At 41.0% G+C, this 57,671-nt stretch carries 46 protein-coding genes (1 of these 46 running past the window's edge); 21 read left to right on the top strand and 25 right to left on the bottom strand.

Annotated elements, in window-relative coordinates:
- Both Q0058_RS13780 and Q0058_RS13775 read right to left on the bottom strand, forming a co-directional pair.
- Window positions 1-393, bottom strand: partial view of a hypothetical protein gene (locus Q0058_RS13780; RefSeq protein ID WP_298224923.1) — the beginning only. 774 nt of this gene lie to the left of the window's left edge; 393 of the gene's 1,167 nt are visible here — the first part of the coding sequence; the start codon lies at window positions 391-393; the stop codon falls past the left edge of the window.
- A gap of 133 nt (window positions 394-526) precedes the next feature.
- A complete protein-coding gene (locus Q0058_RS13775) occupies window positions 527-877 on the bottom strand; it encodes a 4Fe-4S dicluster domain-containing protein (RefSeq protein WP_298224922.1) in 351 nt (116 codons plus the stop codon).
- 132 nt (window positions 878-1,009) lie between these two features.
- Between Q0058_RS13775 and Q0058_RS13770 the strand changes: the two genes are divergently transcribed.
- From Q0058_RS13770 to Q0058_RS13700, 15 genes are all read left to right on the top strand, one after another.
- On the top strand, window positions 1,010-2,068 hold the full coding sequence (locus Q0058_RS13770) for an acyl-CoA reductase (protein WP_298224921.1): 1,059 nt from the start codon (window positions 1,010-1,012) through the stop codon (window positions 2,066-2,068).
- 122 nt (window positions 2,069-2,190) lie between these two features.
- Window positions 2,191-3,276, top strand: coding sequence for a 3-phosphoserine/phosphohydroxythreonine transaminase (gene serC, locus Q0058_RS13765; RefSeq protein WP_298225206.1), 1,086 nt, complete (start codon window positions 2,191-2,193; stop codon window positions 3,274-3,276).
- Between the two features lie 136 nt (window positions 3,277-3,412).
- Window positions 3,413-4,375 carry a D-2-hydroxyacid dehydrogenase gene (locus Q0058_RS13760; RefSeq protein ID WP_298224919.1) on the top strand — a complete coding sequence of 321 codons (963 nt, stop codon included), beginning with the start codon at window positions 3,413-3,415 and terminating at the stop codon, window positions 4,373-4,375.
- Window positions 4,376-4,529: 154 nt separating this feature from the next.
- Window positions 4,530-5,087 (top strand): hypothetical protein, encoded by a 558-nt coding sequence (locus Q0058_RS13755; RefSeq protein ID WP_298224917.1) that lies wholly within the window; start codon window positions 4,530-4,532, stop codon window positions 5,085-5,087.
- Window positions 5,088-5,187: 100 nt separating this feature from the next.
- Window positions 5,188-5,595: a DUF6146 family protein gene (locus Q0058_RS13750; RefSeq protein ID WP_298224915.1), complete on the top strand. Its 408-nt coding sequence runs from the start codon at window positions 5,188-5,190 to the stop codon at window positions 5,593-5,595.
- Between the two features lie 39 nt (window positions 5,596-5,634).
- Window positions 5,635-5,961, top strand: coding sequence for a DUF6787 family protein (locus Q0058_RS13745; protein ID WP_298224914.1), 327 nt, complete (start codon window positions 5,635-5,637; stop codon window positions 5,959-5,961).
- Between the two features lie 47 nt (window positions 5,962-6,008).
- A complete protein-coding gene (locus tag Q0058_RS13740; RefSeq protein ID WP_298224912.1) occupies window positions 6,009-6,671 on the top strand; it encodes an ABC transporter ATP-binding protein in 663 nt (220 codons plus the stop codon).
- 2 nt (window positions 6,672-6,673) lie between these two features.
- Window positions 6,674-8,371, top strand: coding sequence for a hypothetical protein (locus Q0058_RS13735; RefSeq protein WP_298224910.1), 1,698 nt, complete (start codon window positions 6,674-6,676; stop codon window positions 8,369-8,371).
- Window positions 8,368-9,132, top strand: coding sequence for a TIGR02757 family protein (locus Q0058_RS13730; protein WP_298224908.1), 765 nt, complete (start codon window positions 8,368-8,370; stop codon window positions 9,130-9,132). Before Q0058_RS13735 ends, Q0058_RS13730 begins: the two co-directional genes overlap by 4 nt.
- Window positions 9,133-9,293: 161 nt before the next feature.
- Window positions 9,294-10,316, top strand: coding sequence for a serine hydrolase (locus Q0058_RS13725; protein ID WP_298224906.1), 1,023 nt, complete (start codon window positions 9,294-9,296; stop codon window positions 10,314-10,316).
- 73 nt (window positions 10,317-10,389) lie between these two features.
- Window positions 10,390-11,739, top strand: coding sequence for a DEAD/DEAH box helicase (locus Q0058_RS13720; protein ID WP_298224904.1), 1,350 nt, complete (start codon window positions 10,390-10,392; stop codon window positions 11,737-11,739).
- 46 nt (window positions 11,740-11,785) lie between these two features.
- Window positions 11,786-13,714, top strand: coding sequence for a BatA and WFA domain-containing protein (locus Q0058_RS13715; protein ID WP_298224902.1), 1,929 nt, complete (start codon window positions 11,786-11,788; stop codon window positions 13,712-13,714).
- On the top strand, window positions 13,711-14,973 hold the full coding sequence (locus Q0058_RS13710; protein WP_298224900.1) for a dihydroorotase: 1,263 nt from the start codon (window positions 13,711-13,713) through the stop codon (window positions 14,971-14,973). Before Q0058_RS13715 ends, Q0058_RS13710 begins: the two co-directional genes overlap by 4 nt.
- Window positions 14,963-15,286, top strand: coding sequence for a hypothetical protein (locus Q0058_RS13705; RefSeq protein ID WP_298224898.1), 324 nt, complete (start codon window positions 14,963-14,965; stop codon window positions 15,284-15,286). Before Q0058_RS13710 ends, Q0058_RS13705 begins: the two co-directional genes overlap by 11 nt.
- A gap of 64 nt (window positions 15,287-15,350) precedes the next feature.
- Window positions 15,351-15,989 (top strand): alpha/beta fold hydrolase, encoded by a 639-nt coding sequence (locus Q0058_RS13700; RefSeq protein WP_298224896.1) that lies wholly within the window; start codon window positions 15,351-15,353, stop codon window positions 15,987-15,989.
- On the opposite strand, the gene Q0058_RS13695 is transcribed toward Q0058_RS13700, so the two are convergent.
- A complete protein-coding gene (locus Q0058_RS13695) occupies window positions 15,990-16,490 on the bottom strand; it encodes a hypothetical protein (protein WP_298224894.1) in 501 nt (166 codons plus the stop codon).
- A gap of 6 nt (window positions 16,491-16,496) precedes the next feature.
- A complete protein-coding gene (locus tag Q0058_RS13690; protein WP_298224892.1) occupies window positions 16,497-17,261 on the bottom strand; it encodes an MBL fold metallo-hydrolase in 765 nt (254 codons plus the stop codon).
- Window positions 17,262-17,356: 95 nt separating this feature from the next.
- On the opposite strand from Q0058_RS13690, the gene Q0058_RS13685 reads away from it, so the two are divergent.
- On the top strand, window positions 17,357-18,817 hold the full coding sequence (locus tag Q0058_RS13685) for a TonB-dependent receptor (RefSeq protein WP_298224891.1): 1,461 nt from the start codon (window positions 17,357-17,359) through the stop codon (window positions 18,815-18,817).
- Window positions 18,818-18,895: 78 nt separating this feature from the next.
- Here the strand turns inward: Q0058_RS13685 and bcp are convergent, their stop codons facing one another.
- Window positions 18,896-19,348, bottom strand: coding sequence for a thioredoxin-dependent thiol peroxidase (gene bcp, locus Q0058_RS13680; protein ID WP_298224889.1), 453 nt, complete (start codon window positions 19,346-19,348; stop codon window positions 18,896-18,898).
- 111 nt (window positions 19,349-19,459) lie between these two features.
- Here bcp and nth point away from each other — a divergent pair, with 111 nt between their 5' ends.
- Entirely contained in the window at window positions 19,460-20,119 is a 660-nt protein-coding gene (gene nth, locus Q0058_RS13675) for an endonuclease III (RefSeq protein ID WP_298224887.1), read from the top strand.
- A gap of 16 nt (window positions 20,120-20,135) precedes the next feature.
- On the opposite strand, the gene Q0058_RS13670 is transcribed toward nth, so the two are convergent.
- The 13 genes from Q0058_RS13670 to Q0058_RS13610 all read right to left on the bottom strand — a co-directional run bounded on the left by Q0058_RS13670 (window position 20,136) and on the right by Q0058_RS13610 (window position 42,771).
- On the bottom strand, window positions 20,136-20,279 hold the full coding sequence (locus Q0058_RS13670; protein ID WP_298224885.1) for a hypothetical protein: 144 nt from the start codon (window positions 20,277-20,279) through the stop codon (window positions 20,136-20,138).
- Window positions 20,280-20,334: 55 nt separating this feature from the next.
- Window positions 20,335-20,919, bottom strand: coding sequence for a sigma-70 family RNA polymerase sigma factor (locus tag Q0058_RS13665; RefSeq protein ID WP_298224883.1), 585 nt, complete (start codon window positions 20,917-20,919; stop codon window positions 20,335-20,337).
- 240 nt (window positions 20,920-21,159) lie between these two features.
- Entirely contained in the window at window positions 21,160-22,860 is a 1,701-nt protein-coding gene (locus tag Q0058_RS13660) for a family 16 glycosylhydrolase (protein ID WP_298224881.1), read from the bottom strand.
- Window positions 22,861-22,886: 26 nt separating this feature from the next.
- A complete protein-coding gene (locus Q0058_RS13655) occupies window positions 22,887-23,813 on the bottom strand; it encodes a glycosyl hydrolase family 17 protein (RefSeq protein ID WP_298224879.1) in 927 nt (308 codons plus the stop codon).
- A 19-nt stretch (window positions 23,814-23,832) separates the two neighbouring features.
- Window positions 23,833-25,278, bottom strand: coding sequence for an MFS transporter (locus tag Q0058_RS13650; protein WP_298224877.1), 1,446 nt, complete (start codon window positions 25,276-25,278; stop codon window positions 23,833-23,835).
- 11 nt (window positions 25,279-25,289) lie between these two features.
- Window positions 25,290-26,750, bottom strand: a complete 1,461-nt coding sequence (locus Q0058_RS13645; protein ID WP_298225203.1) for a glycoside hydrolase family 30 protein — start codon at window positions 26,748-26,750, stop codon at window positions 25,290-25,292.
- A 54-nt stretch (window positions 26,751-26,804) separates the two neighbouring features.
- Window positions 26,805-28,052, bottom strand: a complete 1,248-nt coding sequence (locus Q0058_RS13640; RefSeq protein ID WP_298225201.1) for a glycosyl hydrolase family 17 — start codon at window positions 28,050-28,052, stop codon at window positions 26,805-26,807.
- Complete coding sequence (locus Q0058_RS13635; RefSeq protein ID WP_298224875.1) at window positions 28,052-31,522, bottom strand: hypothetical protein; 3,471 nt, start codon at window positions 31,520-31,522, stop codon at window positions 28,052-28,054. Before Q0058_RS13635 ends, Q0058_RS13640 begins: the two co-directional genes overlap by 1 nt.
- Window positions 31,523-31,553: 31 nt before the next feature.
- On the bottom strand, window positions 31,554-32,387 hold the full coding sequence (locus Q0058_RS13630) for a glycoside hydrolase family 16 protein (protein ID WP_298224873.1): 834 nt from the start codon (window positions 32,385-32,387) through the stop codon (window positions 31,554-31,556).
- Window positions 32,388-32,419: 32 nt separating this feature from the next.
- Window positions 32,420-34,294 carry a glycosyl hydrolase family 16 gene (locus Q0058_RS13625; RefSeq protein ID WP_298224871.1) on the bottom strand — a complete coding sequence of 625 codons (1,875 nt, stop codon included), beginning with the start codon at window positions 34,292-34,294 and terminating at the stop codon, window positions 32,420-32,422.
- A 12-nt stretch (window positions 34,295-34,306) separates the two neighbouring features.
- The gene (locus Q0058_RS13620) at window positions 34,307-37,438 is read right to left on the bottom strand and encodes a glycosidase (RefSeq protein WP_298224869.1); all 3,132 of its coding nucleotides are present in this window, start codon (window positions 37,436-37,438) and stop codon (window positions 34,307-34,309) included.
- Between the two features lie 324 nt (window positions 37,439-37,762).
- Window positions 37,763-40,579, bottom strand: coding sequence for a triple tyrosine motif-containing protein (locus Q0058_RS13615; protein ID WP_298224867.1), 2,817 nt, complete (start codon window positions 40,577-40,579; stop codon window positions 37,763-37,765).
- A gap of 128 nt (window positions 40,580-40,707) precedes the next feature.
- Window positions 40,708-42,771, bottom strand: a complete 2,064-nt coding sequence (locus Q0058_RS13610; RefSeq protein ID WP_298224865.1) for a T9SS type A sorting domain-containing protein — start codon at window positions 42,769-42,771, stop codon at window positions 40,708-40,710.
- A 463-nt stretch (window positions 42,772-43,234) separates the two neighbouring features.
- Here Q0058_RS13610 and uvrA point away from each other — a divergent pair, with 463 nt between their 5' ends.
- The gene (gene uvrA, locus Q0058_RS13605; RefSeq protein WP_298224864.1) at window positions 43,235-46,039 is read left to right on the top strand and encodes an excinuclease ABC subunit UvrA; all 2,805 of its coding nucleotides are present in this window, start codon (window positions 43,235-43,237) and stop codon (window positions 46,037-46,039) included.
- Here the strand turns inward: uvrA and Q0058_RS13600 are convergent, their stop codons facing one another.
- The 5 genes from Q0058_RS13600 to Q0058_RS13580 form a co-directional block, all read right to left on the bottom strand.
- Complete coding sequence (locus tag Q0058_RS13600) at window positions 46,040-46,531, bottom strand: hypothetical protein (protein ID WP_298224862.1); 492 nt, start codon at window positions 46,529-46,531, stop codon at window positions 46,040-46,042.
- Window positions 46,532-46,845: 314 nt separating this feature from the next.
- Window positions 46,846-48,309, bottom strand: coding sequence for an oligosaccharide flippase family protein (locus Q0058_RS13595; RefSeq protein WP_298224860.1), 1,464 nt, complete (start codon window positions 48,307-48,309; stop codon window positions 46,846-46,848).
- A gap of 7 nt (window positions 48,310-48,316) precedes the next feature.
- Window positions 48,317-49,612, bottom strand: a complete 1,296-nt coding sequence (locus tag Q0058_RS13590) for a glycosyltransferase family 4 protein (protein ID WP_298224858.1) — start codon at window positions 49,610-49,612, stop codon at window positions 48,317-48,319.
- A gap of 31 nt (window positions 49,613-49,643) precedes the next feature.
- Window positions 49,644-52,076: a YfhO family protein gene (locus tag Q0058_RS13585; protein ID WP_298224856.1), complete on the bottom strand. Its 2,433-nt coding sequence runs from the start codon at window positions 52,074-52,076 to the stop codon at window positions 49,644-49,646.
- Between the two features lie 96 nt (window positions 52,077-52,172).
- Window positions 52,173-52,451 (bottom strand): DUF4834 family protein, encoded by a 279-nt coding sequence (locus Q0058_RS13580; RefSeq protein WP_298224854.1) that lies wholly within the window; start codon window positions 52,449-52,451, stop codon window positions 52,173-52,175.
- Between the two features lie 123 nt (window positions 52,452-52,574).
- On the opposite strand from Q0058_RS13580, the gene Q0058_RS13575 reads away from it, so the two are divergent.
- Both Q0058_RS13575 and Q0058_RS13570 read left to right on the top strand, forming a co-directional pair.
- Entirely contained in the window at window positions 52,575-53,567 is a 993-nt protein-coding gene (locus Q0058_RS13575; RefSeq protein WP_298224852.1) for a transporter, read from the top strand.
- Between the two features lie 20 nt (window positions 53,568-53,587).
- Entirely contained in the window at window positions 53,588-54,706 is a 1,119-nt protein-coding gene (locus Q0058_RS13570; protein WP_298224850.1) for a GTP cyclohydrolase, read from the top strand.
- Here the strand turns inward: Q0058_RS13570 and Q0058_RS13565 are convergent, their stop codons facing one another.
- A complete protein-coding gene (locus Q0058_RS13565; protein WP_298224848.1) occupies window positions 54,707-55,210 on the bottom strand; it encodes a hypothetical protein in 504 nt (167 codons plus the stop codon).
- Window positions 55,211-55,233: 23 nt separating this feature from the next.
- Window positions 55,234-56,493: a pyridoxal phosphate-dependent aminotransferase family protein gene (locus tag Q0058_RS13560; RefSeq protein WP_298224846.1), complete on the bottom strand. Its 1,260-nt coding sequence runs from the start codon at window positions 56,491-56,493 to the stop codon at window positions 55,234-55,236.
- Between the two features lie 296 nt (window positions 56,494-56,789).
- On the opposite strand from Q0058_RS13560, the gene Q0058_RS13555 reads away from it, so the two are divergent.
- Entirely contained in the window at window positions 56,790-57,551 is a 762-nt protein-coding gene (locus Q0058_RS13555; RefSeq protein WP_298224845.1) for an NYN domain-containing protein, read from the top strand.
- Window positions 57,552-57,671: the final 120 nt, after the last annotated feature.

Here is a 57,671-nt window from a genome sequence, read left to right as displayed (position 1 = left end):
GCCCGGAATCGTAAGCCGTTGCTTGGAATTTTCAATCAAAGACGCCAGTATTTTCTGCGGATGTTTTTTAGTGACGACAATCTCATCAAGATCATTGATATTGTTCTTGAGATAAATGACTGTGGATTTGTCTTTGAGCACAATGGATCTAATAGTAACGCCAAGATAAGAAGGATGTTTGATTTGGATGCTCGACACCCCGTTGAGTTCGAAAGTCACGACGCCATTGGCATTGCTGAGTAGGTTCTGCTTAGTTTTCAATATCGAAACAGTGGCGTCTTCAATCGGCGCTTCGGTGTCTTTGTCTTTTAGGATGATGGATTTCTCAACACTTTGTGAAAAGGTGTCGATGCTCAAAATCAAAAAAAACAACAGCAAGACCTTGCGTAACATATAATTTGAAATTTTAACAAACCTAATGAAAAATTTATCTTAAATACCGACAAACTACAACATTATTTAAGCTAAAAATATAAATTGGATACGAAATTCCAAAAAAAATCCTGAAATAAATTCAGGATGTTGGTTATTCGTTGTGCAGAAAAGCTTGTCGGTTGAGCAGCGTTTCCTCGCTTTCCACATGGTTATCATCTGGAATACAGCAATCTACAGGACAAACGGCGGCACATTGCGGTTCGTCATGAAAACCTTTGCATTCGGTGCATTTGCTCGGAACAATATAATAGATATCGTCAGAAACCGGAGTCTGCGCGGCATCGGCATCGACTTCCGTTCCGTCAGGCAAGATGACTTTCCCTTTAAGTTTCGTTCCGTCTTTATAACGCCAGTCATCAGCGCCTTCATAGATTGCAGTGTTTGGGCACTCCGGTTCGCAGGCGCCGCAATTGATACATTCGTCGGTAATTATAATAGCCATTTCTTTTGCTTTAAGCTGTAGGCCTTACACTTTAAGCAGCAAGCATATTGCTTAAAGCTTATTGCATATAGCCATTAATAGTTTATTTTTGCGCAAAATTACAATCAAATCCATTCATATACAAGCAAACCCATGATGCAAATCGATAAAAAAAAATGTTTTGTGCAGCTCGGGAAATTCCTGTCGCAGTTTTCGAAAAATGATGCCCATCAAAAAGCGGATGTTTTGCACAACGATTTGTTCTTCAATCCGTTTCTAGACTTAATCCAATTGTCGCAATCGCACAATGGCTGGTATACTCCGGAACAGGTTTATTTTGCGATCCAGTCGTGGGCCGAAGCTTTGACGGAAGAAAATCTAAACACATGGTTAGCTGATTATGATTTGTCAAATGTAAAACCTAAAACGATTGGGTTAATTCTTGCCGGAAATATTCCATTGGTAGGTTTTCACGATTTTCTTTCGGTGCTGATTTCGGGGCATCAGGTGCTTGTGAAAACTTCCTCGAACGACCAGCATTTATTGCCGTTTTTAGCCAAATATCTGATGGCTGTCGAACCTGAATTGAAAAACAAAATCACTTTCGTTGAAGGGAAACTCGAAAATTTCGATGGCGTAATCGCAACAGGAAGCAACAACACGGCGCGTTATTTTGAATTTTATTTCAAAGACAAACCGAGCATCATCCGCAAATCCAGAAATTCGATTGCCGTTTTGAACGGACACGAAACCAAAGAACAATTGGTTGCTTTGGGCGAAGATATTTTCCGTTATTTCGGATTGGGTTGCCGCAATGTTTCGAAATTGTTTGTGCCGAAAGGTTATGATTTCTCTTCGTTTTTTGAAGCGATTTTCGAATATCAGGACGTCATTCATTACGAGAAATACGCCAACAATTACGATTACAACAAAGCGGTTTTTTTGATGAGCAATTTCAAATTACTCGACAACGGATTTCTGACGATTAAGGAAGATTTGAGCCATGCTTCGCCGATTTCGAGTGTTTTTTATGAATATTATGACAATCTTGATGAAGTTCAAAAACGATTGAACGTCGATCAGGAAATCATCCAATGCATCGTTTCCAATGATTTGGTGCAAAACAGCATTGCGTTCGGAACCACGCAAAAACCGAAACTTTGGGATTATGCTGATAATGTGGATACCATGGCTTTTCTTATAAATTTGTAAAAAAGCATCAAACTACATCGTTTTTGTTGATAAATCTCATGAATAAATTACAAATACTCTCGGTTATTACAACCCTATTCCCGAAATTTGCGACTTAATTTTTTGACATGACAACAGATACCATGAAAAAGCATAACTACAGCGCGGGTCCGTGCATCTTGCCTCAGGAAGTTTTTGAGCAATCGGCCGCGGCGGTTTTAGATTTTAACCATTCCGGTTTATCGATTTTGGAAATCTCGCACAGAAGCAAGGATTTTGTAGCGGTGATGGACGAAGCCAGAGCTTTGGCGTTGGAATTACTCGGGCTGACCGGAAAAGGCTATCAGGCTTTGTTCTTAAGCAGTGGCGCGAGTTTAGAGTTTCTGATGGTGCCTTACAATCTGATGAAAGTCGATGGTAAAGCCGCTTATTTAGACACCGGAACCTGGGCGAGCAATGCGATCACGGAAGCAAAAGCTTTTGGCGAAACGGTGGTGGTGGCTTCTTCAAAAAATGACAATTACACACACATTCCTAAAGAGTATACGATTCCTGCCGATGCGGATTATTTCCACTGCACGAGCAACAATACGATTTTCGGAACGCAGATGAAAAGCTTTCCAAAAACAGACATTCCTGTAGTTTGCGACATGAGTTCGGATATTTTCTCCCGAGTGATTGATTTCACCCAATTCGATTTGATCTACGCCGGCGCGCAAAAAAATATGGGCCCAGCAGGTACAACTTTGGTTGTGGTTAAAGAAGAAATTTTAGGAAAAACAGGACGTGCCATTCCAGCGATTTTGGATTACCAAAAACACATCAAAGCGGAAAGCATGTACAACACACCAGCCGTATTCCCGATTTATGTTTCGTTGTTGACGCTCAAATGGCTCAAAGCCAAAGGCGGGATAGCTGCGATTGAAAAAGAGAATGACGCCAAAGCAGCTTTGTTGTATGCGGAAATCGACAGAAATCCATATTTCAAAGGGCCAGTTGCGAAAGAAGACAGAAGCAACATGAACGCCGTCTTCCTTTTGAATGACGAAGCGCACACGCCAATTTTCGATTCTTTGTGGAAAGAAGCCGGAATTTCAGGCATTACCGGACACCGTTCTGTGGGCGGTTACCGAGCTTCGATGTATAATGCGTTGCCGATTGAAAGCGTACAGGTTTTGGTGGATGTGATGCAGGATTTCGAAAAGAAAGTTTCGGGAACCAAATTCTAGAAACAAAGCTTGAAAAAATAACAGAGGCCCAGCCCTGATGGGAACGATATCCTTTTGTGCCGGGGTTCGGCGCAAAAGATTTAGTGGACAGCAGGATCAGCTTCTCCATAAAAAAATAAAAACCGAATAAACTAAAATGAAAGTATTAGCCAACGATGGTATTTCTAAAAGCGGTATTGCCGCTCTCGAAAAAGGTGGATTTGAAGTGATTACGACTAAAGTCGCGCAGGAACAGGTTGCGAATTATGTGAATGCGAACAACATCAGCGTGGTGCTCGTGCGCTCGGCGACCAAAGTCAGAAAAGATATTATTGATGCTTGCCCAGGCTTGAAAATCATCGGCCGCGGCGGTGTCGGGATGGACAATATTGATGTGGATTACGCGCGTTCGAAAGGAATCCATGTGATCAATACGCCGGCTTCTTCTTCGGAAAGCGTGGCCGAATTGGTGTTCGCGCATTTGTTTACGGGTGCGAGATTTTTGCAGGATGCCAACAGAAATATGCCGCTTGAAGGTGATGCGAACTTTGAAGGTTTGAAAAAAGCGTATGCTAACGGAATTGAGTTGCGTGGCAAAACGCTCGGAATTATTGGTTTCGGACGTATCGGACAAGCGACCGCCAAAATTGCTTTAGGATTGGGAATGAAAGTAATCGCTGTAGATAAATATGTAGACAACGCTAAAATCAGGGTTGATTTCTACAACGACCAGTTTATTAATGTGGATATCGTGACTGAGCCGATTGCGGATTTGTTTAAACATTCAGACTTTATTACGTTGCACGTTCCGGCTCAAAATGGTTATGTGATTGGCGCGGAACAGATCGCTTCTATGAAAGACGGTGTTTGCATCATCAACTGTTCCCGTGGAGGTGTGATTGATGAAGTGGCGTTGATTGACGCCTTGGATTCTGGCAAAGTATTGTTCGCAGGGCTTGATGTTTTTGAAAACGAACCGACGCCGGAAATTAAAATATTGATGCACCCGAAAATCTCGTTGACGCCGCATATCGGTGCTGCCACTTTGGAAGCGCAGGACAGAATCGGAACGGAATTGGCCGAGCAGATTATCGGTTTGATGAAGTCGGAGAAAGTGTAATAAAATGGCACGCGGATGACACGGATTTTCCGGATTTCGCGGATTTAATAATATGGAAAGCTGGACTTCATGGTCTGGCTTTTTTTTGTCAATTAAATTTCCATCGCTTTTGATTTTTATTAACTTTGATTGACAACCATAAATCACAAAACAAATGTTTGAACAATTAACACAATTAGTACAGCAGTTCGGTCAGGATGCTGTCGTCAAGAATAATGCAGTGCCTAACGAGCACAATGAAGCCGTCATGAATGAAGCCAGCAGCTCAATCATGGGCAGCTTGAAGAATATGGCCGCACAAGGCAACGTATCGGATTTGGCCGGATTGTTTCAAGGCAATAACGCCAGCGACACCTCGAATCCTGTAGTTCAAAAAATCACGGAGCAATTGTCGGGAAACTTGGGCGAAAAATTCGGTATGAGTAGCGATGATGCTTCGGGCGTGGCGGGCAATCTGATTCCGAAAGTGTTGGGTTCATTGGTGGGAAATGCCAAAGATCCAAACCATAAAGGTTTTGAAGTGTCTGATATCGTCAATGCGATTTCGGGCGGCAGCGGCAATTCTGGGTTGATGGATGCGGTTTCCAAATATGGTGGCCAATTCGGACTTGATCAGAATGCTGACGGAAAAGTCGATATGAGCGATGCGATGGCAGCCGTGAGTAAAAAAGGCGGAATTGGTGGTTTGCTTGGGAAATTATTCGGGAAGTAGTATATAGAAAGTCAGGAAAATACCTGACTTTTTTGTTAAAAATCGAAACTGCAGTAAGAATCAAAATTGCTTTTCCTAACTTTATGCAAAGTATTTGGAAATGAAAAATCTGCTGTTCGCTTTCGGTTTGATATTCCTGGTTTGTTGTTGTTCGCAGACCAAACCGCTTGTGGCAAAAACAACTTCGGAAACGGCTGCTAAAAACGATACAATTCGCATTGCGAATGATTCTTTGCAATATGAAATCATCATTATCGAGCCCGGTTTTGATGCTTGGCTAGCGACCCAAAAACCAAGAAATTTCTACGGGCTGCAATACCTCGAAAACCACAACATCCGGTTCGTCACCCAATGGAACAACCGCGTGGCGCAACCGTATAGTTACGATCCAAATTTATATGAAATGCGTATCGATTACTTCAGTTCGATTCATTACGGTTATGAAGTGAACTATTTGCTCTACAACTATTTTATGTATTTCCAAAGTCGATACAAACAGCGGTTATGAGCGATTTCTATCTTATATTTGCTGTCAATTTTTAACCCTATGGCGAATTTCAGACAACGATGGGGAATACAATCTAATTTCCAGCTGACCATCATCATCATCGTTTTTGCGATTACCGGAACGGCATCGGCTAAGCTGTCAAAGCCTTTTTGCTTGTGGATTGGGTTGACGAAAGACGAACTCGGGTTTTGGTTTTTGCCGGTGCGTCTGCTGATGATTTTCCCGATTTATCAGGTACTTTTGGTGAGTATTGGTTTTTTGTTCGGGCAATTCAAATTCTTCTGGGCTTTCGAAAAGAAAATGCTGCGCAGTATGAAATTGGGCTTCCTGTTGCCAAAAGAAAATGAAGACGATGCCACGTCTTAAGCCACAATTTCCCAAATTTTATACGTTTCTTTGTCAAAACCATTCTCATGATTTCAGCGAAAAATATCTTCAAATCGTACGACCAACTTCAAGTCCTAAAAGGCGTCGATCTGCATATTAAGGAAAGTGAAATAGTCTCGATTGTCGGAGCATCGGGTGCCGGAAAAACGACTTTACTCCAGATTTTGGGCACGCTCGACCGTCCTTCACCAAACGCTGAAACCGAACTGATCATTCACGGCGAAAATGTGTTGACGATGAATGACAAAAAATTATCTCAGTTCCGGAATTTACATCTCGGATTCATATTCCAGTTTCATCAGTTATTACCGGAATTCACGGCTTTGGAAAACGTCTGCATTCCGGCATTGATCGCCAAAAAAAATAAAGCAACTACCGAAACCGAAGCCAAAGAAATATTGCAATATCTTGGTTTGGCCGACCGCATCGATCACAAACCCAGCGCGCTTTCGGGCGGAGAACAACAACGCGTGGCTGTCGCGAGAGCACTCATCAACAAACCCGCAATCATCTTTGCTGACGAACCTTCGGGAAACCTCGATACCGCCGCGGCTGAAAACCTGCATCAGTTGTTTTTTGACTTGCGCGACAAATTCAAACAGACTTTTGTGATCGTCACCCACAACGAAACCTTAGCCAATATGGCCGACCGCAAACTCACGATGGTCGATGGGCAAATCTCAGTATAATCATGTTACTGCTGCTGTTTTATTGGAGCTATCTTGGATTTACTTTCGTGAATTTGGGGTTTTGCTTTCAAAAAATCACACGGCTCAAACCGACTGAAAGTATTTTCACGATCATTTTCGGGATGTTAACGACGACAATACTCGCAAGTGTTTGGGCGATTTTTGGACGTATCAACTTTGAATTCCAGCTGTTTTTGTTGGCTTTACAATTTGGAATAGTTGTCGGATTTAAAAAAGAACTTACTTCAATTTATTTGAATTTTTGGCATCAACTCAAAACCTTACCCCAAAAACTGCAAATCTTACTTGGCTTGACTTTGCTGTTGACTTTACTTTATGGAGTTTCCGACGCTTCATTCATCGATAATGAAACCTATTACGTGCAAACCATCAAATGGCTCAACGAATATGGCTTGGTGAAAGGCCTGGCGAATCTGCATCTTTTCTTCGGACAAACCAGCGGTTGGCACATTTTGCAAAGTGCGTTTTCATTTTCATATCTTTCCGATCGGCTGAACCAACTCAACGGGTTTTGTTTGTTGCTTGGCAATTTATATGCGATTTTCCGGTTGAATGATTATTTCAAAAATAGCAGTGCACAAAATTTATGGATTGGATTATTGCCAACAGCGAATGTGGTTTTATTCGCTTTTTGCCAAGTGCCTTCGCCGGATTTGGCTGTGATGATTTTTTCATTGATCGCTTTTGATTTTTTTATCCAACAATACAAAACTGAAGACATTGTCAGCTTTAATGTTTTGTTTTTATTATCAATTTTCATTGTATACATTAAGGTTACGGCGCTACCGATTTTACTTTTGCCACTACTTTTTTTAATAATCAACTTCAAAAAGATCATTTCAAAAATCGCTTTAAGTTTGTTGATGGGATTGATAATGTTGTTTTTATTTATCATTAAAAATTCGATACTGAGTGGTTATCCGTTGTTTCCTTCGACCTTGTCTAAAGATTACTATAAAGTCGATTACGCAATTCCGCCGGCACTTTATAATTTCTCATTCGATTGTACGCATTGTTATTCGTTCTTTATTTCAGGTAAAGATTTTGGAACTTCAAACGCGTGGCAAATCTTTGTGAAATGGCTTTTATATTCTGGAACCAGTAATGTTTTCAATGTGATGATTATAGTCATAATGCTACTCATGCCCTACTTCACCAAACGTTATTTTAATCAAAAAAGCTATTGGATTCTTTATAGTTTGATGGTTTTACAATTTGCTTTGATATGGTATGGTTCGCCGCACTATCGCTTCATGCTTCCTTTTTTACTGTTGTTCGGGCTTATCGCTTTTTCAATTTTTGTAAAATCGATGCCATCCATTTACCGCCTTTGCTTTGGTTCATTAGTATTGGCTTTTTGCTTTTTATGGTTTCCCATTCCACTTGGAAACCATCAACAAAAACTGAATTTTAATAAGCAACAATTTTCGATGAGTCAAGTAATTTATCCTCATAAAAACTCGAACCTCAAAACCGAGTACGAAGAACATCAAATGGGAAACTTAAAATACTTTTCTCCGGATACGGGCGTTTACATCTGGGCAAACGGAAATGGGAAATTACCCTGCGTGAACTTCAAACAAATCGATTATTTCGACAGGAAATTGCATTACATTCCACAGTTGAGAACCTCTAATATTCCCGACGGATTTTATTCCAGGAAAACAACACAACCATGACCAAAGCCGAATTACATTCGTTTCTTGAAGAGAAAACCGAACTATACAACCATCCGAAATTTATAGCCAGCGACCCGATTCAGATTCCGCATCTATATTCTTTAAAAGAAGATATTGAAATCGCCGGTTTTCTGACCGCGACCATATCGTGGGGCAACCGCAAAATGATCATCCAGAATGCGCACAAAATGATGGCATTAATGGGAAACACGCCTTACGATTTTGTGATGTCGCATACTGAAAATGACTTGGATCGTTTGGAAAGTTTTGTACACCGCACTTTCAATAATGTCGATTTCGCTACATTCATCAAAGGATTGCAGCACATTTATAAAAACCATGGCGGGCTTGAAAGTGTGTTCGCGCTACATCAACAAGAAAACAGCCTGCAGCAAAGCATTCATCAATTTAAGAAGTTGTTTTTTGAAATCGACCACCAGAACCGAACGCAGAAACACATTTCCGATCCGCTCAACAATTCCGCCGCCAAACGCATCAATATGTACCTGCGCTGGATGATTCGTCAGGACAATAAAGGCGTAGATTTAGGCATCTGGAAAAATATTGCACCCACAAAACTATCTTGCCCTTTAGATGTGCATTCGGGAAATGTTGCCCGGAAATTGGGTTTGCTGAAGCGGAAACAAAACGACGCCAAAGCTTTGTCGGAACTCGATGCCAACCTCAGGGTATTTGACCCGACGGATCCTGTAAAATACGATTTCGCTTTATTCGGACTCGGCGTATTTGAAGGATTTTAAAATGGCGCTTTCGTAGCATCCTAGTTCTCAAAATTTTAAATAAAACAATATTAAGTTAGGGTATTTTAAATGTTAATTGTCTAATAAAGTGATGCGTTTTTATAAAATATCTATTAAATTCGCAACGCCTTTTTAAATTTTTATTAAATACTTAACTTACGATGAAACTTTTTACCCACAAGAAATCGTTAGGAATTATTATAATTTCTATGATTGCCACCAATGCGATTACTTATTATTACACCACAAAAAAAAGTAAAGCAGCATCTGAATTAGCCGGATCGTCGGACGACGCCTCTAGTTTTCAGAGTGATGCTTCTTGTGATTATAAAATCAAAAGAATGGATGGTTATGAATATATCAAACCCATTTTATTCGTGGATACAAAATGTGAGTCTGACAAATTAAGCACTGTCAAACAAAGCATCAATGATCTGATTGAAAATTATAAAAAAATTGGCGTCATCAGTTCCGCTGCCTGTTACATCAAAGAATACAATGGCAACGGATGGACCGGAATCAACACCGATGAAAAATTCCTCCCGGGTTCGTTGATGAAAGTGCCTGAATTGATTACGTTCTTAAAAATGGAAGAAGCCAATCCGGGCTTACTCAATAAGCAATTGAATTACGACAAAGTTTTTGTGGTTGATAAAAACCCAAAATACAAGTCAAAATCGATTGTACTCGGGCACAGTTATACGGTTCGTGAATTGCTTCATTATATGATTGCTTATTCCGATAACAACGCTACTTCGCTATTGTTTGCCAATATGGATTTGAACCAATTTAAAAAAGTTTTCACAGATGTAGGTTTGACGGCCCCAGATTTGAAAGCGCCAAACTATCCAATGTCAGCCAGAGAATTTACCTATTTCATGAGATTGCTCTACAACGCTTCTTATCTGAGCAATAAAAATTCCGAGTTTGCTACAGAACTATTAAGCCAATGCAATTTTAAAGACGGTATTATTGCAAGTTTACCAACTGCTACGAAAGTGGCGCACAAATTTGGAGAATCCGGAACGCAATTCGAGCAGGAACTCAGCGAATCAGCCATCATTTATCTTGACAATAATCCTTATGTGATTACCGTAATGACAAGAGGAAAAGATTACAAACAACTGCCAACCGTGGTGAAAGAAATCTCAGGAATCGTCTATCAAAACATGTCGCAACAGTAAGATCTTGAGGCGAAGCCATTTTGCTGTTGAAAGAAGGCTTTAAAAAGCGTACCTTTGCCCAAAATTCAAGCAAATGAGCACTTTCGAGCAATTCAATCTTCCCAAATCGGTTCAAAAAGCCATCGACGAATTAGGATTTAAAACCCCTACGCCTATTCAGGAAAAATCGTTCGCCGTGATTATGTCAGGCCGTGATATGATGGGCATTGCCCAAACCGGAACCGGAAAAACCTTTGCTTATTTGTTGCCGCTGTTAAAGCTGTATAAATTCACACCAACGCATACACCAAAAATTGTGATTCTCGTTCCGACGCGAGAACTCGTGGTTCAGGTTGTGGAAGAAGTCGAAAAACTGACACAATATATGTCCGTGAGAACTTTAGGAATTTATGGTGGCGTCAACATCAATACCCAAAAAACTTCGGTTTATCAAGGCATCGACATTTTGGTCGGAACGCCCGGACGAACTATGGATTTGGCGCTCGACAACGTAATCCGTTTTGACGAAACTTCCAAGTTGGTCATTGACGAATTTGATGAAATGCTCAACCTCGGTTTCCGTCCGCAACTGACTTCGATTCTTGCGATGATGCGACCGAAACGCCAGAACATTCTTTTCTCAGCCACGATGACCGATGAAGTGGATGCTGTTCTCAACGATTATTTCGATTTCCCTGAAGAAGTCAGCCTTGCCGCATCGGGAACGCCTTTAGAAAATATTACGCAATTGTCGTATGCCGTTCCGAATTTCAATACCAAAATCAATTTACTGAAACATTTGCTTGAAGAAAATGAAGCCATGAGCCGTGTATTGATTTTCGTCAACAACAAGAAGATTTCAGACATGCTCCACGAAAGTATCGATGAAGCTTTTGAAGGTCAGTTCGGAGTAATCCATTCCAATAAATCGCAGAATTACAGACTCAATACGATGGCTTCTTTCCAGGAAGGCAATCTGCGCGGTATTATCACTACGGATATTATGGCGCGCGGACTCGACATTTCCGACATTACTCATGTTATCAATTTTGAGATGCCTGAAATGCCGGAATTGTATATGCACCGTATCGGTCGAACTGGTCGTGCCGACGCTACCGGAACCGCCATCAGTTTCTACACGCCGCGCGAAGTCGAATTCAAACTCGAAGCCGAAGTCTTGATGAACATGGAAATGCAAATCCTGCCATTCCCGGAAAATGTCGAAATCTCAACCAAACTGATCGGTCCCGAAAAAGACAAACAACCGATCAAGTTCCTGATGAAAAAACCAAAGCTCGATGGCGAAGGTGCGTTTCATGACAAAGCCAAAAAGAACAAAAAAGTCAATTTGGGCGGGCCATCGAAAACGAAAAAGAAAACTTCTGGTTCCGTGAATAGGAACATGTTAAAAACACGCGATAAGAAAAGAAAAGACAAGAAATAATTGATAATTGACAATTGATTGTTACTTTTGATAAACTAAATTTAGCATGCAATTCAAACATCCGGAAATCCTCTACTTCCTATTTTTACTGATCATTCCGATATTAGTCCATTTGTTTCAGTTGCGCCGTTTTAAAAAGGAATATTTTACGAATGTTCGCTTTTTAAAAGAAATCTCGATCCAGACCCGAAAAAGTTCCCAAATCAAAAAATGGCTGTTGCTCGCGACGCGTTTGTTGTTGTTGGCGTTTCTGATTTTCGCTTTTGCCCAACCTTATTTCAAAGCCAAAGACAGCAAAAACAGCCGCAATGAGATGTATCTCGTGCTCGACAATTCGTTCAGCATGCAGGCCAAAGGACAAAAAGGCCCGTTGTTGCAAAGGGCCATTGAAGATTTACTCGAACACATTCCTGAAAACCAAAATTTCTCGTTGATCACGAATTCAGAAACTTTCTGGAACACCGACATCAAATCAATCCGCAGAGAATTGCAGCAACTGAAGTTCAGCCCGCTTCCGTTCCAGCTGGAAAGCGCGATGGCCAAAATCAAATCGCACCAGGCACCTAACAACAAAGACATCGTCATCATCACCGACGCGAACGGCTTGCAACCCAAACAACTCAAAAGCATCGACGCGACTTGGAATACCGTGTTCATCACGCCCGAAGCCGAACAGAAAAACAACGTTTCGATTGACAGCGTTTTCATTCAGCAAACCTTAGATAATTTCTATGAAATTGGGGTCAAATTATCGGCGCATGGCGAAGCGTTGAAGAGCATTCCGATTGCTTTATACAACCGTGAAAAACTCATCGCCAAAACAATTATCGCGCTCGAAGGCAAAGAAAAAACGATGAATTTCACGATTCCGAAGGAAGATTTCCACGGTTATTTTTCGATTACCGATAATAGTTTGGCGTACGACAATACGTTTTATTTCAGCATTTCCAAACCGCAAAAAATCAATATTTTGAGTATTGGAGATGTAGAGAAAAGTGGATTCCTATCGCGGATTTATACTGCCGATGAATTCAATTACAGCAACTTCAACCTTACGAGCCTTGACTATAACGGCATCGAAAAACAGGATGCGATAGTATTGAACGAACTCAATGATATTCCACAAGCTTTACAAACTACCTTAAAAACTTTCGCGGAAAAAGGCGGCAATGTGATTTTCATTCCTTCTAGTGAAAGTAGCGTTTCGAACAGCAACAGCTTTTTAGCTGGTTTTGGAAAAATGCAATTTCAGAATTTGCAGCGCTCGGAAAAACTGATTACCAAAATCGCCTTCAACAATCCGGTTTTTAAAACAGTTTTTGAGAAACAAGTGGCCAATTTCCAATATCCGAAAACGCAAACGAGCTTTGGCATCAGCACGAGCAATCCGGCGATTTTGAGTTTTGAAGACCAAAGCATTTTCCTGACTTCGATCCAGAATCCGCTTTCGTCGGTGTATGTATTTGCGGCGGCGCTCAACAAACAGAATTCCAATTTCCAGAATTCGCCTTTGATTGTGCCGACGTTTTACAATATGGCACAAAGCATCCAAAAGACTGGGATTTCGGCATACACAATTGGAGAAAACAATCCGATTTTAATTGATGCGTTATTGGGCAAAGATGAGATTTTGAGCATCCAGAATAAAGACGAGAAATTCATTCCGATCCAACAGATTTTGAACAATAAAGTCAAACTGACCTGCACCGATTATCCTCAGCAGGCCGGGAATTTTGCGATCTTCAAACAAAACGAACTGCTTAAAAATGTGAGTTTCAATTACAACCGAACCGAAAGCAACATCGAGAACAATTCCGAAAACCTATTGTCCGATTTCACCGTAAAAGATTCGATTGAAAATTATTTTGACACCTTACAAACCGACCGCTCCGATAACAATCTTTGGAAATGGTTTGTTATTTTTACCCTGTTATTTTTGGCCCTCGAAGTACTCATTCAAAAATTAGTCAAATGAACCTGATTCTCAGAGCTGCTACGATCATTGATGCGCAAAGTCCGTTTCACAAGCAAACGGTCGATTTGCATATTGAAAACGGAATCTTCAAAAAAATCGGTAGCAACCTTCCCAATAACGAAAAGCTAGCTGAAATCAATCTTGAAAATCTACATGTTTCGCAAGGCTGGTTCGATTCGAGTGTGTCTTTGGGCGAGCCCGGATTTGAAGACCGCGAAACCATCGCACACGGATTAGAAGTCGCGGCTAAAAGTGGTTTTACCGGAATCGCTTTGCAACCGAACAGTTTTCCGGTGATTGACAACCAATCGCAGATTCAGTTTGTGCAATCGAAAGCGCAACATTCGGCAACACAACTTTTACCGATTGGCGCATTGACTAAGGAAAGTTTAGGCAAAGATCTCGCGGAATTATACGATATGAAAAAGGCTGGAGCGGTTGCTTTTGGCGATTACAATAAAAATACCGACAACCCGAACCTGCTCAAAATCGCTTTGCAATATGTGCAGGATTTTGACGGTCTGGTCATTGCTTATTCACAAGATAACGATATCAAAGGACAAGGTGTCGTCAATGAAGGCGTAGTTTCTACACGACTCGGACTTAAAGGCATTCCTGCTTTAGCGGAAGAAATTCAGGTCGCGAGAAATTTGTTTTTACTCGAATATACCGGTGGAAAACTTCATATTCCCACGATTTCAACTGCAGAATCTGTGGATTTAATTCAAGTTGCAAAAGCAAAAGGATTGAACGTGACTTGCAGTGTCGCCGTGCATCATTTGGTTTTGACTGATGAAACGCTTGATGGCTTCGACACGCGTTATAAATTGACACCGCCTTTGCGTACGGAAACTGATAGGAAAGCTTTGATCGCTGGTGTTTTGAATGGAACAATTGACATGATTACTTCCGACCACAATCCGATCGACATTGAACACAAAAAAATGGAATTCGATTTGGCAAAAAATGGAACTATAGGATTAGAAAGCGCTTTCGGGGCTTTGCTTACGCTATTGCCTTTAGAAACCGTAATTGAAAGACTAACTGTTGGGAAGTCAATTTTCAATATTGAAAACCAGACGATTCAGGAAGGCAACAAAGCCAACATCACATTTTTTAATCCTGATGAAAACTGGACGTTTACTAAAGGAAACATCTTGTCGAAATCTAAAAATTCGGCTTTTTTAGGAACGGTGATGCATGGTAAAGTGTACGGAATCTACAATCAAGAAAAACTAGTCTTACAGCATGAACAATAATATCGAACAAGGCAAAACTGCCGCCATTACGAGTTATGTTTTAATCGTTGGAGTAATGATCGCGATTTCTATGAACTCGGAAAACAAGAACTCGTTTGCTTCGTTCCACATTCGTCAGGCGCTAGGATTGACCATCACTTTTCTGTCGTTGGGCATGATTGTAAGCAATTTCGACAGCATCATGATTTCGGCTACGATGTGGATTTTCGTTTCCGTTTTATGGACTTACGGTTTTTTTACCGCGATCAAAGGCGATATGAAACCTTTGCCTTTGCTGGGAAATTTATTCCAGAAAGCGTTTCACTTCCTTTAAGATTTTTTAATGTTCGTTATTGATGTAAATGCATCGCCAAATTATTCCATAAAACCCAGCCATCATGATTTTACACCATCTCGTCCGCGAACCGAAAATCAAGTTAGAAAAGAATCCGCTGTTGCTTTTACTTCATGGTTATGGCAGCAATGAGGAAGATTTATTTTCGTTTGCCAAAGAACTTCCAGAGGAATATTATGTAATTTCAGCACGTGCACCTTACGATCTGATGTTTGGCAGTTACGCGTGGTATGCAATCAATTTCGATGCGGATGAGAATAAGTTCTCCGATTTAAATCAAGCCCGGAGTTCCCGTGATTTGATTTCCAATTTTATTGACGAATTGATTGAAAATTACCCAATCGACGCCCAAAATGTTACCTTGATCGGATTCAGTCAAGGAAGTATTCTGAGTTATGCTGTAGCCTTGTCGTTTCCTCAAAAAGTACAGCGCGTGGTGGCGATTAGCGGTTACCTGAACACCGAAATGGCTGTAGAAAATTATGCCCAGAATGACTTTTCTAACCTAAGAATATTTGCTTCACACGGCACGGTCGATCAAGTGATTCCGGTAGATTGGGCGCGAAAAACAAAACCCGCTTTAGAAGCTCTGGGCATTGAAATGACTTATAAGGAATACCCAATCGGACACGGAGTTTCGCCTCAGAATTTCTTTGACTTCAGAAGTTGGTTGGAAGCGTAATTACTTTTGGTATAGCAACGATTGGATGATTTCGAAAGTGATCGTTTCATCGTCATTGACAAAATATTTCAACAGTACTTCACCCCAATATTCACCATCGCTGTAATCGGCAATAATCCAGCGGTGATTCAAAACTTTGACTTTGTTGATGATGAATTTCTGTGCACCAATCTGATCTTGCCCTGTGTATGGGTTTCCTTTCGGATTGTCATTCAAATCCATGAGTTTTTCTTTCACATACGGAATCAGTTTTTCGTAAGGGATGAATTTTTTCCCGTCGCCCTGATCGAAATAATTCTGCGCATTCTGGTTATTTTCCAATGAAAAATAATTGGCATCATCATATTTTGTGGTAATCGATGCGAGGCTATCTTTTAGTTTGGCGTTGGTCTGGGCGAAATGCGTTTCCTCGAAATTATCTTTTTTACTATAATACATATAAGTAAAAATATTCATCAGCACCGCAAGGATAAAAAGGTAAAGGAACAGTGATTTTCTCATGGTAAATTAAATAGTGATTTCTAAATTATCGTAGGCCAAATATACGTTTTCAGGTAGTTTTTTTTGAATCTCTTCATGAAAACCGAAATGGTGGCTGATATGTGTCAGGTAAGTCTTTTCAGGTTGGACCAGCGCAATGAAAGCTAAAGCTTCTTCAAGGTTGAAATGCGAATGGTGCGGTTCTTCACGCAGCGCATTGACGACTAGAACTTTGACGCCCTTCAGCTTTTGAATTTCTGACGCATCGATGGTTTTCACATCTGTCAGATAAGCGAAATCATCAATCCTGTAGCCAAAAACCTGAAGGTTTCCATGATACACATTGATTGGAATTGCCGTTTTATCACCAATAGGAAAAGGCACCGATTCTTTTACTTCGATGGGCATCACAGAAGGTGCTCCGGGATAGCGGTTTTCCGTTTCAAAAACATATCCGAAACGTGTTCTCAGATTAGCCAAAACCCTTCCGTGGGCATAAATAGGAATCGCGCCTTGCTTGAAATTAAAAGGTCGGATATCATCCAAACCCGCGGTATGGTCGGCATGTTCGTGCGTGTACAAGATCGCGTCAACCTTCTGGCAATGCGAAACGAGCATCTGCTGGCGAAAATCCGGACCGCAATCAATCACGAACGAATGATCGTCCCAATGGATCCAGACCGAAACCCGCAACCTTGAATCTTTAGGGTCAGAACTTTGACAAACGGGATGGTGGCTTCCAATAACAGGAATGCCTTGTGAAGTTCCGGTACCCAAAAAATAGACTTTCAAAACTGTTATTTTTTTTACAAAAATACTATTAATTCTCACTTGGTAAAGTGCTATTTTGTTAACTTTGGCAAACTATTACTACGTTACCTCATACCATGGACAAACAGATAAAATTAAAAGGTGATAAAATTATCGAGCAAGTTCCTTCGACCAAGGACAAAGCACTCCGTATTAATTTGAATGAAAACATCTACGGAACGTTTGCCGAAATTGGCGCAGGTCAGGAAACCGTCCGGCATTTTTTCAGATCCGGTGGTTCTTCAGGAACCATAGCCAAAGCCATGAGCGCTTATGATAAGGATTTTAGCGATGCCATTTACGGTATTGAAGAAGACGGTCGCTATGTGACCGAAAGCCGATTAAAAAAAATGCTTACCCATGAAGTCAACCTCATTGAGAAACGTTTGAGCCGCGAAAAACACCCGAATAAAATGTTTTTCAGTTACGCCAACACCGTCGCTACGATTGATTTCGCGAAACAATTCAAAGGCCACGGTTGGGTTGGAATCCGTTTTCAGATTGATCCTGAGGAAGAATACAACGACATCATTATTCACATAAGATTTAAAGAAACTGACGCGAGATTACAACAGGAAACTTTAGGGGTTCTTGGTGTGAATCTGATTTACGGCGCGTTCTACAAATACAACGATCCAAAAAAATTACTGAGATATCTTTACGATCATCTCGATAAAGACCAACTCGAAATCGACACCATCAATTTCTCCGGGCCGCGTTTCGCTGAAGTCGATAACCGTCTGATGAGTTTGCAATTGGTCAAAAACGGTATGACCGATGCGGTGATGTTCGATCCTGAAGGAAAGAATATTCTTCCGGCAGCGATTTTATACAAGAAAAACATTTTGGCTTTGCGCGGCAGTTTCAGGCCAGTAACTAGTGTGAACATGGACATGTATGAGAAATCATTGAAGATGTTCCTCGCCGAAAGCAAAGTCGAAAAAGAAAATACTTTAGTGGTTTTTGAAATCACGCTTTCTAATTTGCGCTCTGAAGGTGAAATCGATGAACGCGATTTTATGGATCGAGCCGAATTGCTTTGTTCACTAGGACAAACGGTAATGATTTCGAACTTCCAGGAATATTATAAAGTGGTCGAATATTTCTCAGCCTACACCAAAGCCAGAATGGGATTGGCGATGGGCGTCAACAATCTAGTGGATATCTTCGATGAAAAATACTACCGTCATTTGAGTGGTGGCATACTCGAAGCTTTCGGGAAATTGTTCTACCGCGATTTGAAAGTGTTCTTATATCCGATGTTGGGCGATGATGGTGAAATCATCACTTCAGAAAATCTGAAAGTGCATCCTAGAATGAAAGAATTGTATAAGTTCTTCAAATTCAACGGAAAAGTAGTCGATATTGATGATTTTGATCCGCACAATCTGCAAGTTTTCTCACGTGAAGTCTTGAAAATGATCAACCACGGAAAAACTGGTTGGGAAAATATGTTGCCACTGGGTATTGCTGAAATCATTAAAAAACACCAGCTATTTGGCTATGACCCAAATAAGGTTTTAGAAGAAACTAAATAGTTTTTGAAAATAAAAAAGAGCCACTAAACAAGTTAAAATAATTTTGTTTAGTGGCTTTTTCTTTTGATACAAGGTGGCTTATTTCAATATCTGGGCTGCGTGCGCTTTTGTTTTTACATCGGAAATCACTTCATCAATAATCCCGTTTTCATCAATAATAAACGTGGTTCTGTTGATGCCGTCATATTCGCGACCCATGAATTTTTTCGGACCCCAAACGCCAAAAGCTTCAATTACGGCTTTGTCTTCGTCAGCCAATAATGGGAAAGGCAATTCGTATTTATTTTTGAATTTCGACTGGGCCTTTTCGGAATCAGCACTTACGCCCAACAAAGCATAATTATCTGCCTGAAAACGTTGAAAGTTGTCACGCAAATCGCAAGCTTCCGCAGTACAACCCGGAGTGTCCGCTTTCGGATAGAAGAAAACCACGAGTTTTTTTCCTTGGTAATCTGCGAGTGTGTGCGTATTTCCGTCTTGGTCTTTTGCGGAGAAGTTCGGAGCTTTGTCGCCTTTTTGGAGTGTCGCCATTTTTTTAGATTTTAAGATTGTAAGACTTTATGAATATTATATTTTACATAAAAACCAGATTCGATAAGTCTTGAAAATTATACTATTTTTACTTTCATAAAAATACTTACAATGACCCAACAAGAACGTGTAACATTTGTTATAAATACGTTAAAAGAGCTATACCCGACAATTCCAGTGCCTCTAGAGCATAAAGATCCATACACATTACTGATTGCAGTTTTACTCTCTGCACAATGCACTGATGTCCGCGTGAATCAGATTACGCCATTGCTATTTGCCAAAGCCGATAATCCTTATGATATGGTGAAATTATCTGTCGAGGAAATCAAAGAAATCATTCGCCCGTGTGGTTTGTCGCCGATGAAATCAAAAGGAATTCATGGCTTATCGCAAATCCTGATTGACAAACACAACGGCGAAGTTCCGCAGAGCTTTGAAGCCTTGGAAGCTTTACCGGCTGTGGGTCATAAAACCGCCAGCGTAGTGATGAGTCAGGCTTTTGGTATTCCTGCATTTCCTGTCGATACGCATATCCATAGACTTATGTATCGTTGGAATTTAACCAACGGAAAAAATGTCGTGCAAACAGAAAAAGATGCCAAACGCCTTTTCCCTAAAGCACTTTGGAACGATTTGCATTTGCAAATTATCTGGTACGGTCGTGAATATTCACCAGCGCGTGGTATGAGTTTAGAAAAAGACATCATCACCCGAACCATAGGAAGAAAAACTGTTTTGGAAGCGTTTGAAAAAAAAATATCCCGATAAAACATCGGGATATTTTCTAATTAGCTATGACTTCTACATTCATTTTACCCACTTTGATAAAGCTTAGCGCTTTGGAGTAATTCAGTAAAAAAGAAACGGTCTCTTTTTTAGGTTTCATGGAAGGAGTAACTAATGTTTCTTTAGAGTAAATTTTTGCCATATTGTAGTTTTATTGTGTTTGTTTCTACTACAACGCAACTCTATTTCAAATATTGTTAATTCGTTAAAATTATTTGATGTTTGTCAATCACTTTTCTGAGGTTCATCAACGCGTAACGCATTCTGCCCAAAGCTGTATTGATGCTGACGCCTGTAAGTTCTGAGATTTCTTTGAAACTCAAATCCTGATAGATGCGCATCACAAGTACTTCCTTCTGATCTTCAGGTAATTCTTCAATAAGTTTTTTAAGGTCTTTTTCTACCTGATCGGTAATCATCCTATTTTCGATGGTCATCGAATTGTCTGTCATGATTGAAAATATCGAAAATTCCTCCGTTTCGCGAAACATCGGCATCTTTTTATTTTTTCTGAAATGGTCGATGATCAAATTGTGCGCGATACGCATCACCCAAGGAAGAAATTTTCCTTCTTCGTTATAAGAATTGGATTTTAAAGTCTTGATGACTTTAATGAAAGTATCCTGAAATATATCGTCTGTTAAATCCCGGTCTGAAATTTTAGAGAAGATAAAACCGTAAATTTTTGATTGATGCCTGTTGATTAATGTAGCCAAAGCGCTTTCGTCACCTGCCACATAATTCTTCACCAATAATGCATCTGGGATGTGAACATTAGCCATAAAATACCTTTTAGTTTTAATAATAAATGTTGAGAACAATCTCTAAAAAGTAGTTTTGCGTTATAGGCTAAATGTTAATGAGGGATTAATATTAAGCCAAATGTAGCACAATTATATTCTTAAAAGCAAATAAATCTTCAAACTTTAACAATTTTGATGCAATAAATAAAAATATGTGCATTTAATTCAGAAATCGGCAAATCCTTTCTATTAAATTTCACATATTGATGATATCCTGTTTTATTTTTTTATAATTTTTATATTTTGAATGCCGTGATCATTTTCAATTTTCAAGAGATAGATTCCTGATTGATAATCAGACATATCGATAACATCCGTTGATTTCAAGATAGTTTCCATTTTTTTTTGCCCCAATATATCGGTCAGCATAATTTTATTTTGCGCGTCAGACAATTCTAAATACAATAGGCTTTCTACAGGATTAGGGGAAAAAGACTGTCTTGCCAGGCTAGAACTTTCAATGCCCAGCGAACAATTACTGCCCACAACATAAGAAAAGTATCTAGTGACCGACAATCCGCCTGCATAAGCAAACTTAACAGCATAACTTATAGTCGAACCGATTGTTTGTCCGGTAATGGTTTTCGCAAAAATAGTACCCGAAACATTAGTCATTGACGTTTCGGAGAATGGCGATTGTTTCCATAAATAGGCTACGACTCCCACTCTGTCGGTATCGAGTAATTCGAAGGTAATTTTGACATCGTTTCCAATAGTTTCAAAATTGTAATGGTAGCCTGTTGAGAAAGAGCCTTGCGAAGCCTCCGCAGAAACACCTCCACATTGCAATACCACAGACGTGGTTGTATTGAGAACAATAGGATTATTTAAGGCCGTATTCCCTGTTAAATCTGCAACAGCAACTGCAAAAGTGTAATTCGTATTGGGGGTCAATCCAGAAATGATCACTGATTTTTGAACGCCTGAAGTTCCGGCAAAAAAAATAGACTGCGTTCCGTAAGCAACGTTGTAAACGACTGTCCCGGAATTATCGGTAGCGTTAAGTAACAATTCGACCGAAGAACCTGTAACGGCTCCAATGGCAGCTGTAAAATTATCGGGGCGCTCGTTATCCAAAGTGGTGTTTTGATAGACACGCACATAATCAATATCCATCGAAGTTTGCGTAAAATCATCAGCGATGCTTCCGGCAATACCGCCCATCGCAATATTAAGCAACAGAAATTGTTCCTTATCGAAAGGCCAGGTATTCGCATCTTTAACTGCGGGGTTGTAGGTATAATGAATAACACCGTCAACCAGAAAGGACAATTGGTAAGGCGACCAGTTCAGCGAATAAATATGGTAAGTATTAGCCAAATCAGGAATAGTAACACCTCCATTATTCACAGAATTCCCGAAAGATGAGGGCGTATGCAAAGTGCTCTGTATATAATTTGGAGACTGTCCCTGAAAAATCCCATGTTCCATGATATCGATTTCGCCGCACGCGGGCCAATCGGTGGTTCCGAAGTCAGCATCGAAATAAGCACCGTCTTCGTTGACGTTTTTTCCAAGCATCCAGATGGCAGGCCAAGTTCCTTGTTCCATGGGAAGTTTGGCGCGCACATCGACACGACCGTATTTAAAAGCGAATTTGGAATTGAGTCGCGCCGAAGTGAATTGTTTGGTCACGCCTTGATCCGTATAGGGTTCTTTTTTAGCTACAATTTTCAAGAATCCGCCATCTACAAAAGAATTGCTCTGTTGATTGGTGTAATGCTGCACTTCACCATTGAACCAACTTCCGCCCGCAGGCAATTGTGTCTGGTGAAACCAGTTGCTGCTATTGACCGGTCCGTTGGTGTCAAATTCGTCCGACCAGACCAAATCGTTGTAAACCACATCAACCTGAGCCCTACAAAACTGCCCCAGCATTAACAACAATAACAGAACCTGAAAGTGTGTATTCCTTTTCATAAGCGTTTCGTATTTAGAAAATATTCTTAGTATTTCAATTTTTCATTTTTATCCCAAATGCCCCAATAAGCTCCGACATCGCCTTCTGCCCCGACTTTCCAGGATTCATCAAAAGAGGAGAAATAGAATATTTCAATGTTATTTTGTTGCGACCATAATTGGGTTTCTATAAAGTATTTCATGGCGTTTTCATTGGATGCAACGGCTCCTTTAAGAGCACCTCCTTCGCTTGGCCAACCAGTCTCGGTGATAATGACGCGTTTGCCTTTACCGGCATCTTTTGCGGAACCGAACATGCTTTGCATATGATGTAATGAATATTCAATCGGACAACCTTCCCAATAAGGATAACAGTTGGTTAGTATTACATCACAAGCTTCGGTGATTTTTGGGCGATGCGAAAACTCATAATAAGCGTCAACATAACCGATAGGAATATCAGGCAGTGCTTCCTTGACACGATTGATGTATGCCAACAATTGTTCTTCTGTCAAATCGCCTCTATACATCACTTCATTCCCAACTGCGGCAATCGCTACGCAACCTTCTTTGGCTAGTGTAATTAGTCCTTCTATTTCCTTTTCATTGAGTTCCAAATCACTTCCTAACCATGCGCCAACGAGTGTTTTCATGCCATTTTGGTGTGCAATTCGAGCGATATGTTCGTTGCCTTCAATACACGAGAAAGAACGAATCCATTTTGTATAAGGCTTTAGAGTTTGAATACGTCTGTTGACCTGTTCGGCAGTGATAATATCGCCCGGTTTTTGACCATCTTCGTACAAACTGAAACAAATACCATGCATCCCTTTATGCAGCGTTTCTCTCCACATATCAGCTAATTTTTTAGTTGAAATTTCAGAAAAATCGATGGGTTGATATTCGTTTTCTAAAGAATTATGCTCCAATGAATGGCTTTCTAACGAAAAATAATGACCTGCTCTAAATGACATGACTTTATAAGTTTTAAGGTTATAATTCGCCTCTTCTGGCTACTAATTCTGCTTTTATTTCTTTGGCTTTTTCTTCCGATAAATTATAATCCCACATGACCCAAATAGCAATGGCTGCCGTGATAATGGGAATAAAAATATCGAAAAGTCTAAGGTTGGTTATCGTTTCAGTACTTTGAATAGCTTTACTAGCATCAAAGCCGATAATTTCCAGTACCCAACCTGCTAAAACCAAAGCGATTCCTTGTCCAAGCTTGACCATCCACCAATAGATGGCTCCGAACGTGCCTTCTTTTCTAGGCATTCCGTTTTCTAATTCATCAAGATCACACACATCGGCTGTCATACTCATCATTAAGGTAAAAAGACCTCCTAGTCCGAAAGCAATTAAAGGCACTGGAATTAACATTAACCAAGGGTTTCCGGGGCTAAAACCCCACCATTTCAAACCATATCCAATAATTGATAATACTGTAGAAATAATAAAGGCATTCTTTTTACCGAATTTGCTGGAAAGCACAGTGACTATTGGTATAATTAAAAAAGCAGTAAACACAGCACTAATGGTAGAAAACCAAGCTGGCCATGTTCCCGCCATTCCATAATCGCCTTTGAATAAATAGAAAACAATAATAAAATAGCTAAAAGATGCTACCATTTGAAAACCGTTAAATACTAAAAAGGTGGCCGCACATAATTTCATAAAAGATTTGTTTTTAGAAATCAGGCCAATACTTTTGAAAAGACTCAGCAATTCACTAAATACATTTTTATTTTTATTATCTCTATTATCTAAATTGGTTTGATCCATTTCTTTACAAAAAAGAGCGGGTAAAACCCCTAAAATCATACAAATGGCTCCTACAATGATGGATAATTTATGAACGCCTTCTGCTTGCGTTTTAAATATGGTAGGATCGGCAATAACAACCCAAAACCAAGGTACAATCATCCATGCAATTTGTCCTATGGTTTGAGAAAATCCCATCAATCGGGTTCGTTCTTTATAATCGGATGTCATTTCATATCCTAACCCAATGAGCGGTGTCGCAAACAAAGCATTCCCTGTTAAGAACACTAGAGAAAAAATAAGAAAATACCAAAAATTATAGCTTTGTGTATTATTAGGATCCAATTGCCACAAAATGATAAAAAATACACCACTCAAAATAGCGCCAACAAAAATAAAAGGCCTTCTTCTTCCCCATCTCGATCTGGTATTATCAGAAAGATGCCCAATAATAGGGTCGATAATGGCATCATAAATTCGAGGTAATCCGCCTAAAATTCCCGCAAGAAAAGGATCCATGCCAAAAGCGGTAAGCAAAAAGAATGAAAAAACACCTAAAGCGCCAGGAAATAAATTGTTAACTAAATGTCCGGCGCCAAAAGCGGCCTTTTGTCCAAAAGGAACCTTATCTCTTGCTAATTTTGGTGACACGTTGGTGGACTGAATTTCTGACATAATATTTTTTTTTAAGGTTGAATCAACACGGTTTGTAATGCTTTTGCATTAATGGAAATATTTTTTTTCTGATGATTAAGATTGATCTGAATTGATTGTATGGTTTCTGTCGGGTTGAAAATCGCAATCGCAATCGAGCCATCAGGATTTTTCACCGCGGTGGCCATCAAATCTTTATTTTGAAGGGTGCAACCGATTTTTACTGCACCGGGTCGCATGAATTTGCTGAAATGTGCCATCGTATAATACAGCGGCGTTAAATAAACCTCATCCTTTTGCACATCTACAATCACGGGCGCCGTACACCAGTTTTTGAACCAGTTCGGGCCGCCTTGCCGGTCTAAAACCATATTCCAATCGACCCAGCCATCTACCCAATTGTTGAGACAGCCAATGATATCAGTGGCATAGCGATTTACCGGAGCATATTTCGGATGCAAGTGTTTGTCTTTTTCGCTCGCCCAATCCCAACCCCAATCGGTCGCTTCTTTTTTCCAGTACCAAGCGTCGTCATTCCAATGTGGGATTTCTGAATCTACACAGGCTTCGGTCTGAATCAGGTATTTGTTAGGAGATTTTTTGTGCGCATATTGTAACGCGTCCGCGAAATAATCATAGGTACTTTCATACCAATGAATTGCAGTTCCAGCAAAGTATTTCGAAGTTTTCTCGTCCTTATACATCGCATCGACCCATTCCTGCAAACCAGCGCGGTTCTGATCGTAACCCAAAATTTTCACTTCAGATTTTCCGTGAGCTGCTAAAGTCGGCCCCAAATGATTTTGAACGAAAAGCGTCATTTCTTCGGGCGAAAATAACATGCTTTCCCAGTTGTTGCCGTTGCCATGTGGCTCGTTGATGACCGTGAGTCCCCAAATGTCAATGCCTTCTTTTTTATAAGCGTCGATGTATTTCGAATAATATAAAGCCCAACTATCGTTGTATTCCGGCAGCAATTTCCCACCAATCCAGCTTTTATTGTCTTTCATCCACGGCGGTGCAGTCCAAGGCGAGGCGATAATATTGAAACCGTCTTTTGAAATGGATTTCGCTTCGAGTATCATCGGAATAATGTCGTCTTTGTCTTCTGCAATCGAGAAATTTTCAAGATTCTTATCGCCATCGACCATCGCGTAAGCATAATGTTTCAGAGAGAAATCACACGAATTGATGTGCGTTCTCGTGAGCGAATAATCTGCGCCGGCTTTGCTGAAATAAGCGTCAAGCACTTTCTTGCGGTTGGCTTTGCTCAATTGATTCAAAAGATGTGCGCTCGATTCCGTAAAAGAACCGCCAAATCCCGTAATGGTCTGAAACTTTTCATCGGGATTTAAACTAATGATCACCGGATTTTCGCTGGCTGAAAAAGTCGTGATTTTTTTGAGCGCATGGCCGCTTTCAGAAGTTTCGTAGACGGTTGTCTGTAATTCTTTTTGTGCGGTACAGCTGTTCAATGAAAGTGCCATCATCATTGTGAATGTTGAGAATTTAAAGATGGATAATATCGATTTCAATTGTTCCATGATTTAATGGGTTACTGGTATCGCAGGCATTTTAACATCGAGCCACAAAGCTTTTTCATCACCGTGGTAAGTTTTCGTAATCGGTTTCCCGTTGCGTGTCAGGCCTTTGAATGTTCCGGCATCGACCTCGTTCCATAGCGCATATTTGGCTTCCGACTTCAAATTGATCAACCCAAAATGATTTTCCGAACCCGACGGATTGGCACTGTCTTTCCAGTTTTCATCGAACGCTTCAAAATAAAAACAACTAATGCCTGAATTGTTTGTCCAGTCGCGCATCAGGTGATAGAATTTGGCCGATTTGTATTCATCCGTAGCTTTTGAACCTTCATTGCCATAAAGCTCATTCGACAGGGTTGCCCAACCGGTTTCGCCAATATGAACAGGTTTGTCAACGCCAACCGATTTCATATAATTCACGACATTTTTATATTGAGAAACCGCATAATCTCTGGCGCGAAGCATTGCGGCATCCACTTTTTCTTTTTCTGATAAATGTTCTTCTTCCGGCAAGGTTCCCCAAAAAACCGGATGGTAATGCGTGTCGTGCATCGGATACGTGTGCAACGAAATATAATCGACCGCTTTAATCAATTGGTTCAGATCTTCGTTATGGTAAGAAGCATCGCCACCGCCCCAAGAAGCGAAATTATCCGAGCTCGTGATCCACAAATCTTTGGGCAATTTTTGTTGTTTTTTTAAATGCTGTAAATGATTGACCCACTTTAAAATTACAGCTGGCTGCACATAATAATTCGTCGCCCATTTGACCATAGCTTCATTTCCGACGGCTATAATTTTCACGATTTCGGGATATTGGTTTGCCAATCGGATGGCTTCGTCAATTTCAACGGCATTGCGATCGCTTTCTTCGTTGTGGTTCGGCGGCAAATCGGTCCAGGCGTTTTTGCAGTCAATCCAGGCGCCGAGCATGACATACATTTCAAAATCGGGACTTTCTTTTCTCAATTCCGTAATGGCTTGTAATAAATTCGCGGCTTCCTGAAGGTGAACGTTGTAAGTTCTGACCACTTTGATGTTGAGGACTGACAGCAACTTCATATCTTCCTTCAACTCCGAAATCGTCGGCTCCACCGCGCGCGTCTGCGTGCGATAACCGCCGTAACAAATGGCCTGATAGTTTTTATTTCCTAGTATTTTTTCTGCTGTCATTTCGTTGTCTACACGGCTTTTTATAGTACTATGACACGAAAGCAAAAAGAAGCATAGTATATAAATCGCCTTATTCATCATCTTAAATTATCGGCTGTGAGGCTTACTTTTATTTGTGAAATTGCTCCGGTTCTTAAGAAGATTTTTTTGCTTTTTTCTGCATCAAGTTCCGTTGTATTATACACTTCTTGAGAGCCATTACTGTATTGCAATTCCAATTGATTTTCTGTCGCTATTTTATAAATGACCGGCACCTGACAAACTGTAAAGGCCATACTTCCGCTTTCGAGTTGGGTAGGTTTTTCAGTTCCATCAATGCTTACAAAACTGACTTGCTGATTTTCTGTGAGGAATTCTTTTTTAGTCAATATCGAAGGTTCGAAACGCAATTTTCCGTTGCGGACTTTTACGCCCAATTCACCAATTCTCGTCAGAATATCTTCTTTAACCTGACCCGTCATTCCAGGTTGTTGTGCACCGCGATGCAAAGGGGTATGCGAATACGGATCGGTTGGAAAAGCACCATAAACCGCCGGCGATTTGTGGATGCCGATGCCTTCGCCGATTTGCTCATAATGCTGGACTAAAGCGTTAATCGTATCAGGATTTTCACCAACTTCAATCGCTTTGAGCAACACTTCCTGAACCGCCACATGCAGTTTGGAAACCATATGCCAATAAATCGAACCCAAACCTTCAAAAGCGAAAAAAGTGCCCGATCTTCCGGTGAATGCTTTGTGGTTGAAAACGGATTCGAAAATCTGTAAAACAAGTTCTGTGTCTTTAGCGACCCATTCACGATACTCGTTTTGATGGCCGAGTTGAAGCAAAGCCGCTTTCAAATCATTTGCATTGTGAAAATTCCCATTGAAATGATACCCGCCTTTAACATCCTGATTGATGATTTGCGTGTTATGATATTGCAATAGTTTCAAAATTAAAACCGATTCCGACACTTTCGTTTCAGGAATGGTATTTTTCTCTAAAAATTTAGGAAGTGCTTTGTTCGGATATAGAATGTAACTGTTCTGATCGGGTCGATATAAGGCGCTGTTTCGCAAAGCATCTAAAATTTCGACAGCTTCTTTTCCGTTCAGAAAACCTGAACTTAAGGCGGCGACTTGTCCTTCAAGCATTTCCGGCAAATGCGAAACCGCGACGCCTTCTTCATGCAAAGACATCAGATTGTAAGCGTCATAAAGTTTGTCTTCCCGTTGGTTTGCTTTGATGGAATGTTCTATAAAATCCAGACTGATTTGCGTAAAAATTTTCAGACCTTCCATTGAAACGGTACGTTTCTTACCCCAAAATCCGCTTTGGTATACGTGGTCGCGATAGTCGGAAGCCGCTTCGCCTAAAGCATCCATTATTTTTTTGCGGTCGAAATCGTTGATTTTTGAATTTAATAAAGGTTTGAACGCAAGCAGATTTTCGCGGATCGCATGATAAAACTCGACCATTTCATTCGAAATCTTGATGTTCTCGGTTGATGAAGTTTCCAATAAATCTTGGAAAAATTTCAAGAACCTGTGCAGATAATTCAAAGTCACCATCGAAACGCCGTTGCCCACCAAAGCATTGTTTGCATCATTCCATTCGGGGCGCTGGGTGTTCATCCAAATGCCGGCTTCGGGAATGAAGTTCGACATTTTCGAGAGTACCGTCGCGAGGATTTTCTCGATGAAATTGACGTGGTAAATTCCGTTATTATCGGTCAGTAATAAAGCACCATCGGCTCCAAGTACTTTCCGTTGCTCGTTGATTTTTTTATCCCAGTCGTAATTGTAACCAATCGTATCTTTCGGATTTTGCAGAATTTGCTGGTAGGATTTGATCGTGTAAGGCACGGCGGCATAAACGAAACACTCTTTTTCAAAGTAGGAATGCAATTTGCCAGGTTGGTATTTTTCGATGAATTCCAGAAACTTCAACAAATAAATAATCTGATGATCGCCCCAATAACCGATATAAGACCAAGGATTGTCATGTTCAATGGTTTCCCAATCGAAACCGTCTTTGGTCACGCGATACGGATTGTAACCGTCAAAAGTGGAAGCGTTCAGAAACTTGAGAATCATGCCGTCGATAAACTGCGGATAGGCATACGCCAACGCTTCCCAATTCTGGAAAATATCGCGCCAGTTGCCTTCGTAATCTAATATTTTAGAACCGTCGATTTCACTGCGTGTATTGATTGAAAACTTATTCCACGGACGACTCGGATCGCCATGCCTGCGGCTGAATTTGAGTGGTAAATATTCTGTACTAAGCCTGATTAAATCAGCGTCCTCATATTGTTCCAGTACTTTTTCAATTACAAAATAATCGAACGTTTCCGGCAACTTGTTTAAAAATTCCGAATGATTCTGAAAGACGATTTTATTCGCCCGCATTAAATAATCCGAAAAATCTTTTTTATCGATTTGATAGTTGTTATCGAAAATACCGCCACGCATGATGTTAAACAATACGTTCGAAAAATGGCGCGTATCTTTGCGCTGATCGGCCGTAAACTGCAAACCATCGGCGGCCGCGTTGAGTGTTATGAGATTTTGTTTGCCTAAAGCGATATCGTCAATCAGTTGATTTTCTAGAGTCGCGTCATTCAAAATTGCCTCAGAAAGCGCAATGATCTGCGATTGGTTTTGGTTGACATTCGCTATGATTTTCCAGCTTTTGGATGTGCTTTTTTCGAGCTTAAAATCTGTCGAAACAAAATAAGCGCCTTTTTCGCCCTTGATGTCAGTTTCAGGTTGCAGTTTCTGTAGTTTTCTAAACGCGGGAAGTTGCAATGAAGACAACAAATAATCGGGTTTTTCGAGTCCGATTGACCATGCGATGTTGGCTTTCAAAGCTTCGCTCGGTTCGGCTTTATCAACAATGATTGCGCTTAAAGCAAAAATCCCTAAACCGCTTTCGGGAACGAGTTCGTTTCTTTTATACGCATCGACCAAATTACTTGTTGTGGTTTGCAAATCACTTCCGACGCCTTGCGGCATGAGGTTTTGGATTCCGTCGAGAAGCGTTATTTTGTAATCCTGCCCCGAATGGTTTAGAATTTCCGATTTTTTGATGAAACCGAAGTTGTTGCTCGTACTCCATTGGTATCGAAACGTAAGCTGCAAATCATGATGGATTTCCTCAAAAATTATAGTATTGCCAAAAGTATTTTTATAGAGATTTCTACTCAGATTGTAATGGTCGTTGAAGCGTTCTGAAAAAGGTTCCCAAAGCTTCGTCTCGTTTTCCAAATGAATCTGAAAAACCGTTTTACTTCCCATAATGTCTGCAAACTCCGTGATTTTATCATCGGTATAATAAGGGAAAAGCGCGAAATCGGCATTCTTTCTTCCGGCTGTCAAACCGCCGTTACTAGAAATAAACAACCAATGGTTCGAATCGCTGACGATGCTCATAAAAAACGGACGCATGCGGTCAGCGTTGGCGATTTTATAATAATGTTCGCCATCGAGCAGCACCATTTCCATGGTTATAGATTTGTCATTCGCGTCCAATGCTTCCATCGGCGCCGTTTGGGTTTTGTTCATCACGCAACTTTTTTGTAGAAAGATTTAAAGATTAGTTGGCTTCCTGATAGACCCTGACATAATCAATCGTCATGGTTTGCGGGAAAGGCGTTTGTGTGGTTGGATTGCCGAGGTAATTTCCACCGACCGCAACATTCAAAATCATGTAAAACGGATGGTCGTAAACCCACTCGCCAGGCACTTCGCTTTTATTGATGCGTTGGTATAAATAACCATCTACGAAATAATCAATCGTGTCGGCAGTCCATTCCACAGCAAAAATGTGGTAATCCACATCAAAGCGATCGTAACGCAACGCAAAACTGTCAGTGATAGCATTTCCGCCTGAAAAACCTGGGCCGTGCAGCGATCCGTTGACGATACTTGGTTTTTGTCCGCGCAATTCCATGATGTCGATTTCCCCACATTGAGGCCAAGTCACGGTTTCATTGTTCGCGCCCAACATCCAGAAAGCCGGCCATAAGCCTTGCCCGTAAGGTGTTTTCAGACGCGCTTCGAAACGTCCGTAAGTTTGCGTAAACAGGTTTTGGGTTTTGATTCTTGCGGAAGTAAATTGCGAACCCTGATAGCTTTCGCGCAAAGCGGTGAGGACTAAATTTCCGTTGCCATCGGTCGCGGCATTTTTCGTGCGGTTCGTGTAATTTTGCAATTCCTTATTGCCCCAGCCGTTATTTCCGGTTCCGATATCGAAAGCCCATTTCGTAGCATCAGGCGATTGTCCGGCTGCACCGTCAAATTCATCGCTCCACGTTAATTGCCATTTGCGACTGTCGAGCGTCTGTTTGTTGTCGTCAGAGTTGCATCCTATCAATGAAACCATCAAAATCGATAGTATCAACGTATTTTTTATAGCTGTTTTTTTCATCAGTAAGTATTTTTAAAATTAAATCCCGTCGGCTAGTTTTTGAAATAGATATTATCGAGATAAATATTGCCATTGCCATCAAACTTGAGCTGGATGACATTGGCGAGATTCACCGGCGCAAAACTACTCAGCGGAATATCAACGCTATTCCAGCCACCCAGAGAAGGAACGGTTAACGTGTAAGATTTCTCGACCGGCCCGGGGCTAATTAGATAAACTTTCAAACTCGTAGAATTTGCCGTGTAATAATCGAGGTGCAGGAAATTTTTGGAAGTCACATTTTGGGCACTTCCCAGTTGTATTCCCTGATAATTCAATCCTAAATATTTGAGCGTATTGTTTCCGGCAATCGGCACTTGCGTAGCCACAGTAGTTTGCCCCCAACCTGGATTCAAATCTGTGCCGGCGATATTGGTATAGGCATCGCTGAAAACAGAAGTCACATTCGCTGCAGCGGTTGTTGGTGTTGGTGCCGCTGTTGTCGGAACCGGGGGAATGATGCTGCCGTCATTGTAAAAATAAATGTTGTCCGCATAAACATTCGTAATGTTCGTGCCCGAGAAAATGATCTGTGCCAAATGCGCTTTGTTGGTTAATCCCGCCAAACTTGACAGCGGAATATCGAGGCTGATCCAGTTGCGGGAAACCAAAGTAGTTCCGGAAAAAGTCCGGTTACCGGTTACATCATTGCCTCCGCCAAAAGCTGCATCTGCGCCCCAGTCACTGACTTCTATTTTAAACGTAGAACCCGCAGCAACGGCATTGGGAAGGTATAAATCTATATGCAAATGCGACATCGAAGAAGCATCAATCGTCGGCGCACTGAATTGGATTCCCACGAAATTGAAGTCTGTGTAGTTGAGTACATTGTCATTAGCGACGGTAAAATCTGCGGATTGTGTTGTTTGGTAGGGTGCATAATAGCCATTGTAATAATCTACCGGAACGTTTGGATAGGTTTCACTAAAAATCGAAATCACTTTATCGGCGTTTCTTGTCGGTGCAGGGGCATGCGTATAAGTCCCTAAAGAATTCAATGTTAATGAACCGAGTACGGGTTGACCGCCCAAAGTTGCCGTTATTACAGTTGATCCGGAAGTTAAAGTATTGATGACTCCCACTTCATTGACGGTGGCCACGTCAGGATGTGATGAAGTAAAATCGAGATAAGCCAGAGGAGTAACTACAGTTTGGTCGATTCCGTTAGGCAAGTTGAACGTAGCCGTCAGCCCGCTAACACTCGATTGAATACCATTGAAAGAAGTTTCGGTTTTGTTTGTTCCGTTATAAATCGCCACTTGTGCGTGCGCAATCGTACCTAATTTCTCAAATTTGACTTCATCCATCCAAAACGAATAGCCTTCGCCATTTTCGGGGCCTTCTGAGAAGAAGAACATGCCTTTTTCAATTTTGAGTTTCGATGCGTTGGGAATCGGAATGATGTATTTGGTCCAGACGGTACTCATACGCACACCATTGATCGCGGTCTGAAATTTATTTGCACCCAAATCATTCCCAAATCCAATGACATCAACAGTAGCGGCTTTCGAACTTTTCGCCCAAAACGTCAACGCATCATAGCCCGTTAAATCACGTCCGACCGTTAAGAAAAAAGTTCCTCCGGCATAATTCCCAGCCGGATCATTCACGTTCGGTACATCAATACGCATCGAAGCGCTTGAATTGTCATAGGTTACATCCTTATCAACCTGAAAGGCCTTCACCACGGTTTCTGAAAATGCGGCATAAATTAATCCCGGCGTAAAACCGTCGATGAAAACTTCAGGATTGGTCGAATACGTGGCATCCTGAAAATCTTTCGGGTCGTTTTCACAACCTGCAAAGGCCAATAAAATCATCCATAAAGAAAGATGTTTTGCCCAACGAATAGTATAATTTGATTTCATAATAATCTCTTTTTAATTGCCAATATTGATTTGAATGTACGTTCTAATTTCCCACTCGCTGCCGTCAGGGAATCCGATAGCGTCCGGATCCGGCACCCAATCCCCATTAAGATCTAATTTCTGCGTTGGGTTGTATCGCGGAGAATATTTATTTAGGGCACGCCAAGTTCCGCGAATACCAATTCTGGTTCCGGGAAGTAAAAACCAATCAGGTTTTCCTACTTCAGTAGAAAGATCAGTCATCAGTTGTAATGGGAACGTGAGGTTAAAATCGCGGTGGTAATCGTAAGGTCCCCAATCGTTGATTTTCACGAAAGAGTTCAATTTGATTTTGTTGTAGATGATTCTCAAATCCATTCCGTAACGGCTGATGGTTCTTGCATCGCTACCGTTGCCTTGAGCGTCACCGCCGTAGAAATTGGCAATGATTCCGAAATAACCACTGATTTTCGACACCACTCTGGCGTTGGCTTCCCACAAATCTTTTGCTGGAGCCGCACCTGGAAAGGCGAAAGTAGTTCTTCCGTCAGGGAAAATACCAATCGCGGCGTCTTGTGAAGTTGGCAAGTGTCGGAACACTAAACCTGCGCTTAAGGCAAATTTGGAATCTTCTGATCGGTCGTTATCCCAATCGTACATCCAAGTTCCCGGTGTTGGATCGTAAGTGATTAATAATTCTCCCGCTACTTGTTCGCGGTTGCTTCTGACCACAAATGGGTCTTCTAAAATATTTCTAGGTCTGCCTGGTGCTGGAACCGTTGTACTCATAGGGCCTTCCAAAGGTTTTTGCCAAAGGAAATTCGGTGCAATCTGGAATTTTCCGACGTTATAAGCTATACCGCTTAAAACATTGTATTGGTTGCCGCTGCCGCTGTCTTTCAAACGCCAGCCCGTAAATGTTTTGGTAAGATCGGCTCCGCCGTTGGCGACCAAGCCCATCGCTGCTGCTTGTCCGTACCAGTTGAAAGTGCCGCCAGTATAGGTCAGTTTTAATTTTCCACCCCAGTTGTCTTTGGCTTCAATTTGATTTTTTTTGACTTCTTCGTTACCGACTTCGCCTCTGGAGACTTGGTATTCTCTGTCATTTAAAGGTTGTCCTGCCCAAATTCCGCCCAAATCAACACCGAACTTTCCGAATTTCCTGTTCATGTGAAGTGTCAGTCTTCTGGTTTTGGGTTGTGGAATCGCAAACGAACTCTCCGTAGTGCCCTGTTGGTCAAGATCTTCATGGTAAACCGTAGTGAAATTGAATTTGCCGAAGCTTCTCGAATATTTAAGCAATATTGCCGGATTGGCGCCCCACCAAAGTTGCGGACCGAAAGCAAGCTTTAAACCGCTTAGTGCTTTTTTACCTTCCATTTCAAAACCGGAAGGAGCCATGCCATTATAGATATCGATTTGAGAACCGTAATTGGCTTCTGGATATAATCCGAAGAAATCGCCTTCGTAACCCCAATGGTAGTGGCCTGTTCTGTAAAATCCGTCGAGGTTGAAATATTCCTGATTCCAATGATAACTCGCTTTGTAAATCTGAACTCTATTAATGGATTCCAATTTCACATTGCCATTATCGCTATTTACCGTTACAGGTCTGCCTCGATTCTCATAAAAAATCTGGTCGATAGGGTTTGCCGCCACATTTCCGATGATATTGAATTCAACATTCGCACTCGTATTGGCTGAAGGGTTTGCTCCTACACCAATGTAATACGAATCCATATGGTCAAAACCCAATTGGTTCGGATAATCTTGTGTTTTGGGATTGGCATCTTTTGGTGTGGTAATCAAATCGCCGCCTGTATTGAAGGTTGTGAATTCGGCAGACAACCTGCTCAAAAAGATTTTGCCGTTTTTATTGGCATCAAGCGCCGCTTTATCTCCGCGGGCCCTGAGTGTAGCATCTACAAGTTGTGCTTTGTCAAAATGGGATTTAATCGTGGCTAAGGTAGTTCCGGGTGTGTAAGGATTTAATTCGTGCACTTCTTTCAATACATAATATGCGGCTCGAGGATACAATTCATAAGAACCTTTTTCGTTGGTGGTACCTTTGGCACAGATACCGAACCATTCTTCATTCATATTATTTTCGCCTTCGGTGTAATCTTTCTGATAACCACCATTCGACCATGAAGCGTTGTTGTCGTGAACTTCCAGGTTTTTGGTCTGCGCATACTTCCACCAACCGTCGCTAAACTGGAAGGTAAAACCACCTAAAGAGTTTCCGGCTTTACCGAGACCAGCGGCGTTTTCATATATTTCTTTCCAATTTCCTTTAAGATAAAAAGCCTGAGAATTTTGGTCTTCCTGATTCGTCAAAACGTTGAAAGCATCAGCTCCGAATTCGGTAAACAATACTGGTTTGCCGTATTCTTTCTTTACACGTTCAAAAACATCGCCGAAAGAAACGCCACGATAAACGTTCGCGCCCAGGATATCGACATCCTTACATTCAGCAGCAATCAAGTCGAGAAATAATAAATCTCCATTGCAAATCGCTATTGGATGATCCGCATCAATCGCTTTCATGGCTACGGCAGCTTCATTGAATAATTTGTACAAGGAATGTGCACGCGCAGTAGATTTTCTGTCTTTCACGGGAATGTTTTCCGTTTCGGCGCCGTCCCAAAACAAACCGTAGTTGTTTTCGTTTCCGAGTAGAAACAATAACAATCCTTTGGTGTCTTTATACTCAGCAGTCATTTCCTTAACTTCCTGTAACAGCACTTCGCGTGTTTTGGCATCGGAATATTCGGTGTTGGGTGTCCAGACGCCGTTTAAGGTGAGCCCGTAACGTCCGAAAGAATGGTTCAGCATCGTGTAGATTCCGTAATTGGTGTAGATGTATTCAATCCATTTTTTGGGCATTCCCGCGTAAACACGAATGGTATTGACGCCCATGTTTTTAAGCAATCCCATTTCATTGTCGAGCGCTTGCTGGATGAAGGCATCGGGTTGTTTCCATAAACTATAGGAATAATTAGTGCCAATCGGGAAATAATCCCAATTCATCCCGTTGACCATAAAATCTTTCCCATCGACTTGAAGTTTCATGCCGTCAGTGTTGTTCATGACAACGACCTTGTTGTCCTGAGAAAAAACGGATGCCGAAAAAAGAACCAGGGTTAGTAAAATAATTTTTCTCATGTGTATAAATGTTTAATTCGTGTGTGACAGATTATTAAGAAAATGCACTGCTGAAAATGCATTTTAAAGCTAGCTTTGTTTCTATATTGATAAAAAACAATTGTAAAAATTAAGCATTCATAAACTTACATAGTTTATGTTTTCAAGAATCAAACTATTGATTATAGAAACTATACAAAACGGCATTGTGCGCACAATGCACAAAAACATCAGGATTATCAATAATTCAGAAGCTTTATTAATGATTAAACTACTAAATCATGGGGCTAAAAAACCTGCTTTGTATAGTTGATGTATAGGTAAGAGTACTCGAAAAAAAGAGCCTTATATCGAAAGAATATACTCTACCAAGCCGGTTTCGTGCGGCAAATCCATTTTTTTACGCAAACGATATCGTTTGATCTCGACGCTTCGTACGGAAATGTTAAGAAGTGGCGCTATTTCTTTCGAGGAAAGGTTCAATCGAAGGTAAGCGCACAACCTTAAATCGTTTGGCGTCAGCGAGGCATGTGCCGCTTTGACTTTCTTTAAGAAATCCTTGTCGGTACTGTCAAAAGCTTCCTTGAAAATCTTCCAATTGTCTTCTTCGGAAATGTTTTTGGTGATTGTTGTAATGAGTGATTTGATGCTGCGGTTGCCATCATTTGAAGTATTTTTCAAATCTTCTTTAATCACCGACAGTAATTCATTCTTGTTGATCAGACTCATAGACGACACCGCAAGTTCCCTGTTTTTGGTATCCACCACTTGCGAAAGCTGTTCGTTGCGCAGTTTCATCAACTGTTGCTCGTTTTCGAGTTCTTTTATTTCCAAGAGCAAGTTGTTCTCCTCGATCAGTTTTTCCTTTTGTTTTTGATAGTAATTGCGATACGCTTTGTGAATCACGCGTGCCAATATGATGATCAATATCAAATAAATAAACAACGCAAGATAGGTAGCGTACCAAGGTTTTGAAATGGTAAAAGTATAAGTCGCTATTTTTTCAGAAGCTGAGTTGGCGAGTTTCGCACGAACTTTAAACGTATAACTTCCGGGCGAAAGATTCTTGAAATTGATGGTCGATTTTGCGCTCCATTCGCTCCATTCCTCCTGAAAACCTTCGAGCAGATACTGGTATTCGGCGTTGATGTATTTGTTGTATTCGGGCACCGTGAAACTGAATGTGATGTTGTTTTCAGCCGCTTTAAACGTGCCTTCTGAAGTAATCGCGGCCGTACTGCTTTTCTGATTCAGTTTATTGATGCTGATGTTCGTAATGAATACCTCGTAATTCTTAAAACTCAAATCGTTGATGTTAATCGTGTAATAGCCGTCAGTGGTTCCGATGAGATAAACGGAATTCGACAACTGTGAGATATTTTCGTAACCTAACATCGAATTCGTGAGTGACGAAGGAATTGGAATCGCATTTTGTTTCAACTGGTTGCTGAGTTTGCTCAACGTAAAATAATGGATGTAATTCTTAGAAAACAACCAGATTTTATTCGAAGAATCAACGATTAGACGGCCAGAAGTGTATTCATCCTTTTCAAAGACTTTGCTCAACACGGCTTCCTTTTCAAAGGCTTTGGTCTGCGGATTGAGTTTGAAGATTCCGTCTTTGAAAGCATAATAAATAGTATTATTAAATTTCGCCAGACTCGCATTTTTACCTTTCGTGGGCGAGGCATACGCGAACTTGCTTTTGACTTTGGTCAGACCGGCATCGAGTTGCAAACGAAACACGCCTTTATATTCGTGGCTTACATAAACTTCATCGTGGTTGTTGATTTCAAAATATTTCGTGGAATAGTCAAATCCTGAAATTCTGTTTCTAAATACCCATTGGTTGTTTACTTTTTCAAGCACCGAAAGCCCGAAATAATTCCCTTGCAGCAGTTTATTGGGTTGATGCGGAATCGTCGCAAATTTCCAGGTTCCCGATTGTGAAAAAATGGGGTTTGCCACATCGCCATCAATGATAAAAGTTCCTGAATCGTGGCCACAAAAAAGCGTTCCGTCAAATTCAAACAAAGACCAAACTTGACCTTTCGTGCCGGAAATGAATTTGAAATTATCCTCGCTTCCGTAATTTTTATAGAACAATCCCTGATTCGAACCGATATACAATTTGTTTTGAAATAACAAAGAAGTATACACCGTTCCTAAAATTCCCGTATTATCTGCAAAACAATTGACCGGCGTTTGCAAATTGATGCAGTTGATGCCATTGTCAAGACCAATCCACAGGTTTTTATCGGTATCTTCAAAAAGCGATAATACGGTGCTGTTACTCAGACCGCGATTTTGCGTGATGTTGTATTTGATTTTGCCGTCTTTCGACATGATGAAAAGTCCGTTCGAAATCGTTCCGAGCGCAAAACTGCCGTCCGACAATTGCTGGCAACTGTAGATGCTGCTCGCCGACAACACCGATTCCGCTTCTGTATGAAACTTGATGAGGTTGCCCGAAATGAGTTGGTAAAAACCGTTCCATTGCGTCTGGATGAGCAGTCCGTCATCGGTCGCAAAAACATTGACGATGCGGTTGTTCTGTAAAATCGGATTGTTCGAAACCAGTTTGCTTTTTCCATTTTCGATTTCAAAAAGCCCGTCATTTTGGGTTTGGAAATAAATGGCATTGTCCACGCCAAACGATCGGATGATGCTGTTTTTTGGAGTAATAATCGAGAACTTCTGGGTTTTGGTATCGTAAATATAAATCCGGTTCAACGATTGAAAAATGACCCATTGCTCGTAATTGAGGATGTTCCAGAATTGTTCGTCGTCTAAAATTTTATCCTTGATTTTGCTGCTTAACGAATGGTATTTGAGTTGGCCGTCGGAGCTTCTGAGCCAATATCCGAATTCCATGAAACAGCCTGTATAGATTTTATTATCGATGACTTTGACCGAACGGATAATCGTTTCATTCGGCGACGGATAAAGCGTCCAGTTCGAACCGTTGTATTCGAGCAATCCTTCGTTATTGGCAAAAAACACAAAATGGTTCTGGTCTTGCGTAATCATCCAGTTCTGGTTTCCCGCACCATAAAGACTTGGACTGTACTTCACGATAGGCGGCAATTCCTGTGCGATGCCCCAAATAGGCAACAGGAAAAATAAGAAACGGAAATAATTCTGGAGAAAGGCTTTTTGCATTTTAATAACTGGGTTCGAAAATTTACATAAAGATATACAACAGTGTGAGAATTCCAATACAAGAAAAGTAGTAAACGAAAAAAAGCACGCTCTTTCGAGACGTGCTTTTAAAAAAAACTTAAACTAACTTATCTTTTGATCAATCTTGAAGTCGAAGATTTTCCTTCGCTGGTAGTTTTTACCAAATAAACGCCGGCGTTAAGATTCGTGATATCCAAAGTAGCCTGAACCGCATTTGGAGTAGCCTTCATTACTTCTTGTCCCAACAAGTTGAATACTGAAACGCTATCGATGTTGTTTTTGGCATCAATCGTTACCAAAGTATCGGCAGGGTTTGGATACATATCGAAAACAGCTGCTTCATTGCTTCTGGTACTGAGTACTGTTCCTTGATTCTGAGAGAAATAAATATTATCGAAATAAACGATATCAGAAACTAAATCTGATGAAGTTCCCAATTTGTACTGAAGGAAATTGGTTTTGCTGAACCCTAAGCCTTCAAAGAAAGACAACGGCACATTGACACTTTGCCAAGAACCCGCAACAATTGGCGCAGCGCCTGTATCGGACAATTCGTAGTAAAACTCACCACCACCGATTAAGATAAATCTGATTTGTGTTGAATTCGCATCTGCAAAATAATCAAAATGCAACCAGTTGTATGTTGAGATGTTTGTAGCATTATTGGTTCCTTCGCCGTATCCAGCCACGGCAAAATTCATTTTAATCGCTTGATTAACGCCAGTTCCCGGATCCAAATCAGGCTGTCCTGAATTCACTCCGAAGTTGTAATTAGGCGTCCAGGTGTTTGTGAAACTACCAGTATCGCTATAAATACTCAAGACTTCAGCCGGAGGCGTAGAAGGTGTCGGTGATGGGTTTGGCAATGTTGCAGAGAAAAGTATCGTATAAGTATTGGTGACATTTCCGTTTTGTGAAGTCACTAAAACTGTAGCTTCACCAGGAATGGAAGTAGCTTGTGTAATCGAAGTTACCGTTGCAGTCGGATCTGTTGTCGTCGCCAAAGTAATTTGTGGCACTGTGGTAGTTCCTACAACCAATTCGTAAGTATAATTGTTAGCAGCCGGAGAAAAACCTGTTACCGCTACTCCGTCAACCTGTAAAGCGCTTAAGGTAGCATCAGAACCCGCAGCAAGTGGCGTTTTCCAGAAATAAATGTTATCGAGGTAAATCGTTGATGGAGTCACACCACCCTGACCATCAAACTTCAATTGGAATACAGAATCCCAAGTCATGCCAATAAAAGCAGATTTCGGTAGGTCTACACTACTCCATCCACTAGTCACTAAAGGCACATTTACCAGAAATTCACTGGCACCCGTTCCGTTGTTGATAGGAGATACTTTAACGTTAGTGGCATTAGAGGTCCAGATATCAATATGCAAATATTCCATTCCGGAAGCATTCTGAGTAGTGAGTTCCGTTCCTTGATAATTGAAACTAGGATAAGCTAACAATAAGTTTCCTGTTCCTGGATCGTAACTAGAGTTCACACAACATAATCCGGACTGGCCCCAATTCGGGTTGTAATTTGTAGCAATATTGGTATAAGTACCACCATAAATCGAAATCACATCAGCTGCATTTCTTGTAGGATCCGGAGCATTCGTTACAGGATCAGTTCCACCAATGGTTGGATTCTTCCAAAAATAAATATTATCCAAATAAACAGACGCAGGGTTTGTTCCGCCTTGCGCATCAAATTTTAACTGAAACAAAGAATCCCATGTCATTCCGACAAAGGCTGATTTTGGAATATCAATACTACTCCAACCTCCATTTACCAGAGGAACATTGACTAAAATTTCGCCAACTCCTGTTCCGTTGTTAATTGGAGATACTTTCAAATCTGTAGCCGTTGCCGTCCAAACATCAATATGAAGGAATTCCATATTTGAAGCATTGGTGGTGGTTAGTTCGGTACCTTGGTAATTAAAGTTCGTGTAGGCCAACACTAAATTACCGCTACCAGGATTATAAATTGGATCAACACAGCAAAGTCCGGCTTGTCCCCAATTCGGATTGTAGTTTGTTGCGATACTCGCAAACGTTTCACCATAAATAGAAATCACATCCGTAGCGTTGTTCGTCGGAGCCGGCGCATTCGTTGTAGGTTGTGCGATTCCTAATGAGATGGCAAAAAGTGAAAATAAAATCGTAATTTTTTTCATAATATTTTGAATTTTTAGTGTTATTCAAATGTAGGCGGGAAGTGAATCGCTTAGGTAAATGTACCGTATATAAAAACTATACAGTCTCAATAAAGATGCATGTGCGCAAAAACCTCCGTATTTTAAACAATTACAGTGATTTAAAGCGAGTTAAAAAAGTTTTGTAGATGCATGAAAAATGAAAGAAAACACACTTTGTTGTGGTAATGTTGCGGTAACTATCACGTTTTCGTAAATCGATGTCAAGTGGTTTTGTTTTAAAATTCATGAATTCTTATGCTTAAAAAGAAATTTTGATAAAAATAGCTTCCAGAATTTTTAATCTGATAAAAACATATTCTACATAAAATACGTTCCTATAAAATTTCAATTGAAAAGCGTATAAATTTTGACGACTTCTACCCTTATTAATTGCCCTTAAAAACTTATAATTTAATTATCTTTGCTCACATTATTTTCCGCTATGAAACCTACTGATATTTCGACGCTCGAACCCAAGAAAAACATATTGATCAAAGGCGCACAGGTGCACAACCTCAAAAACCTTGATGTCGCCATTCCAAGAAACAAACTCGTGGTGATTACCGGGCTTTCGGGCTCCGGAAAATCATCGTTGGCCTTCGACACGCTTTATGCTGAAGGACAACGTCGTTACGTAGAAAGTTTGTCGTCTTACGCGCGCCAGTTTTTGGGCCGACTCGACAAACCCAAAGTAGAATACATCAAAGGCATTGCGCCAGCCATAGCGATTGAACAAAAAGTCAATACGACCAATGCACGCTCCACCGTTGGAACATCCACTGAAATATACGATTACCTGAAATTGCTTTTTGCGCGTATTGGGAAAACCTATTCGCCGGTTTCAGGAAAGGAAGTCAAAAAAGACACCGTGAGCGATGTCATCAATACCGTCAAGACTTTTGCGCTCGAAAGCAAATGGTTGCTCTTGGCGCCAATTCATCTTGAAGAAGGCAGAAAGCTTGAAGACAAACTGAGTTTTTTATTGCAACAGGGTTTCGCCAGAATATTCGTCGATGGCGAAATGATCCGATTGGACGACCTCGGAACAGCACTCGAAGAAACCAAATCCAAAAAACAAAAGGAAGTTCTTTTGATTATCGACAGGATAGTCGTAAAGGAAGAAGAAGAATTCTACAACCGTTTGTCCGACGCCGTACAAACTGCTTTTTTTGAAGGCAAAGGCGTGTGTTATCTTCAGGAATTGGACACCAAAAACCGATTGGAATTCAGCAACAATTTCGAACTCGACGGCATCAGTTTTCTGGAACCTAACGTACATTTATTCAGTTTCAACAATCCTTACGGCGCATGTCCGGTTTGCGAAGGTTATGGGAACATCATCGGCATTGATGCTGAGCTTGTGATTCCGAACACTACATTATCAGTTTATGAAAACGCGATTTTCCCATGGCGTGGCGAAAGCATGGGCTGGTATCGCGACGAACTCGTCAACAATGCCTATAAATTCGATTTTCCGATCCACAAACCATTTTTTGAACTCACTGAAGAACAAAAGGAATTAGTCTGGAAAGGCAACGAATATTTTCAGGGCTTGCATGATTTCTTTAAGGAACTTGAGGAAAAAAATTATAAAATCCAGAACCGTGTGATGCTGTCACGTTATCGCGGCAAAACCAAATGCTATTCGTGCAAAGGAAAACGGTTACGCATTGAAGCTTCTTACGTCAAGATTGACGGCAAAACCATATCCGATTTGGTCGATTTGCCGATCCGGAAATTGGCCGCATTTTTCAAAGACCTTACATTAAACGACTTCGACCAGAAAGTAGCCAAGCGTTTATTGATCGAAATCAACAACCGACTCAGTTTCCTCGTAGATGTAGGCTTGGATTATCTTACGCTCAACCGAAATTCAGCTTCGCTTTCGGGTGGTGAATCCCAACGTATTAATCTCGCGACTTCACTAGGAAGCAGTCTGGTCGGTTCGATGTATATTCTCGACGAACCCAGCATTGGCTTACATCCAAAAGATACCGAACGACTCATTAAAGTTTTGCTGTCGTTACGCGATTTGGGCAATACTGTGATTGTCGTCGAACATGACGAAGATATTATGAAAGCCGCCGATATGATCATCGACATTGGCCCCGAAGCCGGAACTTTTGGCGGAAACCTTGTAGCGCAAGGCACTTATGCTGAAATATTGAAAGCCGATTCGCTTACAGCAAAATATCTTAATGGTTCACTGGAAATTCCAGTGCCTAAAACCCGAAGAAAATGGGGAACCTATATTGAAATTTTAGGCGCGCGTGAAAACAATCTCCAAAACGTAGACGTCCGTTTCCCACTCGAAGTATTGACCGTAATTACCGGAGTTTCGGGCAGCGGAAAAAGTACGCTCGTCAAAAAAATATTGTTCCCGGCCATGCAGAAAAAGCTTGAAGGCATTGGTGAAAAAGCAGGACAGTTTACCGAAATGCGCGGTTATTACCATAAAATCCAACATATCGAATACATCGACCAGAACCCGATTGGCAGAAGTTCGCGCTCGAATCCTGTGACTTACATCAAAGCTTACGACGATATCCGCGACGTATTTTCAAAAGAGAAATTATCCAAAATCCGCGGGTACCAACCCAAACATTTTTCATTCAATGTTGACGGTGGTCGATGCGAAACCTGTAGCGGTGAGGGTTCGATCAATGTCGAAATGGTCTTTATGGCCGACGTACATTTGCCCTGCGATACTTGTGGCGGCAAGCGTTTCAAAAAAGAAATCCTCGAGGTTTATTTCGAAGGCAAAAACATCGACGACATTTTAACTATGACGATCGATGACGCTGTTGCGTTTTTCACGGCAGCCAAACAAAATAAAATCGTTCAGAAACTCCAGCCGTTGCAAGACGTTGGTTTGGGTTATGTGCAATTGGGACAATCTTCGTCCACTTTATCAGGCGGTGAAGCACAACGTATTAAACTCGCGACGTTTCTGGTAAAAGGAAGTACGAAAGAAAAAGCGTTGTTTGTGTTTGATGAACCTACGACCGGTTTGCATTTCCACGATATCAAAAAGTTGCTGAAATCGTTTGATGCCTTAATCGAAAAAGGCCATTCCATTATCGTCATCGAGCACAACATCGATCTGATCAAATGCGCCGATTACATCATTGATTTAGGCCCTGAAGGCGGTGAAAACGGCGGACAGATTTTAGCCGTCGGAACGCCCGAAGAAATCGTAAAAGACAATAAATCGATTACAGGAAAATATTTAAAGGAGAAGCTATAATTAGTCCTGATCGTCGGCCGGATTCTCATCGCCGGCGAAGAATAGGTTGAATACAAAAATCTTCACGTAACGCGTCTCATTGCTTTCAAAAGAATACGTGATCCTTTTTTTCTTCGGATCGAGAGCGACTTTTCCGCGCGCACTTTTAGAGCGTAAAATCCACGTAGCCACGCCGTCATCATCAATCGAGTAATTGATAATCGAACCGTGATAAAGCCTGGTTTTTCCGTCATCGGTCATACTGATTACGATATAACCACTGCTTTTCGTATTGATTTCGCGGATGTCAATCACGGAACTTTCATACTCGGTATCTTTCAGATCGTAAGCGTCTTTTTCTTGGTTCCAGACATAAAACAAACGGCTGTCAGAATTGAATCGGCGTTGTTCGTTCACTTTGGTCGGCATGGTCTGCGCGGCGCCTATGGCAGTGGTGAATAGCAATAAGCTGATAATGAAATACTTCATCGAGAATTCGTAAAATTTTTCCAAAAATACAAAATTGATTCAAATGAAACCGACTTTAACACAAGAACTCTGTTTTTTAACTATATCATAATCCTGTTTGGTATAATAATTGACAATACGAAAACATGAGAAAAAAGGAATCCTGATTCTTCAGATTTCATAATTATTATAAAATTGGGTTTTATAATTTAATTGGTTGGATCCCGCTGGTAGTTTACTGTCAGCGGGATTTTTTTTAGAAGCCAATCCTGCTGTACGTTCCTATCTTTTATGCCACACGAGCGTAGCGAACTGACGAAGTAAACGACGGCATAAAAGGATAACCACTTCCATCAGGGCTAAGATTTCAGTCTTCGAATGAAATTATTGATGACCTGATTGATCTCCGTAGAAACCATCCATCGGTAATTCCAATACCCATAAACCAACGTAATCAGTATCGATTTCAAACTGATATTGACGAACGGATGAAAAGGGAAATCCCAAAAATAAAACAATAGAAAAACCAGTACAATAATTGCAAAAGACGATAAAGTTTTGCGCGTAAATGGGAATAAATCCATCTTGCGGACGACGAACCAAAGTTTAATGGTATTGTAGACAATGACGGAAATCAAAGTCGCCAAAGCCGAACCGACGATGCCGTACAGTGGAATAAAAATCATATTCAGTATCACAATCATCACCACCAGAAGCACGCCGAAAAAAAGCACCCATTTATAATATTTCGTATTGAGGATGATGGCATTGTTGTTCCCCAAAATCACATCATAAAATTTAGACAACCCAATCAGAAAAACCACTAGAATCCCACCGCTGTACTCACCCGGAATCAACAAATAAATCTGTTTGATGTTGAGAAAAATTCCGAGCATGATCAATCCTCCAAAAACCTGAAGATTGATGGCGCTTTTCTGATACAGATCCTGCAATTCGTTCTGCTTGTTTTCGCTCATAAGCCTGGCTGTAATCGGATAAATGATCTGCAACATCGCGCGGCTAGGCACCGCAATGACGGTCGCTATAAAGATGGCTACGGAATACAACGCATTACTGCTGATGTTCTCATAAGCCGGAATCATGACTTTATCGAAATCCATTAATAAAACGGCGACACTTCCCGAGAGAATGATAAAAAAGGAATAGCCGAAAATCTCTTTGCTGTTGTGTGGGATTTTAAAGCTTAGCACTGGCATTTTCACATACATTGCATAAGCTTTCATCACGGCAAACTGCAAAAAATAAGCCATCACCAACCCGTAAATAAAATCGTCTTTAGTAAGCCAATCCCAATGCACCGCAAACAGCATCAGCATCACCACCACGCGCACAAGAATCTCACTAATCAGGTTGCCGAATACCGACTGCATATGTACTTTGACCCACGCATAATACACTTCAAAATAGCCCATGCAAATACCGATAATCGGAATCAACCAAAGGAAAGGTTTGACCGACGGATTTTCCTTCAGAATATAAAAAGCAATCTCATCATAAAAAAAATAGGTAATCGTGGTAATGGGAATGATCAACAACAAAGGCATCCAAAGCATGAAACTCAGAAACTTCTCGCGTTCATCTTCAGTTTCACATCTCGAATAAAAACGGATCAAAGTGTTGTGAACGCCAAACGCCATGAGTGGCATCATAATATTCGAGGCAGAAAGCAGAAACGCGACCATTCCGTAGTGTGCTTTACCTAAAAAGGTAGTGTATAAGAACAAGGCATTGATGGCGCCAATTCCAAAACCGAGATAGGTAACCACGGTATTTTTAATCGACTGGTTGAGTACAATTCCCATAATCGATTTATGAATTAAGCGTTGGCTTTAAAATCAATTCGGACAAACGTTCGGTAAGTTTTTTTCTGGAATAAGTATCGAGCCCGACCGCATTCACTAACAATTCACCCTCTAAAAATGATTGGTAATACTCCAAAATAGTTTTTTTGAGCGCTTCTTTATCGGAATAATCAAAGAACGCTCCGGTATTGGTATCGTGGATGATCTCAGAAAAATCAGAAGAACGCGGGCCAATGGCAATGATTGGCCTTCCGGTCACCATATATTCGAACAATTTTCCGGGAATGATACTGATCGTATTTCTGGAATTGATTTCAATGAGCAACAAAACCTGAGATTTCCGTTGATGGATTAAGGCTTCCTGATGCGAAACATACCCCAGATAATTGACATAATCCGACAAATTATAACTGTGTATCGTGTCAAGAATATCGCGGCTTACCGTACCTAGTAGTTTCAACTCCAGATGTTCCGCAAAACCCGGGACTTCCCGAACCAAATCAGACAAACTTTGCCATAAAATAACCGGATTGCGCTCCGATAAAAACGAGCCTATATGCGCCAATGAAAATTTCGCATCTAAAGTTTGCTTGCTGACGTTCTCAACATCATATCCATTGGTGATGACGGTAATCGGACGGTTGGTTTTCTTTCGAAATTCGAGTTTAGTGCTTTTGCTGGTCACAATAATAGCATCGGCAGTATTTAAAACCTGACGTTCGAGTATGCGGTGTTCGTTTTCTGCATAGTCCGATAATTTCAGTTTCTCGTGGTAACCAATAGTAGTCCACGGATCTCGAAAATCAGCAATCCAGTGAATCGGCAATTGCTTTTTGAGTTTCATCCCGATAAGGTGCAAGCTGTGCGGCGGACCGGTCGTAATCACCGTATCAATATCATTTTCTTTGATATATTTTTTTAAAAAAGCCACCGAAGGTTTCACCCAAAAAACGCGTGCATCGGGAATAAAAAAATTACCGCGAATCCATAACAGGAACTTATCAATTCTGGTTTGTTTTCTTTCATGCGGAATAATACCGGCACTGATCTTACGCGTTTTATTTTTAGAAAAAAGCGATGCCAAGCCATAAGGTTCAAAAATCGGTCTTTTGAGGATGATGGCCTGCGGAGAAATTTCAGCAACCAAATCTTCGTCAAGAATCGGATACGATGGATTTTCAGGAATATAAACGATGGGCTGAATATCGAAGTCGGGCAAATATTTGACAAACTTTAACCAACGCTGCACGCCTGGTCCGCCGGCTGGAGGAAAATAATAGGTGATAATCAGCGTTTTTTTCATGGGTTCACTAAAAATGATTATATCGTTTGCATCAATCTTGCTTGTCGGAATACCAAAGTTTTCTTCTTTCATAGTAGAGGCCACCGACAATTAATAAAACCATACCCAATGAACTCGCCATGGCTATGGTGCTTCCTGTCTTAACAACTTGTGGCTCAAACTTAAACTCGATATGATGCCTTCCTGCCGGAATGATCAAAGCGCGCAAGGCATAATCCGCTCTTAAATGTGGCGTTTTGTTACCATCGATATATGCGTTCCAGCCATCGGCGTAGTACATTTCTGAAAAAACGGCCAAACCTTCATGCGCATTATTCGAGATATACTTCAGATGATTAGGTTTGTACTTTTGAAGTGAGATTTCCGCCAGACTATCCCTTTGGAAAACATTATTTTTCAACAACGTCCCAAACTCTTTTTGGTTGACCACCGCTATGTTTTTAGTATCGAGACTGTCGAGGTCTTTCATTTCCTGATCGGCATTCTGAGCAAATTTCACCTGCCCAACAAACCATGCATTGCCATTCGCGTATTGATTCAATTTTGGTAAAACCGTACCGGAAGTATCGGCTTGAAGCACATAACGCACGTTGAGCATGTCAAGAACATTCAAATTATTCTTGGCAATCTGGTAATCGAACAACTGCTGCATGCGTCTTGGTTTGGCCGCATGGTAACCGCCGATAGATTTATGAAAATAAGAAGCACGCGCACTCGATAAGTTGCCATCGACTTCAAAAACCCTGAAATTGGCCGTATCGCGCTGGATCATCATGTCGGCTTCTGTAGGCTGAAACGGAACATCCACTTGGCTGGCACTTACGAAATCACTGCTGTCTAAGTAATTTTTATCCATAAAAAACAAGTCGGAAACCATCAGCAATCCGACCAAAATAATGGTAGTATTTTTAGCAAGTCGTTCTTTGTTGTACATCCAAAGCAGAACCGAAACGACGAGTATGAAAAAACCTGAACGCAACAAATCTGCCGTGTACAAAGTTTTTCGATCTAAATTTAAAGCGTCGACGAATTGTGGGCCGTATGATTGCAAGTAATAACCGTCGGATGCTCCTGAAAAATGGAACGAACCTTTTAGCAAAAATAAAGTTCCTAAAATCCCGATTCCAATCGCGCTAGATTGCCATAACGCTTTCCATTGCATGTCTTTTTCAGTTTTGAGGAAAGCATGCAAACCTAAAATTGCCAAAACGGGCGCACACAATTCAAGCAATACCTGAATCGAAGAAACTGCTCTGAACTTATTGTACATTGGCAAATATTCAATACAGAAATCCGTTAAGACTGAGAAATTCTTACCCCAAGAAAGCAACAAAGCAACCAAAGCCACGGTAAGAAAAACGTACTTGATTCTTCGTTTCACCACAAAAAGGGCGAGAATACAAAGGAAGAAAACCACGGCACCGATATACGCCGGAGCTGCAACAATAGGCTGATTGCCCCAATAAGTAGGCATTGCGGACACAAAATCTTTGGCTTGCGCTTCAGGAACGTTTTGACTTAGGATAAACTCATACATCGCTCCGTCGGTTCCTACATTTTCACTGTTTGAACCGCCGAAAAGCCTTGGTGCAAATAGATTGAGACTTTCTGCAATTCCGTAACTGTATTCTGTGATATAGTCATTGGTCATGGCGTTCTTGGTCGTATTCGTGGTGCCATCGGCGTTGAAAGTCAATTCGCTTTTGTCGCGGGTACTATATTTTGCATATTCTGATGTAGCCATCAAATTAGTTGCATTCACACCAATCGCAAGAATTCCGGCTATTGCAAAAACACCAAAAATGGTCAGTAGTGATTTGAATTGTTTCTCTTTTACAAAATTGTAAATGAAGAAACACGAGAGGATGAAAAGTAAAATCAGCAAATAATAAGTCATCTGGAAGTGGTTCGCATTGATCTCGAGCGCCGCAGCAATCATGGTCAACAAGCCTCCGAGAATATACCGCCTTTTATAAACCAGCAACACACCCGAAATCACCATAGGCATATATGCAATAGCATGTGCTTTCGCGTTGTGTCCAACGCCTAAAATCACAATAAGATATGTCGACAAACCAAACGCCAATGCTCCGAAGAAAGCCTGCAATGGTTCGATTTTGAGCACCAATAACAATACGTAGAATCCTACAAAATAAAGGAATAAATAGTCCGCAGGTCGAGGCAGAAAACGCAATAAATGGTCTAAAGTACTGATATATTCATGCGGATAATTGGCGCCGAGCTGGTACGTCGGCATCCCGCCAAAAGCGGAGTTCGTCCAATACGGTTCTGCGTGTTCTGAAGCCCTGAAATCGTTTTGCTCTTTGGCCATTCCGGTGTACTGCACGATATCAGACTGGAAGATTTTTTTGCCCTGCAATACAGGATAAAAATAAACGCAAGAAACAATGATGAAACCAAATACGAATAATGCGTGGAGGTAGAACTTTTTAAGGATATCCATAGTGAAAGGCAGTGCTAAATCTTATATAAACCGATTAATTATACCTGCCAAAAATAGTCAAAAACTACTAACGAAACGTCGAAAAACGCACAGTTTTTAATCGAGTTCCTCATAATCGACATACTCGCCTACCTTTTTGGTTTCGCGGGGTTTGGTCTGTTGTGCGGTATCGTAAATGATTTCGTCCTGATTAGAAGAAGCATTGTTTGATTGGTATTGCGACTGATATTGTTGTTGAAAATTACCGGCGGCTTTCTCGACCACTTTCTTCACCATGATCGGAAGAAACAAGCGCGCCAAAAATTTGAAGATATAATAGAACGCTAAAATATAACAGATGGTTTCGAGTAATCCAGTAAAAGATGCTGTTTGCATAGTCTAAAAAATTTCAACAAATTTATGAAATCAAAAGTTCAAAAATAAAATATCATTCTTAAATAAATAATAAATTACAGTATCTTTGAAAAGCGCTGAAAAACGCTTATTAAAACTACTTTTATGTTAAAAATCAAGCCCTTAGCTTTTCTATTCCTTGCTTTTTATTCGACTGTGAATTACGCACAGTTTACCGATGTGATCAATTCGAACCGTCCCGGACAATCGATGGCGGCGTTTTCGGTGGGAAAAACCGTTTTTCAGTCGGAATTGGGCGTCAACCGCATTATAGAGAAAGACAAACAGGCCGATTATAAAGCAGCGGATTGGGCGAGCGATCTTACACTGCGCTATGGAATCTTCTTCGAGCAATTCGAACTCATCGCCAACTTTGACTATCTCAATGAAAAGTTTACCGGAACTGGTGCTACCATTAATGAAGGCGGACTCAGAAAAATGCTTCTCGGCGCGAAATTCCTGCTTTATGATCCGGAGAAAAACTATGAAAAAAAACCAAACCTTTACAGCTGGAAAGCGAATCATAAGTTCAACTGGAGACAATTCATTCCTGCCGTAGGGCTTTATGGCGGTATCAATGTGAATCTTGCCAAAGAAAAATTCTTAAGAACCGGAATTCCCAATGAAGAAGATTTCACAGTCAAAGGCATGATCCTAACCCAAAACCAATTCGGACGTTATACTTTTTTAACCAATATCATCCTCGACAAATTTCCATCGCAAAGAAATTCGATTGATTATGTTTTGACGATGACACGCGGTTTCAATTCGAGATGGTCGGGCTTTGTGGAGATTCAAGGCTTCAATAACGAATTTTACAAAGACCATTATTTCAGAACCGGAGCAGCTTTCCTTGTAAAACAAAACATTCAGGTGGACGCTTCGTTAGGAAGTAACTTTCAGGCATCGCCGAATTTAGTCTTTGGCGGCATTGGCGCTTCATGGCGTTTCGATGCGAATTACAGCGAAGTGATGCTGCGCGTTCCAAAAGAGGAAAAGAACGACGGCAAATCGACGAAAGACAAAAAAGAGAAGGAGAAAAAAGACAAGGAAAAGAAAAAACGCAAAGACCTGATTGAAAACACCGAATTCAAGTAAACTTTTTTGAAATAGACACTATGATTACCATTGAGGAAGTTACCGATAAAAAGTTGCTAAAAGCCTACGTTACTTTTCCGTTTTCGATTTATAAAGACCATCCGTATTGGGTTCCACCTTTGATTCAGGATGAAATGGAAAGTTTCGACACGACCAAAAATCCGGCATTTGAAACCGCTGAAGCGCATTTATATTTAGCGTACAAAGATGGAAAACCGGCAGGAAGAATCGCCGCAATCATCAATTGGAATGAAGTCAACATTCAGGAAAAGAAAAAAGTGCGTTTTGGTTGGTGGGATGTCATCGATGATGTGGAAGTCACGAAAGCCTTACTAGAAAAAGTCTACGAGCTAGGCAAAAAACACAACCTCGAATTCGTCGAAGGTCCGATGGGTTTTTCAAATCTTGATAAAGTGGGCGTGCTCACCGAAGGTTTTGATTTTATCGGCTCGATGATCACTTGGTATAACCATCCTTATTACGCTTCACACCTCGAACAGTTGGGTTATGTGAAAGAAAAGGAATACCACGAAAGCAATTTTTCGTTCGATTTGGTCGACCCTTCTTTTTTCGTCAAAGCGCAGGAACTCATCAAGAGAAGGTACCAGTTGACACCGCTCAATTTTACGAATACGAAAGACATCATGCCTTATATAGATCAGATGTTCGATTTGTTCAATAAATCTTATGCGAACCTCGCTTCGTTTGTGGCAATTACTGATGTACAACGCGATTATTTCAAGAAAAAATACATTCCGTTTATCAATCCTGAATACATCAAATTTATTGTCGATAAAGACAACAACCTGATTGCGTTCAGTATTGTCATGCCTTCGTTTTCAGTAGCTTTACAAAAAGCGAAAGGAAAATTGTTCCCATTCGGTTGGTATCATTTGCTTCAGGCGAGAAAACACAGCAAAGAAGTTTTGTTTTACCTGATTGGGATTGCACCAGAATACCAAAGTAAAGGCGTCACGTCGATTGTGTTTGACGAATACTACCGAACCTTTAAGGAAAAAGGCATCAAACATTGTGTGAGAACGCCCGAACTCGAAGAAAACCACGCAATCCACAACCTCTGGAAACATTTTGATCCGAGAGTCATCCGCCGTAGAAAAACGTACCGAAAAGATCTGTAATTAGTTGTTGCAGGGCACTTCGACCAAAGGAATCGCATTGTTGAACTGAATGGTTTTGAGGTTTTGAAAGGTTACATTTCCATGACCGTCATCAGTCACGGGACCAAAACCTTCGATGTAATTTCGACCTTGCTTCAAAAAAATCACTTCCCGCGCCGACATCGTGCCTTCAGACTGAAAACTGTATTTTCCAATAAGCGTGTCGCCTTTAAAAGCGCCGGTCAGCGTGCCTTCGTTATAATCTTTTTCAAAATATTTATACGACAATTTCCCGTATTGGAGTTTATCGCCTTTTGTGATTAAAGACATCCGAATCGTGTCTTTGCCCTGAATTCCCTGATAACAAACTTCTGAAAACGGATTCACAGGTTTCTCAATTTTGAGATCTTCGATAGTCATTTCTTTTTTACAAGCGCTCAAAAACACTAGAGCAAACAAAGTCAAAACAATATTTTTCATAATCTTCAGATTCAAAAAAACCGCCTCAATGAGAACGGTTTTCATTATTATTTTTCTATCTATTTAAATTAGCTAACGTCAACCGTGGTTTTCTCAGCAATCGCTTTGTAAGTTCCGTTGACCAATTTCTCACGAATCGCTTCAAAAGCTGTCAACGTTTCTTCAATATCAGCCAAAGTATGCGAAGCCGTAGGAATCATACGCAACAAGATAATCCCTTTCGGAATCACCGGATACACTACAATCGACAAGAAAATCCCGTAATTCTCACGCAAATCATTCACCATGACCATCGCTTCAGGAATGCTTCCCTCAAGGTAAACCGGCGTCACACAAGTATTCGTATCACCGATATTGAAACCTCTGGACTTCAATCCGTTTTGTAGTGCATTGACGTTTTCCCACAATTTGTCTTTCAATTCCGGGTGGTTTCTGAGCAATTCCAAACGCTTCAAAGCGCCCACGGTCTGAATCATTGGCAATGCTTTGGCAAACATCTGCGAACGCAAATTATATTTCAGGTAATCGATGATGTCTTTATCCGCTGCGATAAATGCTCCGATACTCGCCATCGATTTGGCGAATGTTGAGAAATATACATCAATGCCATCCTGGCAACCTTGCTCCTCACCTGCTCCGGCTCCGGTTTTACCCAGTGTTCCGAATCCGTGCGCATCGTCTACCAACAAACGGAAATTGTATTTCTTTTTCATCTCCACAATCTCTTTCAATTTTCCTTGCTGGCCCCGCATTCCGAAAACGCCTTCGGTGATAAACAAAATGCCACCGCCGGTTTCCGTCGCCATTTTCGTAGCACGCTGCAGGTTTTTCTCCATGCTTTCAAGGTCGTTGTGCTTATAGGTAAAACGTTTTCCCATGTGCAGACGCACACCGTCGATAATACACGCGTGCGCATCGACATCGTAAACGATAATATCATTTTTTGTCACCAAAGCATCAATGGTCGACATGATTCCCTGGTATCCGAAATTCAACAAATACGCCGATTCTTTCATGACAAAAGCAGCCAATTCGTTTTCAAGTTGTTCGTGCATGGTCGTGTGGCCTGACATCATACGCGCGCCCATCGGATAAGCAGCACCGTATTGAATCGCAGCATCCGTATCGGCCTGACGCACTTCAGGATGGTTCGCCAAACCCAAATAATCGTTGAGGCTCCAGTTCAGGATGTCTTTCCCGTGGAATTGCATTCTCGGCCCCAATTCACCATCGAGTTTTGGAAACACATAATACCCTTCCGCTTGCGACGCCCATTTCCCTAACGGGCCTTTGTTGTTTTGAATTCTCTCGAATAAATCTTTTACCATGATAAAGTTGTCTAAATTTCGACTTTTTTGATGGCGCAAAAATAATTATTTTGATGGGATTTTCTGGCCTTAATCTGATTTATTTTTAGAAGCTGTTCCCGCTATACGCTCCCAATCTTTTATGGCGAACACCGCCACAAAAGGATTTCCGCTACTATCGGGGCTAGGGCTATTGGTAACAATAAACTTCTTACCTTTGACAACTAACTTCAGGTGCTAAAGCACTAAGGATCTAAGGCACTCGTTTGAAAAACCTCAGAACCTCAGCCAACTCAGAACCTCAGAACCTCACAAAAATGCCACAAGAAATCAAAATAGCGGTACTCATCGACGCCGACAACGTTCCGTATAGCAACGTCAAAGGGATGATGGAAGAAATCGCCAAATTCGGTCTTCCGACGACCAAACGTATTTATGCCGACTGGACCAGACCCAATGCCACGGGCTGGAAAGCGGTTTTGCTCGAACATGCGATCACACCGATACAACAATACAGTTATACGACCGGGAAAAACTCTTCCGATTCCGCAATGATCATCGACGCGATGGATTTACTGTATTCGGGCAAAGTCGACGGTTTCTGCATCGTATCGAGCGACAGTGATTTTACAAGACTCGCCATTCGTTTGCGCGAATCTGGAATGAAGGTCATCGGTATGGGTGAAAAGAAAACACCGAACTCGTTTATCGTTGCCTGCGATAGGTTTATCTATATTGAAGTGCTTGATGGTGCTAAACCCAAAAAATCAGTCAAACCCAATCCGGTTATTGATGCCAAAAAACCTATAGAAAAACCTGTCGAACTCAACAAAATTGATCCTCAAACCATCGACCTCATCGAAGACACCATTGATGATATTGGTGATGATGACGGCTGGGCGTTTCTGGGTGATGTCGGAAATCTAATCGTCAAAAAGAAACCAGAGTTCGACCCTAGAAATTATGGCTTCAATAAACTCACGCCAATGTTAAAATCATTGTCCGATATTCTTGAAATCGACGAAAGAGATTCAGACAAAAAAGGAATTAAACATGTATATGTCAGGCTTAAAATGTAAATAAAAAACCCTCTCCGTTGCCGAAGAGGGTTTTTTATTTACATTTTGAATACTTTGTTATGGATGGTATGAAAATCTAGAATTCTCGATACTGATCAAAACGTTGTCAAGATCTGCGTT

Source organism: Flavobacterium sp., assembly GCF_027484705.1.
Classification (GTDB): Bacteria; Bacteroidota; Bacteroidia; order Flavobacteriales; family Flavobacteriaceae; genus Flavobacterium.
This window is presented reverse-complemented; position numbering and strand designations above follow the sequence as displayed.

What these genes read in the sequence shown, in the direction of transcription:
- serC (WP_298225206.1), top strand. Translation starts at nt 2,191, where the DNA reads ATGAAAAAGCATAACTACAGCGCGGGTCCGTGCATCTTGCCTCAGGAA.
- Q0058_RS13670 (WP_298224885.1), bottom strand. Translation starts at nt 20,279, where the DNA reads ATGGCAAAAATTTACTCTAAAGAAACATTAGTTACTCCTTCCATGAAA.
- Q0058_RS13685 (WP_298224891.1), top strand. Translation starts at nt 17,357, where the DNA reads ATGGACAAACAGATAAAATTAAAAGGTGATAAAATTATCGAGCAAGTT.
- Q0058_RS13590 (WP_298224858.1), bottom strand. Translation starts at nt 49,612, where the DNA reads ATGAAAAAAACGCTGATTATCACCTATTATTTTCCTCCAGCCGGCGGA.
- nth (WP_298224887.1), top strand. Translation starts at nt 19,460, where the DNA reads ATGACCCAACAAGAACGTGTAACATTTGTTATAAATACGTTAAAAGAG.
- Q0058_RS13750 (WP_298224915.1), top strand. Translation starts at nt 5,188, where the DNA reads ATGAAAAATCTGCTGTTCGCTTTCGGTTTGATATTCCTGGTTTGTTGT.
- uvrA (WP_298224864.1), top strand. Translation starts at nt 43,235, where the DNA reads ATGAAACCTACTGATATTTCGACGCTCGAACCCAAGAAAAACATATTG.
- Q0058_RS13720 (WP_298224904.1), top strand. Translation starts at nt 10,390, where the DNA reads ATGAGCACTTTCGAGCAATTCAATCTTCCCAAATCGGTTCAAAAAGCC.
- Q0058_RS13755 (WP_298224917.1), top strand. Translation starts at nt 4,530, where the DNA reads ATGTTTGAACAATTAACACAATTAGTACAGCAGTTCGGTCAGGATGCT.
- Q0058_RS13715 (WP_298224902.1), top strand. Translation starts at nt 11,786, where the DNA reads ATGCAATTCAAACATCCGGAAATCCTCTACTTCCTATTTTTACTGATC.
- Q0058_RS13570 (WP_298224850.1), top strand. Translation starts at nt 53,588, where the DNA reads ATGATTACCATTGAGGAAGTTACCGATAAAAAGTTGCTAAAAGCCTAC.
- Q0058_RS13580 (WP_298224854.1), bottom strand. Translation starts at nt 52,451, where the DNA reads ATGCAAACAGCATCTTTTACTGGATTACTCGAAACCATCTGTTATATT.
- Q0058_RS13610 (WP_298224865.1), bottom strand. Translation starts at nt 42,771, where the DNA reads ATGAAAAAAATTACGATTTTATTTTCACTTTTTGCCATCTCATTAGGA.
- Q0058_RS13635 (WP_298224875.1), bottom strand. Translation starts at nt 31,522, where the DNA reads ATGAACAAAACCCAAACGGCGCCGATGGAAGCATTGGACGCGAATGAC.
- Q0058_RS13645 (WP_298225203.1), bottom strand. Translation starts at nt 26,750, where the DNA reads ATGATGATGGCACTTTCATTGAACAGCTGTACCGCACAAAAAGAATTA.
- Q0058_RS13725 (WP_298224906.1), top strand. Translation starts at nt 9,294, where the DNA reads ATGAAACTTTTTACCCACAAGAAATCGTTAGGAATTATTATAATTTCT.
- Q0058_RS13695 (WP_298224894.1), bottom strand. Translation starts at nt 16,490, where the DNA reads ATGAGAAAATCACTGTTCCTTTACCTTTTTATCCTTGCGGTGCTGATG.
- Q0058_RS13730 (WP_298224908.1), top strand. Translation starts at nt 8,368, where the DNA reads ATGACCAAAGCCGAATTACATTCGTTTCTTGAAGAGAAAACCGAACTA.
- bcp (WP_298224889.1), bottom strand. Translation starts at nt 19,348, where the DNA reads ATGGCGACACTCCAAAAAGGCGACAAAGCTCCGAACTTCTCCGCAAAA.
- Q0058_RS13665 (WP_298224883.1), bottom strand. Translation starts at nt 20,919, where the DNA reads ATGGCTAATGTTCACATCCCAGATGCATTATTGGTGAAGAATTATGTG.
- Q0058_RS13650 (WP_298224877.1), bottom strand. Translation starts at nt 25,278, where the DNA reads ATGTCAGAAATTCAGTCCACCAACGTGTCACCAAAATTAGCAAGAGAT.
- Q0058_RS13620 (WP_298224869.1), bottom strand. Translation starts at nt 37,438, where the DNA reads ATGAGAAAAATTATTTTACTAACCCTGGTTCTTTTTTCGGCATCCGTT.
- Q0058_RS13775 (WP_298224922.1), bottom strand. Translation starts at nt 877, where the DNA reads ATGGCTATTATAATTACCGACGAATGTATCAATTGCGGCGCCTGCGAA.
- Q0058_RS13770 (WP_298224921.1), top strand. Translation starts at nt 1,010, where the DNA reads ATGATGCAAATCGATAAAAAAAAATGTTTTGTGCAGCTCGGGAAATTC.
- Q0058_RS13740 (WP_298224912.1), top strand. Translation starts at nt 6,009, where the DNA reads ATGATTTCAGCGAAAAATATCTTCAAATCGTACGACCAACTTCAAGTC.
- Q0058_RS13555 (WP_298224845.1), top strand. Translation starts at nt 56,790, where the DNA reads ATGCCACAAGAAATCAAAATAGCGGTACTCATCGACGCCGACAACGTT.
- Q0058_RS13745 (WP_298224914.1), top strand. Translation starts at nt 5,635, where the DNA reads ATGGCGAATTTCAGACAACGATGGGGAATACAATCTAATTTCCAGCTG.
- Q0058_RS13560 (WP_298224846.1), bottom strand. Translation starts at nt 56,493, where the DNA reads ATGGTAAAAGATTTATTCGAGAGAATTCAAAACAACAAAGGCCCGTTA.
- Q0058_RS13575 (WP_298224852.1), top strand. Translation starts at nt 52,575, where the DNA reads ATGTTAAAAATCAAGCCCTTAGCTTTTCTATTCCTTGCTTTTTATTCG.
- Q0058_RS13655 (WP_298224879.1), bottom strand. Translation starts at nt 23,813, where the DNA reads ATGTCATTTAGAGCAGGTCATTATTTTTCGTTAGAAAGCCATTCATTG.
- Q0058_RS13615 (WP_298224867.1), bottom strand. Translation starts at nt 40,579, where the DNA reads ATGCAAAAAGCCTTTCTCCAGAATTATTTCCGTTTCTTATTTTTCCTG.
- Q0058_RS13565 (WP_298224848.1), bottom strand. Translation starts at nt 55,210, where the DNA reads ATGAAAACCGTTCTCATTGAGGCGGTTTTTTTGAATCTGAAGATTATG.
- Q0058_RS13625 (WP_298224871.1), bottom strand. Translation starts at nt 34,294, where the DNA reads ATGAAATCAAATTATACTATTCGTTGGGCAAAACATCTTTCTTTATGG.
- Q0058_RS13760 (WP_298224919.1), top strand. Translation starts at nt 3,413, where the DNA reads ATGAAAGTATTAGCCAACGATGGTATTTCTAAAAGCGGTATTGCCGCT.
- Q0058_RS13705 (WP_298224898.1), top strand. Translation starts at nt 14,963, where the DNA reads ATGAACAATAATATCGAACAAGGCAAAACTGCCGCCATTACGAGTTAT.
- Q0058_RS13660 (WP_298224881.1), bottom strand. Translation starts at nt 22,860, where the DNA reads ATGAAAAGGAATACACACTTTCAGGTTCTGTTATTGTTGTTAATGCTG.
- Q0058_RS13710 (WP_298224900.1), top strand. Translation starts at nt 13,711, where the DNA reads ATGAACCTGATTCTCAGAGCTGCTACGATCATTGATGCGCAAAGTCCG.
- Q0058_RS13595 (WP_298224860.1), bottom strand. Translation starts at nt 48,309, where the DNA reads ATGGGAATTGTACTCAACCAGTCGATTAAAAATACCGTGGTTACCTAT.
- Q0058_RS13735 (WP_298224910.1), top strand. Translation starts at nt 6,674, where the DNA reads ATGTTACTGCTGCTGTTTTATTGGAGCTATCTTGGATTTACTTTCGTG.
- Q0058_RS13640 (WP_298225201.1), bottom strand. Translation starts at nt 28,052, where the DNA reads ATGAATAAGGCGATTTATATACTATGCTTCTTTTTGCTTTCGTGTCAT.
- Q0058_RS13630 (WP_298224873.1), bottom strand. Translation starts at nt 32,387, where the DNA reads ATGAAAAAAACAGCTATAAAAAATACGTTGATACTATCGATTTTGATG.
- Q0058_RS13700 (WP_298224896.1), top strand. Translation starts at nt 15,351, where the DNA reads ATGATTTTACACCATCTCGTCCGCGAACCGAAAATCAAGTTAGAAAAG.
- Q0058_RS13585 (WP_298224856.1), bottom strand. Translation starts at nt 52,076, where the DNA reads ATGGATATCCTTAAAAAGTTCTACCTCCACGCATTATTCGTATTTGGT.